The 56051-nt window shown below is 63.1% G+C and carries 53 protein-coding genes, 1 tRNA gene, 1 other RNA gene and 1 riboswitch (2 of these 56 running past the window's edge); of the genes, 19 read left to right on the forward strand and 36 right to left on the reverse strand.

Annotated elements, in window-relative coordinates; all coding sequences use genetic code 11:
• On the reverse strand, positions 1-1910 hold the 5' portion of the coding sequence (locus tag ACFQ2F_RS11210) for a TonB-dependent receptor plug domain-containing protein (protein ID WP_379089867.1). Its footprint begins 193 nt before the window's first position; 1910 of the gene's 2103 nt are visible here — the first part of the coding sequence; the start codon lies at positions 1908-1910; its stop codon lies beyond the left edge, outside the window.
• 210 nt (positions 1911-2120) lie between these two features.
• A riboswitch (cobalamin riboswitch) is annotated at positions 2121-2331 on the reverse strand.
• Positions 2332-2484: 153 nt separating this feature from the next.
• On the opposite strand from ACFQ2F_RS11210, the gene ACFQ2F_RS11215 reads away from it, so the two are divergent.
• Positions 2485-3330 (forward strand): fumarylacetoacetate hydrolase family protein, encoded by an 846-nt coding sequence (locus tag ACFQ2F_RS11215; RefSeq protein WP_379089869.1) that lies wholly within the window; start codon positions 2485-2487, stop codon positions 3328-3330.
• A 190-nt stretch (positions 3331-3520) separates the two neighbouring features.
• Here ACFQ2F_RS11215 and thiD read toward each other — a convergent pair whose 3' ends face one another.
• From thiD to rpe, 4 genes are all read right to left on the reverse strand, one after another.
• A complete protein-coding gene (gene thiD / locus ACFQ2F_RS11220; protein ID WP_379089871.1) occupies positions 3521-4339 on the reverse strand; it encodes a bifunctional hydroxymethylpyrimidine kinase/phosphomethylpyrimidine kinase in 819 nt (272 codons plus the stop codon).
• Positions 4340-4433: 94 nt separating this feature from the next.
• Positions 4434-5171, reverse strand: a complete 738-nt coding sequence (locus ACFQ2F_RS11225; RefSeq protein ID WP_379089873.1) for a cytochrome c biogenesis CcdA family protein — start codon at positions 5169-5171, stop codon at positions 4434-4436.
• A 63-nt stretch (positions 5172-5234) separates the two neighbouring features.
• On the reverse strand, positions 5235-6008 hold the full coding sequence (locus ACFQ2F_RS11230; RefSeq protein WP_379089875.1) for an HAD-IA family hydrolase: 774 nt from the start codon (positions 6006-6008) through the stop codon (positions 5235-5237).
• Between the two features lie 13 nt (positions 6009-6021).
• On the reverse strand, positions 6022-6699 hold the full coding sequence (gene rpe / locus ACFQ2F_RS11235; protein WP_379089877.1) for a ribulose-phosphate 3-epimerase: 678 nt from the start codon (positions 6697-6699) through the stop codon (positions 6022-6024).
• A gap of 314 nt (positions 6700-7013) precedes the next feature.
• Here rpe and ACFQ2F_RS11240 point away from each other — a divergent pair, with 314 nt between their 5' ends.
• The gene (locus tag ACFQ2F_RS11240; RefSeq protein ID WP_379089879.1) at positions 7014-8231 is read left to right on the forward strand and encodes an MFS transporter; all 1218 of its coding nucleotides are present in this window, start codon (positions 7014-7016) and stop codon (positions 8229-8231) included.
• Positions 8232-8252: 21 nt separating this feature from the next.
• On the opposite strand, the gene fba is transcribed toward ACFQ2F_RS11240, so the two are convergent.
• The 9 genes from fba to ACFQ2F_RS11285 form a co-directional block, all read right to left on the reverse strand.
• Entirely contained in the window at positions 8253-9335 is a 1083-nt protein-coding gene (gene fba, locus ACFQ2F_RS11245; RefSeq protein WP_379089881.1) for a class II fructose-bisphosphate aldolase, read from the reverse strand.
• 18 nt (positions 9336-9353) lie between these two features.
• Positions 9354-10586, reverse strand: a complete 1233-nt coding sequence (locus ACFQ2F_RS11250; protein ID WP_379089883.1) for a phosphoglycerate kinase — start codon at positions 10584-10586, stop codon at positions 9354-9356.
• Positions 10583-11596: a type I glyceraldehyde-3-phosphate dehydrogenase gene (gene gap / locus ACFQ2F_RS11255; RefSeq protein WP_379089885.1), complete on the reverse strand. Its 1014-nt coding sequence runs from the start codon at positions 11594-11596 to the stop codon at positions 10583-10585. Before gap ends, ACFQ2F_RS11250 begins: the two co-directional genes overlap by 4 nt.
• A gap of 55 nt (positions 11597-11651) precedes the next feature.
• Positions 11652-13670, reverse strand: coding sequence for a transketolase (gene tkt, locus ACFQ2F_RS11260; protein WP_379089887.1), 2019 nt, complete (start codon positions 13668-13670; stop codon positions 11652-11654).
• A 27-nt stretch (positions 13671-13697) separates the two neighbouring features.
• Positions 13698-14627 carry a phosphoribulokinase gene (locus tag ACFQ2F_RS11265; RefSeq protein ID WP_379089889.1) on the reverse strand — a complete coding sequence of 310 codons (930 nt, stop codon included), beginning with the start codon at positions 14625-14627 and terminating at the stop codon, positions 13698-13700.
• Positions 14628-14714: 87 nt separating this feature from the next.
• Positions 14715-15716, reverse strand: coding sequence for a fructose-bisphosphatase class II family protein (locus ACFQ2F_RS11270; protein WP_379089891.1), 1002 nt, complete (start codon positions 15714-15716; stop codon positions 14715-14717).
• A gap of 165 nt (positions 15717-15881) precedes the next feature.
• The gene (locus ACFQ2F_RS11275) at positions 15882-16823 is read right to left on the reverse strand and encodes an ABC transporter permease (protein ID WP_379089893.1); all 942 of its coding nucleotides are present in this window, start codon (positions 16821-16823) and stop codon (positions 15882-15884) included.
• The gene (locus ACFQ2F_RS11280; protein WP_379089895.1) at positions 16820-17812 is read right to left on the reverse strand and encodes an ABC transporter permease; all 993 of its coding nucleotides are present in this window, start codon (positions 17810-17812) and stop codon (positions 16820-16822) included. The genes ACFQ2F_RS11275 and ACFQ2F_RS11280 overlap by 4 nt, the downstream gene beginning before the upstream one ends.
• Before the next feature lie 9 nt (positions 17813-17821).
• The gene (locus ACFQ2F_RS11285) at positions 17822-19396 is read right to left on the reverse strand and encodes an ABC transporter substrate-binding protein (protein WP_379089897.1); all 1575 of its coding nucleotides are present in this window, start codon (positions 19394-19396) and stop codon (positions 17822-17824) included.
• Between the two features lie 162 nt (positions 19397-19558).
• Between ACFQ2F_RS11285 and bioD the strand changes: the two genes are divergently transcribed.
• Positions 19559-20191 carry a dethiobiotin synthase gene (gene bioD, locus ACFQ2F_RS11290; RefSeq protein ID WP_379089899.1) on the forward strand — a complete coding sequence of 211 codons (633 nt, stop codon included), beginning with the start codon at positions 19559-19561 and terminating at the stop codon, positions 20189-20191.
• Positions 20188-21546, forward strand: coding sequence for an adenosylmethionine--8-amino-7-oxononanoate transaminase (gene bioA, locus ACFQ2F_RS11295; protein ID WP_379089901.1), 1359 nt, complete (start codon positions 20188-20190; stop codon positions 21544-21546). The genes bioD and bioA overlap by 4 nt, the downstream gene beginning before the upstream one ends.
• Here bioA and ACFQ2F_RS11300 read toward each other — a convergent pair.
• Genes ACFQ2F_RS11300 through ACFQ2F_RS11310 form a run of 3 tightly spaced genes read right to left on the reverse strand, consistent with a single transcriptional unit; the run spans position 21474 to position 24098 of the window.
• On the reverse strand, positions 21474-22253 hold the full coding sequence (locus tag ACFQ2F_RS11300; RefSeq protein ID WP_379089903.1) for a methyltransferase: 780 nt from the start codon (positions 22251-22253) through the stop codon (positions 21474-21476). The two genes, bioA and ACFQ2F_RS11300, sit on opposite strands and share 73 nt — an antisense overlap.
• A complete protein-coding gene (locus tag ACFQ2F_RS11305; protein WP_379089905.1) occupies positions 22237-22899 on the reverse strand; it encodes an alpha/beta fold hydrolase in 663 nt (220 codons plus the stop codon). The genes ACFQ2F_RS11300 and ACFQ2F_RS11305 overlap by 17 nt, the downstream gene beginning before the upstream one ends.
• 5 nt (positions 22900-22904) lie before the next feature.
• Positions 22905-24098 carry an aminotransferase class I/II-fold pyridoxal phosphate-dependent enzyme gene (locus ACFQ2F_RS11310; protein WP_379089907.1) on the reverse strand — a complete coding sequence of 398 codons (1194 nt, stop codon included), beginning with the start codon at positions 24096-24098 and terminating at the stop codon, positions 22905-22907.
• Between the two features lie 111 nt (positions 24099-24209).
• Between ACFQ2F_RS11310 and bioB the strand changes: the two genes are divergently transcribed.
• The gene (bioB, locus tag ACFQ2F_RS11315; protein ID WP_379090690.1) at positions 24210-25253 is read left to right on the forward strand and encodes a biotin synthase BioB; all 1044 of its coding nucleotides are present in this window, start codon (positions 24210-24212) and stop codon (positions 25251-25253) included.
• Between the two features lie 7 nt (positions 25254-25260).
• The gene (locus tag ACFQ2F_RS11320) at positions 25261-26115 is read left to right on the forward strand and encodes a D-amino-acid transaminase (RefSeq protein ID WP_379089909.1); all 855 of its coding nucleotides are present in this window, start codon (positions 25261-25263) and stop codon (positions 26113-26115) included.
• A gap of 485 nt (positions 26116-26600) precedes the next feature.
• Here ACFQ2F_RS11320 and ACFQ2F_RS11325 read toward each other — a convergent pair whose 3' ends face one another.
• A complete protein-coding gene (locus ACFQ2F_RS11325) occupies positions 26601-27167 on the reverse strand; it encodes a YciE/YciF ferroxidase family protein (protein WP_379089911.1) in 567 nt (188 codons plus the stop codon).
• A gap of 223 nt (positions 27168-27390) precedes the next feature.
• Between ACFQ2F_RS11325 and ACFQ2F_RS11330 the strand changes: the two genes are divergently transcribed.
• The 3 genes from ACFQ2F_RS11330 to ACFQ2F_RS11340 all read left to right on the forward strand — a co-directional run bounded on the left by ACFQ2F_RS11330 (position 27391) and on the right by ACFQ2F_RS11340 (position 30603).
• The gene (locus tag ACFQ2F_RS11330; protein WP_379089913.1) at positions 27391-27777 is read left to right on the forward strand and encodes a DUF2946 family protein; all 387 of its coding nucleotides are present in this window, start codon (positions 27391-27393) and stop codon (positions 27775-27777) included.
• Between the two features lie 61 nt (positions 27778-27838).
• The gene (locus ACFQ2F_RS11335) at positions 27839-30043 is read left to right on the forward strand and encodes a TonB-dependent receptor family protein (RefSeq protein ID WP_379089915.1); all 2205 of its coding nucleotides are present in this window, start codon (positions 27839-27841) and stop codon (positions 30041-30043) included.
• A gap of 5 nt (positions 30044-30048) precedes the next feature.
• On the forward strand, positions 30049-30603 hold the full coding sequence (locus ACFQ2F_RS11340; RefSeq protein ID WP_379089917.1) for a YcnI family copper-binding membrane protein: 555 nt from the start codon (positions 30049-30051) through the stop codon (positions 30601-30603).
• 118 nt (positions 30604-30721) lie between these two features.
• Here ACFQ2F_RS11340 and ACFQ2F_RS11345 read toward each other — a convergent pair whose 3' ends face one another.
• Positions 30722-31537 (reverse strand): bestrophin-like domain, encoded by an 816-nt coding sequence (locus tag ACFQ2F_RS11345; protein WP_379089919.1) that lies wholly within the window; start codon positions 31535-31537, stop codon positions 30722-30724.
• A gap of 361 nt (positions 31538-31898) precedes the next feature.
• On the opposite strand from ACFQ2F_RS11345, the gene ACFQ2F_RS11350 reads away from it, so the two are divergent.
• Positions 31899-32519: a hypothetical protein gene (locus tag ACFQ2F_RS11350; RefSeq protein WP_379089921.1), complete on the forward strand. Its 621-nt coding sequence runs from the start codon at positions 31899-31901 to the stop codon at positions 32517-32519.
• A 104-nt stretch (positions 32520-32623) separates the two neighbouring features.
• Here the strand turns inward: ACFQ2F_RS11350 and ACFQ2F_RS11355 are convergent, their stop codons facing one another.
• Both ACFQ2F_RS11355 and ACFQ2F_RS11360 read right to left on the reverse strand, forming a co-directional pair.
• Complete coding sequence (locus ACFQ2F_RS11355; protein ID WP_379089923.1) at positions 32624-34045, reverse strand: hypothetical protein; 1422 nt, start codon at positions 34043-34045, stop codon at positions 32624-32626.
• 134 nt (positions 34046-34179) lie between these two features.
• A complete protein-coding gene (locus ACFQ2F_RS11360; RefSeq protein ID WP_379089925.1) occupies positions 34180-34791 on the reverse strand; it encodes a hypothetical protein in 612 nt (203 codons plus the stop codon).
• A 106-nt stretch (positions 34792-34897) separates the two neighbouring features.
• Between ACFQ2F_RS11360 and ACFQ2F_RS11365 the strand changes: the two genes are divergently transcribed.
• Positions 34898-35572 carry a hypothetical protein gene (locus ACFQ2F_RS11365; protein WP_379089927.1) on the forward strand — a complete coding sequence of 225 codons (675 nt, stop codon included), beginning with the start codon at positions 34898-34900 and terminating at the stop codon, positions 35570-35572.
• Positions 35573-35768: 196 nt separating this feature from the next.
• The gene (locus tag ACFQ2F_RS11370) at positions 35769-36311 is read left to right on the forward strand and encodes an HdeD family acid-resistance protein (RefSeq protein WP_379089929.1); all 543 of its coding nucleotides are present in this window, start codon (positions 35769-35771) and stop codon (positions 36309-36311) included.
• 189 nt (positions 36312-36500) lie between these two features.
• Here the strand turns inward: ACFQ2F_RS11370 and ACFQ2F_RS11375 are convergent.
• Positions 36501-36576: transfer RNA gene (locus ACFQ2F_RS11375), tRNA-Lys, on the reverse strand.
• Between the two features lie 419 nt (positions 36577-36995).
• On the opposite strand from ACFQ2F_RS11375, the gene ACFQ2F_RS11380 reads away from it, so the two are divergent.
• Positions 36996-37211: a cold-shock protein gene (locus ACFQ2F_RS11380; protein WP_379089931.1), complete on the forward strand. Its 216-nt coding sequence runs from the start codon at positions 36996-36998 to the stop codon at positions 37209-37211.
• 237 nt (positions 37212-37448) lie between these two features.
• Positions 37449-37976, forward strand: a complete 528-nt coding sequence (locus ACFQ2F_RS11385; RefSeq protein ID WP_379089933.1) for a hypothetical protein — start codon at positions 37449-37451, stop codon at positions 37974-37976.
• Between the two features lie 19 nt (positions 37977-37995).
• Here ACFQ2F_RS11385 and ACFQ2F_RS11390 read toward each other — a convergent pair whose 3' ends face one another.
• Entirely contained in the window at positions 37996-38154 is a 159-nt protein-coding gene (locus tag ACFQ2F_RS11390; RefSeq protein ID WP_379089934.1) for a hypothetical protein, read from the reverse strand.
• A gap of 184 nt (positions 38155-38338) precedes the next feature.
• On the reverse strand, positions 38339-39943 hold the full coding sequence (locus ACFQ2F_RS11395; protein ID WP_379089936.1) for a 2-isopropylmalate synthase: 1605 nt from the start codon (positions 39941-39943) through the stop codon (positions 38339-38341).
• Positions 39944-40433: 490 nt separating this feature from the next.
• On the opposite strand from ACFQ2F_RS11395, the gene ACFQ2F_RS11400 reads away from it, so the two are divergent.
• Positions 40434-40706 (forward strand): hypothetical protein, encoded by a 273-nt coding sequence (locus ACFQ2F_RS11400; protein ID WP_379089938.1) that lies wholly within the window; start codon positions 40434-40436, stop codon positions 40704-40706.
• A gap of 87 nt (positions 40707-40793) precedes the next feature.
• Here the strand turns inward: ACFQ2F_RS11400 and ACFQ2F_RS11405 are convergent, their stop codons facing one another.
• From ACFQ2F_RS11405 to ACFQ2F_RS11425, 5 genes are all read right to left on the reverse strand, one after another.
• On the reverse strand, positions 40794-41366 hold the full coding sequence (locus ACFQ2F_RS11405; protein WP_379089940.1) for a DUF2165 family protein: 573 nt from the start codon (positions 41364-41366) through the stop codon (positions 40794-40796).
• A gap of 188 nt (positions 41367-41554) precedes the next feature.
• Entirely contained in the window at positions 41555-42574 is a 1020-nt protein-coding gene (ilvC, locus tag ACFQ2F_RS11410) for a ketol-acid reductoisomerase (protein WP_379089942.1), read from the reverse strand.
• Positions 42575-42676: 102 nt separating this feature from the next.
• The gene (ilvN, locus tag ACFQ2F_RS11415; protein WP_379089944.1) at positions 42677-43228 is read right to left on the reverse strand and encodes an acetolactate synthase small subunit; all 552 of its coding nucleotides are present in this window, start codon (positions 43226-43228) and stop codon (positions 42677-42679) included.
• On the reverse strand, positions 43228-43806 hold the full coding sequence (locus ACFQ2F_RS11420) for a YqhA family protein (protein ID WP_379089946.1): 579 nt from the start codon (positions 43804-43806) through the stop codon (positions 43228-43230). Before ACFQ2F_RS11420 ends, ilvN begins: the two co-directional genes overlap by 1 nt.
• Positions 43807-43851: 45 nt before the next feature.
• Positions 43852-45651: an acetolactate synthase 3 large subunit gene (locus ACFQ2F_RS11425; RefSeq protein WP_379089948.1), complete on the reverse strand. Its 1800-nt coding sequence runs from the start codon at positions 45649-45651 to the stop codon at positions 43852-43854.
• A 413-nt stretch (positions 45652-46064) separates the two neighbouring features.
• Here ACFQ2F_RS11425 and ACFQ2F_RS11430 point away from each other — a divergent pair, with 413 nt between their 5' ends.
• The gene (locus ACFQ2F_RS11430; protein ID WP_379089950.1) at positions 46065-47990 is read left to right on the forward strand and encodes a potassium transporter Kup; all 1926 of its coding nucleotides are present in this window, start codon (positions 46065-46067) and stop codon (positions 47988-47990) included.
• Here ACFQ2F_RS11430 and miaA read toward each other — a convergent pair.
• The 7 genes from miaA to ACFQ2F_RS11465 all read right to left on the reverse strand — a co-directional run bounded on the left by miaA (position 47980) and on the right by ACFQ2F_RS11465 (position 54680).
• Positions 47980-48942 (reverse strand): tRNA (adenosine(37)-N6)-dimethylallyltransferase MiaA, encoded by a 963-nt coding sequence (gene miaA, locus ACFQ2F_RS11435; protein ID WP_379089952.1) that lies wholly within the window; start codon positions 48940-48942, stop codon positions 47980-47982. The genes ACFQ2F_RS11430 and miaA overlap by 11 nt on opposite strands.
• A gap of 89 nt (positions 48943-49031) precedes the next feature.
• On the reverse strand, positions 49032-50501 hold the full coding sequence (locus ACFQ2F_RS11440; RefSeq protein WP_379089954.1) for a Do family serine endopeptidase: 1470 nt from the start codon (positions 50499-50501) through the stop codon (positions 49032-49034).
• A gap of 127 nt (positions 50502-50628) precedes the next feature.
• Entirely contained in the window at positions 50629-50814 is a 186-nt protein-coding gene (locus ACFQ2F_RS11445) for a DUF2065 domain-containing protein (RefSeq protein WP_379089956.1), read from the reverse strand.
• A gap of 6 nt (positions 50815-50820) precedes the next feature.
• Positions 50821-51969: a protease modulator HflC gene (hflC, locus tag ACFQ2F_RS11450; protein ID WP_379089958.1), complete on the reverse strand. Its 1149-nt coding sequence runs from the start codon at positions 51967-51969 to the stop codon at positions 50821-50823.
• Positions 51969-53096: an FtsH protease activity modulator HflK gene (gene hflK / locus ACFQ2F_RS11455; RefSeq protein WP_379089960.1), complete on the reverse strand. Its 1128-nt coding sequence runs from the start codon at positions 53094-53096 to the stop codon at positions 51969-51971. The genes hflC and hflK overlap by 1 nt, the downstream gene beginning before the upstream one ends.
• A 212-nt stretch (positions 53097-53308) precedes the next feature.
• Positions 53309-53854 (reverse strand): dihydrofolate reductase, encoded by a 546-nt coding sequence (locus ACFQ2F_RS11460; RefSeq protein ID WP_379089962.1) that lies wholly within the window; start codon positions 53852-53854, stop codon positions 53309-53311.
• 31 nt (positions 53855-53885) lie between these two features.
• The gene (locus ACFQ2F_RS11465) at positions 53886-54680 is read right to left on the reverse strand and encodes a thymidylate synthase (protein WP_379089964.1); all 795 of its coding nucleotides are present in this window, start codon (positions 54678-54680) and stop codon (positions 53886-53888) included.
• 168 nt (positions 54681-54848) lie between these two features.
• On the opposite strand from ACFQ2F_RS11465, the gene ACFQ2F_RS11470 reads away from it, so the two are divergent.
• The 3 genes from ACFQ2F_RS11470 to ACFQ2F_RS11480 all read left to right on the forward strand — a co-directional run.
• Positions 54849-55130: a PepSY domain-containing protein gene (locus tag ACFQ2F_RS11470; protein ID WP_379089966.1), complete on the forward strand. Its 282-nt coding sequence runs from the start codon at positions 54849-54851 to the stop codon at positions 55128-55130.
• Between the two features lie 18 nt (positions 55131-55148).
• Positions 55149-55518, forward strand: a transfer-messenger RNA (tmRNA) gene (gene ssrA, locus ACFQ2F_RS11475).
• Positions 55519-55590: 72 nt separating this feature from the next.
• A protein-coding gene (locus ACFQ2F_RS11480) for an SspB family protein (RefSeq protein WP_379089968.1) crosses the window boundary here: on the forward strand, positions 55591-56051 show its 5' portion. 82 nt of this gene lie beyond the right edge of the window; 461 of the gene's 543 nt are visible here — the first part of the coding sequence; the start codon lies at positions 55591-55593; its stop codon lies beyond the right edge, outside the window.

Below are 56051 nucleotides of genomic sequence, written 5' to 3' on the forward strand. Positions count from 1 at the left end.
GGCGTGAAGAACGGGATCGCCAGCGCCGTATCTTCCATGGTGCCGTTATAGGTGACCCCTAAGCGGATATTCGCCTTGTCGTCGGCAAAGCGGTAATCCACGTCGAGGCGCCCAGCATGCTCTGGCCGGCGGATCTCCCACAGTCCTGCGGGATCGAAGGCCCGCAGATGGGTGTATGCGCCGCTGACGGTCAGGCCTTCGGTGACGCGCCAAGCGGCGGAGAACTCCTCGCCGCTTCTGTGGCTCACCCCATCGAGATTCACCACGGTTGAAGAGAGCCCGACGAAGTCGGTCGCGATCTCGTTCTCCAGATCCGCCTCGAAATAGGTGGCGTCGAACAGAACGCGGCCCTTCACGAGGGTTAGCTCGACGCCCGCATCCCAGCCAAAGGATTCTTCCGGAACGAGATCGGGGTTGGGCACGAAACTCCCCGGGATCTGACCGTAGAGCTCGAACAGGGTCGGCTGCTTGGCGCCGGTGCCCACGCTGGAGTGAAAGCGGAACGGCGTGTCCGGCACGGCGTAGGAGCCCGCGATGCGGTAGGTCGTGAAGTCCTCGACATTGCTGTCATTGTCGTCGTGGCGGAGCGATGCCACGAAATCGAGCTGATCGAGGAATTGGCCGCGATATTCGACCGCCCCGGCAAGGGTCTCGCGGCTCCGCTCGATATTGTCGATGGAGACCGGCGTGAAGCTCTCCTTCGTGTTCTCCAGAAGCCCCGTCACGGCGTGGTGACTGTTCAGGAAGTTCGGCGTATCGCCGGAGAAGGTCGAGATGTAGCTGTTCTCCACGCGCTGCCCGTCATTGCGGTAGGGCGAGAAGCTGCCGGCGAAGAACGAGAAATCCTCCGCGCGCGTGTCGCTGTAGTTGCTCTTGAAGTGCTGCACCCAGTGACCGTCCATGAGCGTCGCCGTGGCGTCGATGCCGGCCACGCGATTGCGCTGCTCGAAATAGGACGGGTCGTCGGTCTGGATGAAGAACGGCCCTGGGCCGATGCCGTCCGTATCGCGGCCGCCATCGTTCTGGTCGATGCGGAGAACGCCGTCGACCTTCAGCCACGGGAAGACCTCGACCCCACCCTTGGCGAAGGCGTTGGTGATCTCGGAGAAGTCGTTCTCATCGCCGAACTCGGCGATGTTGAAGCCGTGGCTCTTGCGCTTCTGGAAGCTGATGATGCCGTGGCCTTCGTCATTGCCGCCCGAAAGGGACGCCGCGTAGCCCTGGCTTGAGAAGCTCCCGCCCTCGGCGCGCAGCCGCGCCTGGGCCGGGCCCTTGCCGGACTTGGTGACGATGTTGACGACACCGCCGACGGCATTGGAGCCGTAGAGGCCGCTCTGAGGCCCACGGATCACCTCGATACGTTCGATATCGTTGGCCAGAAGGTTCGCGAAATCGAACTCGCCATTGGTGGCGGAATTGACCTCCACGCCATCGATCACGACAAGGGTGTGGTTCGCCTCCGCGCCGCGGATGCGGACCTGGGTCAAGCCGCTAAAGGAACCGCTCTGGCTGACCTCGACACCTGGCAGGCTGCGCAAGGCATCGGCCGCGTGGCGGATCTGCTCCTGCTCCAGGTCTTGCGAAGTGACGACGCTCACCGAGCTGCCCGTGGTCGGAAGCGCCCGAGCCTCGCCCGGCGTCAGCACATCGCCGCTGATGGCGCTGGCCTGAACGTCCTCGACCGGCTCCGACGGCGTGGTGCTTCGACGCGGCGTAGACCGGGTCGCAGCGGCCGGCTCTCGGGTCGTCTTCTGAAGCGACTCGTCGAGGGTCGCGCCCTCCACCACGATTGGCGGCAGGATCAGCGCGTCCTCACCTTCATCGGTCTCCTGAGCGAAAGCCGGCGCGGCCAATGATGTTGTGAAAATGGTCAGGACGCTGACGAACGCCCATCCCCCGTATTTGGTCATCTATGATGCCCCCCATAAGTTGCCGTTATCCGGCCGAGCCTGGAGGACGTCGCATCGTGCATTCCGCACGAATCCCACGGTGGTCTTGCAAACGATCGTTTTGCAAGAAGACCAAAAGAGCTTTGCTCACCGAGACGACCCTCCCTACTCAGCCTGAGGATCGTCACCACTCCGGGGGTAAACCGTTCTTCCGCGCCCCACGCACGAGAAGATGGGTGACGCTCGGGGGCAGGTCTCCTGGCTCACAGCTTCCTTGACCGCCTGCTCCACCTTCCCAGCGTTCAACGCCAGTGGTTCATCGGAGCAGACATCGCTGCTTACAGTTGCGGGGGCAGCCGCGGAGTGGAGCGAAGCTCTTCACCGCGTTCCCTTTTCACCCTCCGGCACGAGGCCGGCGGGAACCCACGAGAGGAGACATGTAAGGCGACGGACGATCTTTGAGTCAAGATTTCTATTTCGCGCGGGGCCCGGTCCGTCATTTTACTCTGCTCCCATTTTACTCGGCCCCCATTGCCGCGCGGCTTCCGCCTATGCAACATGCGCGAGATTTCTAAGGCTGTAGGAGCGTGAGCAGATGAAACTTTTGCGGTTTGGCGAGAAGGGTTCGGAGAAGCCGGGACTTCTGGATGCAGATGGCGTTATTCGCGATCTATCCGGCAAGGTGGATGACATCTCAGGCGATGTGCTGACCTCGGATGGCCTGAAGAAGCTCGCCGAGATCGACCCCGCAAGCCTGCCGAAGGTCGAGGGCTCGCCCCGAATCGGCGCGCCGATCGGCCATGTGCAGAAGTTTCTCGGCATCGGCCTGAACTACAGCGATCACGCTGCGGAAACCGGCCTGCCCGTTCCGGAAGAACCCATCGTCTTTGTGAAGGCGAGCTCCTGCATCTGCGGTCCCAACGACAATGTCCTGATGCCGGACGGCTACGAGCGCATGGACTGGGAGGTCGAACTCGGCGTGGTGATCGGCGATCCGGCCAAGCGCATCTCCGAATCGGAGGCGCTCAATCACGTCGCGGGCTACACGATCTGCAACGACGTCTCAGAGCGGCGGCTACAAGTGGGCGGTCCCGGGGAATGGTTCAAGGCCAAGAGCTACGACACGTTCGGCCCCATGGGCCCCTGGGTGGTTACCAAGGATGAGGTCGGCGATCCGCAGAAGCTCAAGCTGACACTGGACGTGAACGGCGAGCGGATGCAGACCGGCACGACCTCCACCATGATCTTCAACGTGGCCCAGCTGGTCGCCTATATCAGCCGCTTCATGACGCTGATGCCGGGCGATGTGATCAGCACCGGCACGCCTCCTGGCGTGGGCATGGGCCGCAAGCCGCGCATCTTCCTGAAGGACGGTGACGTGATGCATCTGACCGTCGAAGGCTTGGGCGAGCAAACCCAGAAGGTCACGCGCGGGAATTAGCTTTCATTGCCCTCATGGTTCGAGACGCGCAGCTTCGCTGCGCCCTCACCATGAGGCGCTGTCTCTGCGAAGCGCTATCTATTGTTAGACGCGGTCATCCCGGCGGAAGCCGGGATCCGGCCGCAAGTTCAGGAGTATGTCGCTGGGTACCGGCTTTAGCCGGTATGATGGAGTCCTGAGCGGGTATCCCCTACGCCCATTCCCCGTCCCACCAGCGATAGAAGTGGTGCACCGGCCCTTTGCCGTATCCGATCATGATGTCATCGGCAGCTTTTATGGCACCGGTCAGATAATCCTTGGCGAGGCCGACCGCGTCGTGGAGCGATGCCCCTTTGGCCATCTCGGCGGCGATCGCCGACGAGAGCGTGCAGCCCGTGCCATGGGTGTGCTCGGTCTTTACCTTGGGTGCCGCGAAGCGGGAGACCTCCCCGTCGAAAAGAATGTCCACGGCCGTGTCGCCGGGAAGATGACCGCCTTTCAGCAGCACCGCGCGCATGCCCGATTCGTAGAGCCGCTCCGCCTGGCCGACCATGGCGTCCTCATCTTGTGCCACCGGTTCATCCAGGAACTTGGCCGCTTCCATCAGATTGGGAGTCACGAGATCGGCCAGGGGCAGTAATTTCTCACGCATCGCCTCGACCGTGTTCTCGCTGATCAGCGGATCGCCGCTGGCTGCGATCATCACCGGATCGACGATCACCGGCACCTCGGGCAGCTCGCGCAAACTGGCAAGGGTGCCGGCGATGGCGCCGACGATCTCGGCATTGCCGAGCATGCCGATCTTGATGGCATCGACATCGAGATCGGACGTCACGGATACGATCTGGGCGGCGACGAACTCGTCCGGAGAGGCGATCCAGCTCTGCACGCCCTTGGTGTTCTGGGCGGTGAGCGCGGTGATGGCGCTGGCGCCATAAACACCTAGGGCGGAGAACGTCTTCAGGTCCGCCTGAATGCCGGCGCCGCCGCCGGAATCGGAGCCTGCGATGGTGAGCGCAATAGCGGTCATGGGTGCGAAAGAATCCGACGTGCCGGCGCACCGATCATCGAATCATGTGAATCGGTTGGCCGAGCGTGTTGAGACGATACAACCGGAACGAGATTTAACCGATCGTGGTCAGGCTTGGAAACCACTCAATCAACCAATTGGCGATCAGGGTCATAGAGTTGGTGAGGAAGAGGATGCCGGTCAGCACGAGGAACGCGCCGAGCACCTTCTCCATCTTGGAGAGATGACCGCGATATTTCTCCAGGAAATCCAGGAAAGGCCGGATGGCGACCGCGGCCAGAATGAAGGGAATACCGAGGCCCAGCGAATAGACCAGCAGCAGCAAAACCCCCTGGCTGATCGTGTCTTCCTGGGCTGCGAAGGCCAGGATGGTGCCGAGTACCGGCCCAATGCAGGGTGTCCAGCCGAAGGCGAAGGCCAAGCCCACCACATAGGCGCCGACCAGGCCTGCGGGGCGCGATTCCACATGATAGCGGGCTTCCCGGTGCAGGAAGCTAAGGGTGAATAGACCCAAGAAATGCAAACCGACGATGATGATGACGACGCCGGCGATCTGGCTCAGAAGCTCCAGATGTCCCTGGACGAGAGACCCCAGGGTGGTGGCCGTGGCGCCCAGCATTACAAAGACCGTGGTGAAGCCGAGCACGAAGGCCACCGCCGACATGACCACGGTGCCGTAGACGTGATCTGGCGTTTCCTCGTCGTCGCCGGAGAGCTGGTCGAAGGTGGTGCCGCCCAGGAAGCAGAGATAGGGCGGAACCAGCGGCAGCACGCACGGGCTGAGGAAGCTCAAAAGCCCTGCCAACAGGGCGCCGAAATAGGTGACGGTCATAAGGTCGCTTTCAAACCAAACGCGAATGCAGAGTTCTCGGCCAAGCGGTCGTGCGGGCGGTGGCTATCCCTTCGCTCTCGCCTTTGTCCGTCCGGCGAGCACGGCAAGGCTGCGCGGCAATTCGGGCAGGCTGTCGATGATCACATCGCCGCCCATCTCCGAGGCCGGAAGCTTCGAATAGCCGTGGCTCACCAGCACGATCCCGGCAAGGTCCGCCGCCCGGGCGGCGCCGACATCTGCGGTGCTGTCGCCGACCATAACCGTTTGGGACGGCTTGGCACCTAACATCTCCATCACATGTACGAGAGGTGCCGGGTCGGGCTTCTTGGGAAGATCGGTGTCGCCGCCCTGGACGAAGGCGAAGCTGTCGGCGAGGCCCAGCTGTTTGAGCACGTCCTCGGCGATGGATTGCGGCTTGTTGGTGCAGACGCCGCAGATGATGCCGGCCTCCACGAGGGTCTCCAGCATGGCTTCGGCGCCTTCATAGAGGACGGATTTCACCACCGGCTTCGCCGCGTAAAGCTCGTAAAGGCGCGCGAGCAAATCTTCCCGCTTCGCCTCGTCAAGATCGGCGTTGCGGGCTTCCAGGGCGCGGTCCATGAGAGCCTTCAGGCCGCCGCCGACCATGAGGCGCACCTGTTCGGGCGTGAAGGGCTCGATATCGACCTCCTTCAGCCCGCCGTTGAGGGCGAGGGCAAGATCCTCCGCCGTATCGGCCAGGGTCCCATCGAGATCGAAGATCACGGCTTTCGGCCAGATGCCGCCACCGCGCTGCAGGGATGGGAGCACCGAGGCGAGATAGGCATCGGCGATCTCGTGCTGGCTTCTATCGGGCATTTATTGCGCCTCTTTACGTTGCATCTTTTCTTGCGGCTTCGGCGCCGGCGCGCAAACCCTCGATATTGCCCTTGTAGTCACCGCCCTTGAAGACGCCGGAGCCGGCAACGAGAGCGTTGGCGCCGGCTTTCACCACGTCGGCGACGGTCTCGGCGTTCACGCCGCCATCCACCTCCAGGTCGATGGGCCGGTCGCCGATCATGCGGCGGATATTGCGAATCTTCTCGAGCTGGGAGGGCAGGAAGGCCTGGCCGCCGAAGCCTGGATTGACGGTCATCACTAGGATGAGATCGACCTTATCCAGCACATATTCAAGGGCCGATTCGTGGGTCGAAGGGGTGAGCGTGACGCCCGCCTTCTTGCCGAAGCCTTTGATATACTGGAGCGAACGGTCGAGATGGGGGCCGGATTCGGCATGCACGGTGATGATGTCGGCGCCGGCCCTGGCGAAGGCCTCGATATAGGGATCGCACGGCGCGATCATCAGATGCACATCGAAGGGTTTCGGCGAGTGGGGCCGCAGCGCCTTCACCACGTCGGGGCCGATGGTGATGTTGGGCACGAAATGGCCGTCCATCACGTCGACATGGATCCAATCGCAACCCGCATCGTCGATGGCGCGGACCTCTTCGCCGAGCTTGGCGAAGTCGGCCGACAGGATCGACGGCGCAATGATGATCTCGCCGGTCATGGTCGTCCTCTTAAGGGTCTAAACTTACCGCAGTCTTAGCAGTGGCCCGCCCTATAGCACATGGCGGAGCGCCCCGCCTGCACCCGGTTGAGAGAAGTCCACCAGGCCCGTTTGCCGGCCCCCGCGACAATTCGGAGCACGCGCCTTCCATAGAACGGAATCGTTGTCACCTCTCAGTGGCAGGGATCAATGCACAGAGCTCCGGCAAGGACGAGTCGGCTTCTCCACGCAAGCCGAGAGGGCCGAGCTGTATCCGCTTCAGCATTTCTGCCGCCGTTTGTCGCCAACCCCATAACGAGAAGGACCGTCGCCGCATGGACAATGCGCAAAGAACGTCCCACGCACCGGTCGGATTCGTCCTGTTCGCTCTCGCCATCGGTGGATTCGCCATCGGCACCACGGAATTCGCGGCCATGAGCCTGCTGCCGTTCTTCTCCGAAGAGCTGGGGCTCGACAAGCCGACGGCAGGTCACGTGATCAGCGCCTATGCGCTGGGCGTCGTGGTGGGGGCGCCCGTCATCGCGGTGCTGGGCGCGCGCATCCCCCGGCGGCTTCTGTTGGTCGGGCTCATGGTGACTTTCGCGCTGGGCAACGGGCTGACGGCACTTGCCGGCAGCTACGATTTCATGCTGCTGGCCCGCTTCCTGTCGGGCCTGCCCCATGGCGCCTATTTCGGCGTCGCGGCGCTGCTCGCAGCGGCGCTCGTCGGCCCCCACAAGCGAAGCCAGGCCTTCGCCCGGGTCATGCTCGGCCTCACGGTGGCGACCATCGCGGGCGTGCCGCTCGCCAACGGCATCGGGCAATATTTCGGCTGGCGCTGGGCGTTCGTTCTGGTCAGCGGTCTGGCGCTTCTCACCGCGACGCTACTCTTCCTGTTTGCGCCCCGGGCCAAGGAGCCCGAAGGCGGCGATCCTCTCACTGAGCTCGGCGCACTTGCCCGCCCGCAGGTCTGGCTGACGCTCGCGATTGGCGCGATCGGCTTCGGCGGCATGTTCGCCGTCTACACCTATCTTGCCTCCACGGTGCTGCAAGTGACCGGAGAACCGCCCACGGCGATCCCCTTCACGCTCGCGGTGTTCGGTATCGGGCTGACCCTCGGCAATCTGGTTGCCGGTTGGGCGGCGGATAAGGCGCTGATGCCGACGGCCGGCATCGTGCTGGTTTGGAGCCTGATTGCGCTGACCATCTACCCCTTCACCACGGGGAGTCTGTGGACGCTCTGCCCCGCGGTGCTGGCGATCGGCTGCGGCGGCGGGCTGGCGACGGCGCTGCAGATCCGGCTGATGGATGTGGCCGGCCAGGCGCAAACTCTGGCCGCGGCCTTGAACCATTCAGCGTTCAACTTCGCCAATGCGCTGGGGCCGTGGCTGGCGGGCATGGCGCTCGCCGCGGGCTGGGGCCTATCGGAGACCGGCTGGGTCGGCAGTCTGCTTGCGATCTGCGGCCTGATCTTCTGGGCCTGGTCCTGGGCGCTGGACCGCCGCCGTTCGCCAAAAGAAGAGCCGGAGCCTGAGCTGGCCCCGGCGGAATAGTTGTGGCTGAAAGGCCGCCGATTACTCGGCAGCTTTGGCCATGCCGATCTTCGGGTCGAGCTCGCCGGCGGCATAGCGCTCGGCCATCTCCGCCATGGGAATGACCTTGATCTTGGAGGCCCAGCCGGCCGTGCCGAAGGCTTCCAGACGCGCCACGCAGACTTCCTTCATGGCCGCTACGGCGGGCTTCAGGAATTTGCGCGGATCGAACTGGGATTTGTCTTCCGTGGCGACACGGCGAAGGGTTGCCGCGCAAGCGATGCGCAGATCGGTGTCGATATTCACCTTGCGGACGCCGTGCTTGATGCCGCGGACGATCTCCTCCACCGGGACACCGTAGGTCTGGGGCATCTCGCCGCCCCATTTGTTGAACTCCTCCTGGAGCTCCTGGGGCACGGACGACGAGCCGTGCATCACGAGATGAGTATCGGGGAGCTTCTGGTGGATCGCCTCGATGACGTTCATGGCGAGGACGTCGCCTGTCGGCTTCTGGGTGAACTTATAGGCACCGTGGGAGGTGCCGATGGCGACGGCCAGGGCATCCACCTTGGTCTCGGCGACGAATTCCGCGGCCTGATCCGGATCGGTCAGCAGCTTCTCGCGGTCCAGCTTGCCTTCGAAGCCGTGGCCGTCTTCCGCCTCGCCGGAGCCGGTCTCGAGCGAACCGAGGCAGCCGAGCTCACCTTCCACTGAGGCCCCCACCATGTGGGCCATCTCGGTCACCTTCTTGGTAACGCCGACATTGTAATCGTAGTCGGTCGGGGTCTTGCCGTCCTCGCCCAGCGAGCCGTCCATCATGACGGAGGTGAAGCCGTGCTGGATGGCGGAGAGGCAAGTCGCGGCATTGTTGCCGTGGTCCTGATGCATGCAGATCGGGATTTCGGGGTACAGCGCCTGGAGCCCCTCGATGAGCTTGGCCAGCATCAAGTCACCGGCATACTGGCGGGCGCCGCGGCTCGCCTGGATGATCACCGGCGCGTCGGTCTGCTTGGCGGCCTGACAGATGGCAAGCCCCTGCTCCATGTTGTTGATGTTGAAGGCCGGCACGCCGTAGCCGTGCTCGGCCGCGTGATCGAGAAGCTGTCGTAGGGTTATCAGTGCCATGGTCGAACCTCTTTAGCTTTAGGTCTCCGCCGTCTCGTCTGTCTCGGCTGCCAGCGCAGCGATGCCCGGGAGCTGCTTGCCCTCAAGCCATTCCAGAAAGGCGCCGCCCGCGGTCGAGACATAGGTGAAGTCGTCCGCGGCGCCGGCGGCTTTCAGGGCCGCCACCGTATCGCCGCCACCTCCGACGCTCACGAGCTTGCCCTCCTTGGTGAGTCGCGCCGCTTCGCGGGCTACCTCGAAGGTCCCTTCCTCGAAAGGCGCGATCTCGAACGCGCCGAGGGGACCATTCCAGAGCAAGGTCTTCACGTCCGCCAGTCTCCGCTTCAGATCGGCGACCGTCTCCGGGCCGACATCGAGGATCATGCTATCGGCGGGAATGGACGAAATCGAGTGCTGCTCGGTCTCGACGCCCGCTTCCAGCGCCTTGGCGGTGACGGCATCCGTTGGCAAAACGATTTCGCAGTCGCTCTGGTTCGCATGGCCTTCGATTCTCTTCACGAGGCCTGTGGCGTCCTCCTCGCAGAGCGACTTGCCAACATCGACGCCGTGAGCGAACAGGAAGGTGTTCGCCATGCCGCCGCCGACAACGATGATGTCCGCCTTCTGGGCGAGATTATCGAGCACCGCGATCTTGGTGGAGACCTTGGAACCGCCGACAACGGCCATGACCGGGCGTTGCGGATCTTCGAGCGCCTTCTCAAGCGCGCGGATCTCCTCGAGCATCAGCAGTCCGGCATAGGCCGGCAGCCGCTCGGCAATGGCCGCGGTCGAGGCGTGGGCCCGGTGGGCGGCGGAGAAGGCGTCGTTGACGTAGAGATCGCCGAACTTGGCGAGCTCGTCGGCGAAGGCCTCGTCGTTCGCCTCTTCGCCCGGGTGATAGCGAAGGTTCTCCAGCAGAACGATGTCGCCCGGCTCCATGGCCTCGATGGCGTCATGAGCCACCTTGCCGACGCAGTCCTGCACGAACTCGATCTTCGCCTCGGGCAGAGCTGCGCGAAGCGTATCCGCCACGGGCTTCAGGGAGTACTCGGCGATCCGCTCTCCCTTCGGGCGCCCGAAATGGGAGATCAGGACGATCTTCGCTCCATTGCGCTGAAGCAGCTCCAGGGTCGGCAGAAGCCGGTCGATCCGCGTGGTGTCGGTGACCTCCCCGTCCTTCAGCGGCACGTTGAGATCGGCGCGCAGGATCACGCGCTTGTTCTCGGTGTCGACGTCCTCGATGGATCGGATGCGGGAGAGGTCGACCATCATGCGATCAGCTTCTCCATGGCCGCAGCGGTATCGCTCATCCGATTGGAGAAGCCCCACTCGTTATCGTACCAGGAGACGACCCGGCAGAAGACGCCGTCGATCACCTGGGTGCTCGGCAGATCGAAGATCGAGCTGCGCGGATCGTGGTTGAAGTCCGACGACACGAGGGGCTTGGCGTTGACGCCGAGCACGCCGGTGAGCGAGCCGTTGGCCGCCTTGGTCATGGCTTCGTTGATCTCGTCCACGGATGTCGGCTTGGACGACTGGAAGGTTAGATCGACCATGCTGACATTGGGGGTCGGCACGCGGATGGAGGCACCGTCGAGCTTGCCCGCAAGCTCCGGCAGAACCAGACCGATCGCCTTGGCCGCGCCGGTCGAGGTCGGAATCAGGTTCACCGCGCTGGCGCGGGCCCGATAGGGATCCTTGTGGAAGGTATCCACGGTCCGCTGGTCGCCGGTATAGGCGTGGATCGTGGTCATGTAGCCGCGCTCCAGGCCGACCGTCTCGTTGATGATCTTCACCACGGGCGCGAGGCAGTTGGTTGTGCAGGAGGCGTTGGAGACGACGAGATGGTCCGCCGTCAGATCCTGGTCGTTGACGCCATAGACGACGGTGAGGTCGGCGTTCTTGCACGGCGCAGAGACGAGCACGCGACGGGCGCCTGCCTCGAGATGCTGGGCGGCGGAGTCACGATCGGCGAAGCGGCCGGTGCATTCCATGACGATGTCGATATCGAGGTCCTTCCAGGGAAGGTTCTCCGGATTGGCCTCGGAGATGACCTTGATCTCCTTGCCATTCACCCGGATATTGCCGCCCGAAAGGCCGACCTCCATGGGGAGACGTCCGTGCACGCTATCGAACTCCAGCAGATGGGCGTTCATATCCGCCGGGGCCAGATCGTTGATGGCCACGAAGTCCAGATCGTCCCTGCCGGATTCCAGATAGGCTCTCAGTGTGAGCCGTCCGATCCTGCCAAAGCCGTTAATCGCGACGCGCTTGTTCGACATCTCTCCTCACTAGTCTTTTGTATTCGTCTTTGAACGTATCAGCTCTTGTTCGCCATCAATCCTTGCCGAGGCAGCTTCGCGCGGCGGCGCAGACGGCCTCGGTGGTGATGTCGAAGTGGTTATATAGGTCTTTGGCAGGCGCTGAAGCCCCGAAGCTCGACATTCCAACGAACGCGCCGTCTAAACCGATCCATTTGTGCCAGCCGAATTCCATGGCGGCTTCCACGGCGACCCGCGGCGCGGTGCCCATGACCTCCCGGCGATATTCGGCCGGCTGAGCATCGAACAGCTCCCAGGACGGCATGGAGACGACGGCGGCCTTGATGCCCTCCTTTGCGAGTTCCTCGGCAGCCTGGACCGCGAGCAGCACTTCGGAACCCGTGCCGAGCAGGGTCACATCGCGCTCGCCGTCCGCTTCGCGCAGCACATAGGCGCCCTTGGCGGAGAGATTCTCCTCCGTCGCCTCGTTGCGCAGGAGCGGAAGCCCCTGGCGGCTCAGCGCCATGATGGAGGGTTTGGTGCGGGAGAGCAGCGCAAGCTCCCAGCATTCGGCGCATTCGACCGCATCGGCCGGGCGGAAGACGTTGAGGTTCGGCATGGCCCGCAAGGCAGCGAGATGTTCGACCGGCTGATGGGTCGGACCGTCCTCGCCGAGACCGATGGAGTCGTGGGTCATCACATAGACGACGCGCTTCTTCATCAGGGCCGAGAGTCGAATAGCCGGACGGCAATAGTCGGTGAAGACCAGGAAGGTGCCGCCATAGGGCACGAAGCCGCCGTGGAGCACCATGCCGTTCATGGCCGCGGCCATAGCGTGCTCACGCACGCCCCAATGAATGTAGTTGCCGGAGAAGTCTTCCGGCGTGATGGCCGTGTGTGCCTTGGTCAGTGTGCCGTTGGACCCGGTCAGGTCGGCGGAGCCGCCGATCAGATGGGGGACCAGGGGCGTCAGCCGCTCCAGCACCTTCTGAGAGGATTGCCGGCTCGCCAGCTTCGACTGCTCGTCGACGAACTGAGCCTTGGCCTCGCGCACCGCCTTCTTAATCTCGATGGCGGTGTCCTCGTCGATTGGCTCGACCAAGGCGTTGCGCGCAGCACTGTCGAGCTTGCCGGCCCGGTCCATCCAGGCTTCGTAGGTGTCGCGATGGCGAGAGCCGGCGGCGCGCCAGCTTGCCAGGACCTGCTTCGGCACCTCGAAGGGCGGGTGGGGCCAGTTCAGCTTCTCGCGGGCCGCGGCGATCTCATCAGCGCCCAGCGCCGAACCGTGGGTGGAGGCGGTGCCCTGCTTGTTGGGCGCGCCGAAGCCGATCACCGTGCGGCAGGCGATCATGGACGGCTGGTCAGTGACATTGCGGGCATTCTCGATGGCGACCGCGATGGCGTCCGGATCGTGACCGTCGACCCGGGCGACATGCCAGCCCGACGCCCTGAAGCGCTCCAGCTGATCGTCGGAGACCGCGAGATCCGTATCGCCGTCGATGGAGATGTGGTTGTCGTCGAACAGCACGATGAGCCGCCCGAGCTTCATGTGACCGGCAAGCGAGATCGCCTCGTGGCTGATGCCCTCCATCAGGCAGCCGTCACCGGCGATGGCATAGGTGAAGTGGTCGACGAGCTCATCACCGTAGCGGGCGTTGAGCATGCGCTCGGCCATGGCCATGCCGACGGAGTTGGCGAGCCCCTGCCCCAGCGGACCGGTCGTCGTTTCCACGCCTGCGGTGATGAAATCCTCAGGATGGCCTGGCGTCTTGGCGCCGAACTGGCGGAAGTTCTTGATTTGCTCGATATCGACGACGGGCGAGCCGGTCAGATAGAGCAGCGAATAGAGCAGCATGGAGCCGTGGCCCGCGGACAGGACGAAGCGGTCGCGGTCCGGCCATTCGGGATGCTCGGCGTCGTATTTCAGAAACTTGGTGAAAAGCACCGTGGCCACGTCGGCCATGCCCATGGGCATGCCGGGATGGCCCGAATTCGCCTTCTCGACCGCATCCATGGCGAGGAAGCGGATCGCGTTCGCCATATCCTCGCGGGTGGCGGCGGGTGAAGCCTGCTCCGGGTTCAGGCTCTCGGCCATAACAGTCTCCAATAAGTAGGGTCAGAACTAATAGGCGCGCTCGCCCATGGACGCTTTCACGGCGTGGTATCCCACAAGAAGCTGGGTCAGCGCTAGGGGATGACTGATGGGCGCACCGTTGGCGACGTCGATCCGGCCCACCTGGTCGCGCAAATGGCCGGCCTCGGGGATGAGGTCCCAGAGGAGATTTTCGATCTTCTCGGCGCGAGAATCGGAAATATCTCCTTTGATTTCAAGCACATCCACGGGCTTTCCGTCGCTGTCGCGGGCGAGCTCCAGCCTCAGATCGGCGTAATTCGAGCCGTCGAAAAGTGGGGAAAAGTCCGGATGCGGCAGGGTCGGCCGAAGCAGATGGCGCACGTCCAGATGGGTATCCGATCCGTTTGCACCCTCGGGCCGCGAGAAGCGGATGACGATATCGGCGAAAGTCCGCTGGGGATGGATGAATTGGGGGGCGTCTCTTTTGCGCTTCTCCAGGGACTCCTCTACCTCGCCTGAGGTGTAGCCGCGCTGGGTGGTGTCCCGGCGGCGCTTCCACTTCCGGCGGAGGTCCTCGATGGGGTCGAGATAGATCTTCACGTCGTAACAATCGCGCATGGCACGGGTCGTGTAGCCGAGCAGGCCTTCGGCGATCACGAAATCCTTCGGCTGGAGATAGGTCGGACGCTCCAGGGTGCCGCGAGTATGATTGTAGAGGGGCTTCAGCACCGCATGGCCTTCGCGCATGAGACGGAGATGCTGTTCCAGGATGTCGATATAGTTGGCGCGGGGGTCGAGAGCGGAAAGGCCGAGCTTGGCCCGTTCCGACCTGTCGAAGGCGTGATAATCGTCGGTGCACATGACCGTGCAGCGGTCTTCACCCAGAATCTGGGCGACGCCGGCCGCCAGCGTCGTCTTACCCGACGCCGAATCGCCAACGATGCCCAGGATGATCGGATGATCGACCTGCTTCGGCATTTTCCTCCCCATGGACGCGCCTCGAACAGGCGCTACTCAAATGCACGCGACTTTTCGCGTTGGTTTTGCGGCATCTTACGCCATGGGTCAGGCCACGTCTCGTGCTGTGACATTTTCGACGAGCGTCTCGGTTAAGGGCCTATAGCTGGTCAGAACCTGCCGCTCCCCGGTGAAGCCGGAGATCATCATGGTCTGGGTCCGGTACTGGCCCGGCTCGTGCTGAACGCCTTCCAGCATAAGGCCTGAGGTGATCCCGGTGGCGCAGAAGAAGATCTCTCCGGATCGGATGACCTCGTCCCGGTCCAGCCAGTGGGTCGTGTCGAGATCGGCGGCGCGCACGGCCATGGATTCTGTCTGGAGCTGGGGCGCGATGCGGCAGAGGAATTCACCGCCCAGCGCCCGGATGCCGGCGGCCGAGATGATCCCTTCGGGCACACCGCCGACTCCCATCATGGCGTCGATGCCGGACTCCGGTATGGCGGCAAGGATGGCGCCTGCTACGTCGCCCGCCGGATAAAGCGAGACCTTGGCCCCGGTGGCGACGATCTCGTCCACCAGACGCCGGTGGCGCGGCTTCTCCTGGACGTAGATGTTCAGTTCGCGGACCGGCTTGTCGAGGCAGCGGCCGAGGGTCTCCAACTTCTCCTGCGTGGGCATGGCGGGATCGATGCGGCCCCGGGCTTCGGGGCGCGCGACGAACTTCTCCATGTAGAAGGCTGGGCCCGGGTCCATCATGCTGTCCCGCGGGGCGACAGCGATGACGGCCAGCGCATTGGTCTGGCCGGGCTCGAGATAGGCAGTGCCTTCCATGGGATCGGCGGCGAGATCGGCACGGTATGACGCGCCGCGCTTGCCCACCATTTCACCGCGCTTGAACTGAGGAAGCTCGCCCTGCTGGGCATGGCCGATGACATCGACCGCTTCGAAATCGAGTTCGGCGAGGCTGTCGCGCATGGCCTCCAGGGCCGCCTTGCCGGCGGTCTGCCGGCAGCCGCTACTGAGCGCATCCGCGGCGGCGCAGGCGGTGGCTTCCGTGGCGCGTCTCAGCGCGTAGATAAAGTCTGGCGAAACGGACCGCTCGTCAGTCATCTGTGACCTCCTTCAGGCGATCTCCTGTTCTGCTCGCAAGTCCGGCACGTCGCGTCAGCGGGACGACCTGCCGAATCGAACGCGATCCCTGCAGCAGTGGCGCGTCAGTCTAGCGGATTACGTCTTTTGTAGCAGTCCCTGCATGACGGATTGGTTTCACGAACGTCACGCGGTGACGCTGCCGCCTCTGCCCTTCAGCCTGGGATCGAGAGCGTCGCGCAAGGAATCGCCCAGGAGATTGATGGTCAGGAGCAGCGCCACCAGGACCGCGCCGGGGATCAGGGTGACCCACCATGCCCCGGCGAAGATCAGGTCGTAGCCGGATCGGATCAAAGTGCCGAGGGACGGACGGGTCGGCGGCATGCCGAGCCCTAGAAACGAGAGCGCGGCCTCCGCCATGATCGCATTTGCGATGCCGATGGCCGCGACGATGATCAGAGGCGAGAGGATGTTCGGGAAGATGTGCCGGCGGACGATCTCCGCATCGGTGGCACCCAGCGCCCGGGCGGCGCGAACGTAATCCTTGGCCTTCTCCGACAGCGCGCCGGCCCGCGCGGTGCGCGCGAAGAAAGGCCATTCGGCGAGCCCGATCACGACCACCAAAATGGGCACGGCATTGGCGCCGAGGCTTTCGGCACCCAGCCAGGTGCGGAACAGAGCAAGGGCCACGATGGCCAGCATTAAGGTGGACAGGGAAAGCTGGATGTCGGCGAAGCGGGTGACGACGGTGTCGGTGCGCCCGCCGAAATAGCCGGCGAGCATGCCCAGAGGAATGCCGATCGCTGCCTGAATGACGACAGCGAGCAGCCCCACCAGCATGGAGACCCGCAAGCCATAGAGCACCGCGCTCAGGAGATCCCGGCCTTGGGCATCGGTCCCCAGCGGATAGGTCCAGGACCCGCCGTCCAGCCAGACCGGCGGCAGCTCCGAATCGAGAATATCGAGGCTGGCGAGATCGTATGGGTTCTGGGGTGCGAGGAGCGGCGCGAAAAGCCCGGCAACCGCAAAGAAACCCAGCAGAACGAGCAGCACGATCACGGCCGGATGACGCCGGAGCGCGGCCCCAGGCGGCGCGGGCGTCTGGCTCAGCTCCCCCTCCCCGGTCATTGGGCGGCCTCCAGGCTGACCCGCGGATCGAGCGCGAGGCTCACCAGATCGGCGACGGTGTTGGTGACGACGAAGATGGCGCCGACCACGACGAGATAGGTGGTGATGAGCGGGATGTCGGCGCGGGTGACGGCTTCGAGAAACAGGAAGCCCATGCCAGGCCATTGGAAGACGGTCTCGGTGAGCAGGGTGAAGGCGAGCAGATTGCCGAACTGCAGCCCCGCTTGGGCGATCACCGGCAGCCACGCATTGCGCAAGGCGTGGCCGATCCAAATGTGGATGCGCGAGACGCCCTTGGCGCGGGCAGTGCGGACATAGTCGCGCCCCAACTCGTCCAGCATGGCGCTGCGGATCAGCCGGATGAAAAGCGGCAGCATGATTGAGGAGAGCGTGACGGCGGGAAGTAGAAGATGTTCCAGCCCGTCGAGGCTGAGAAAGCTCGTCTCCCACCCGACCACGGACACTGTCTCCCCGCGGCCGAAGGCTGGTAGCCACCCCCAGAGCACCGAGAACAGGCTGATCAGCAGGATGCCGATGAGGAAGACGGGAACCGAGACGCCGAGCACGCTGAAGCCCAGCACAAGCTTGGCGCCCAGGCTTTTCGGCCTCACAGCGCAATAGATGCCGCCCGGAATGGAGAGCAGCACGACAATGAGGGAAGCCGCCAGCACCAGCTCGAAGCTCGCCGGGAACTTGTCCAGGATCACATCGAGGGTGGAGCGCTTGTAGATATATGAGGTGCCGAGATCACCGGTGGCCGCGCCCTTCAGGTAGCGGCCGAACTGGGTAGGCCAAGCATCGTTCAGCCCCAGCTCCTCGCGCAGCTCGGCCCGTTCGGAGGCGGAGGCGGCCGGCCCGGTCAGCTCGCGGATCGGATCGCCGAGGCTGGAGCGGATGGCGAAGGCGATGGTGAGGATCGCCAGCATGACCAGCAGCATCTGAAAGAGCCGCTGGAGAAGGAAGGAGGCTGCAGGCCGGATGGCGTCCATGCCGCCTTTCTATTCGATAACGAGGTCTCCGAGATAGGGCATGTCGATACTGTTCACAACCGGTTCGATCAGCACATTCTTCCGGGCGCCCCATGAGAGATGCTGCCACTGCATGGGCACCATGGCGGCATCGTCGTAGAGAATCCGCTCGATGCGCTGGAGGAGCTCCTTGCGGGCCGCGGAGTCGGTCATGGTCTGGCTCTGGAGGGTCAGCTTGTCGACCTCGGGTTTGGAATAGTCGCCGCCATTATATTGGCCGTAGCCGGTCTTCGGGTCCGGGGTCATGGCGAGGAACTCGTAGATATTGGCCGAGTCCTGAGTGTCGGACTGCCAGCCGATCATCATGATGTCGCCCTCGCGGGCATCGAAGCGCTGCCAGTATTGCGCCTTCGGCATGGTCTGGAGATCGACGGTGATGTTGATCCTGGCCAGCATGGCGGTGACGGCTTGGGCGATGCGGTAGTCGCCGACATAGCGATTGTTCGGCGCGATCATGGTGACGCTGAAGCCTTCCGGATAGCCCGCCTCCTCCATCAACGCCTTGGCCTTGGCGAGATCGTAGCGGGGCTTCAGGTCTGGATCGTAGCCGTCGAAGCCTTCCGGACTGAGCTGGCCGGCAGGCGAGCCGAAGCCGCGCATGATCTTCTTCACGATGCCGTCGCGGTTGATCGCGTAATTGACCGCAAGGCGGACACGAGGATCCTTGAACGCCTCCACGGTCTTCTGATTGAGCTGGAACGTGAGGATGCGCGTGCTGGGCATGGTCACGAGCGTGCAGCACGGGTTCGCCTCGACGCGGCTCAGGTCGCCGGGCGGCACGGGCGCGATGAAATCGACATCCCCCGCCAACAGCGCCGCGACCCTTGTGGCCGGCTCCTTGATGGGCGTGAAGACGATCTTGCCCACATTGCCGGGGGACTCCGTGTCCCAATAGCCTTTGAACCGCTTCATTAAGAGGCGAACGCCCTGCTCCCGCTCGGTCACGATGAAGGGGCCGGTGCCGGAGACATGGGTGGAGGCGAAGGAGGCGCCGTGCTTCACGATGGCGTCCTTGGCCTCGCCCTCCGCGTCGTCGCCGGAATAGAACTCCCGGTCCATGGGAAAGATGTAGGTCGCGAGGTTCAGGACCAGCGGGTACGGCTTCTTGGTGATCAGATCGACGGTGAGCGCGTCGATCACCCGCGCCCCTTCGAAGGGCTCGAACAGGGCTTTGAAGTCGGGGCTGCGCTTCAGCCGGTTGAGGGTCCAGACGACATCGTGGGCGGTGAGCGTGTTGCCGGAGTGGAATTTAACGCCGGGGCGCAGAAAGAAGCGCGTGGTGCGCTCGTCGATCTTCTCCCAGTGGACCGCCAGCCTGGGCTGCAGCTCCATATTCTGGTCGAATCGCACCAGGGGATCGAACAGCAGATGGGACATTTGCAGGGTCGCGCTGGCGATCTGCTCGTGGGGATCGAGGGAGATCGGGTCGGCGTCATAGGCCATGCGCAGGGTCTTGTTCCGCTCAACGGCAACGGCCGGACCGGACACAAATGCAGGCGCAATCCCTGCCCCGATGATGAGAAGCAACGCTAGGAGGACTCGCATTGCTCGAACCAATAGCGTCCCTTGGCGTAAGCGCCTAGCCCTTCAGTCACGGTTTGGCGATTGGCCGCAACGGTCTGCAACCGGTCGGGGTCCGGGCTTGTAACCGCGCCTTGAGCGGCTAAAGTCCGCGCCCAATCGAGGCAAGCGGAGCAGAAGAGTCTCTTGAGCGGGTTTTTCGTCACGGGAACGGATACGGATGTGGGCAAGACAGTGGTCGCCGCCTGGCTGACCGCCTATCTCGGCGCGGACTATTGGAAGCCGATCCAGTCGGGCGTCGCAGACGGCACCGACACCAAGACGGTGCGCGCCCTCGCCGAGCTGCCAGATGAGCGAATCGTGCCGGAGGCTTACGTGCTGCCGGAGCCGCTTTCGCCTCACGAATCGGCACGGCGGGCCGGTGTCACCATCGACCTGGCTGCGATCCGCCTGCCCGAGACGGAGAATTTCCTCGTGGTGGAAGGCGCGGGCGGCCTCATGGTGCCCCTCAACGAGACCGAGCTCGTCATCGATCTGATGGAGGATCTCGGCCTACCAGCAATTCTCGTGGCGCGCTCCACGCTCGGCACCATCAATCACACGCTGCTCTCTCTGGAGGCGCTCCGCCGCCGCGGCCTGGCGGTCGCCGGCGTGATCATGGTGGGACCGGAGAGCGGCCATAACCGCGCGGCCATCGAACGCTATGGCCGTACCCAGGTGATCGCGGAGATCCCCTGGCTCGATCCTCTCAACCGGCAGACCCTTTGCGGGATCACGCCGGAGCTCGATCTCAAAAAACTGGCGCAGATGGCGAAATGACTGATTTTGACGATTTCTCCCTCGAAGAGCTGATGGCGCTCGACAAGCGCCATGTCTGGCACCCCTTTACCCAACACGGAACCGAGACTCCGCCCTTGCCGGTCGTTGGTGCAAAGGCCGCAACGCTCACGCTCGGCAACGGCCAGGAATTGCTCGACATGATCTCGTCGTGGTGGACTTGCACGCACGGCCATTCCCATCCCGCCCTCAACGATGCGCTCGTCCGCCAAGCGCAGTCTTTCGAACATGTGATGTTTGCCGGCTTCACCCACGCACCGGCGGTGGACGTGGCCTCGAGACTTGCCAGGCTCCTGCCGGGGGACCTTAACCGCGTGTTCTTTTCCGATGACGGTTCGACCGCGGTGGAGGTCGCGCTGAAGATCGCCTATCAGCGCTGGGTCAACGAGGGAACGCCGCGCAAAGTCTTCATCGCATTCGACGGCGGCTATCACGGCGATACCGTCGGGGCAATGTCCATGGGCAGCGGCTCGGGCTTCTTCACCCTGTTCCGGGAGCTGATGTGCGAGGTGCAGGTGCTGCCCTACCCGTCGACCTATATCGGCGACGAAGACGTCGAGGCGAAGGAGAACGGTGCGATCGCCGCGCTGGAAAGCGTGATCGAACAATATCCCGACCAGATCGCCGGCATGATCATAGAGCCCTTGGTACAAGGCGCCGGCGGCATGCGGATTTCGCGGCCTGCCTTTCTAAAACGGCTGGTGGAGAAGGCGCAGAACGCCGGCATCCTGGTCATCTTCGACGAGGTGGCCACGGGCTTCGGCCGCACCGGGACCATGTTCGCCATGGAGCAAGCCGGAATCGTGCCCGACCTGGTCTGCCTCTCCAAATGCCTGACGGCCGGCTATCTGGCGATGTCCGTGACGGTGGCGCGGGACGAACTCTTCGATCGGTTCATTGGCGACACGTTTGCCAAAGCGCTTTCTCATGGGCATTCCTTCACCGCCAACCCGTTGGCCTGCGCGGTGGCGGTGCGTTCGCTTGAGCTTTTCGAAGAGGAAGGGACGCTAAAACGGATCGGCGAGATTGCCGATAAGCACCGCAGCTTCCTGAGCCGGGTCGGCGAGCGAGACGACGTGGCCTGGCCGCGCCAGGTCGGCAGCATCATGGCGTTCGATGTGAAGGGGAATTCCGACTACCAGTCGGTGCGCAGCCGTTCGCTGCGGGACTGGTTCTTGAACAACGGGCTGAATATCCGGCCGATCGGTCCGACAGTCTATCTGATGCCGCCCTACTGCGTGACCGATCAGGAACTCGACCAGGCCTATGAGGGCATCATCGAGGGGCTGGACCGGCTTGCGGCCGCCGAGCTCTCAATGGACGACAAGCGCCCATAGACGATGTGCCAGCTGACCTTGCCGCCATGGTCCTTTCCCAGGCGGCGAAGGACGCGGCGGAGCGCGCCGGCGGAAAGCGGCGCGTAGCCGTCCCGCGGGGTCAGCCCGCCGATGGCGCGGAGCCGTTGGAGAAAGGCGAGACCGCTCTCCTCCATGACGAGGGTCTCTTCGTCTTGGCAACCGGGAAGCGGCGCGATTGCGACGATGCCGTTCCGCACCCCTTCTGATGCGAGCGCTGCCCGCCACTCGGCGAAGCACTCCGACCCCAACGCACTGTAGAGAAGCGCGCCACCGGGATTGAGCCGCTCGCGCAGCCGGGTCAGGGCGGCGGCCGGATCGGCCAGCCAGTGCAGGCTCATGCTGGTGGTGATGAGGTCGAACCGGCAGACGTTTTCGACCCGCGCGGCATCCATCACATCGAAGGTGAGCTTGGCAGTCTTGGGCGGATTGAGATTGCCTTCCGCCGTGGCGATCATCTCCGGCGACAGATCGGTGATCAGGAAATCGCCATCCGGGTAGGTGTCCAGGAGATGCCGGGTCAGAAGCCCCGTGCCGCAGCCGAGCTCCAGCACCCGCGGACGCTTCAGGTCCGGCAGCTGACTTGCGAGCCGTTCCGCCACCATCCGCTGGAGAGCCGCGTGGCGCTCGTAGCTATCGGCGCGGGCACCGAAGCTCTCGGCGATTTTCGCGCTACGGGGTGACGTCATCGGTGAACTCATTCTCGGCGAGTGCGCGACGGGCAAATCCCATGATCCGTTCGGCGCACCATTCGGGGTGACGGGCGGGGAGAAGATGGCCGCTGAGGTCCGCCCATTCAACGGGATCGCGCCAGATGGCCGCGCTCATCGCTTCCGGCACGATCGGATCGTCGCGGGAGGCGAGCGGCAGGATTGGGGCTTTCATCGCTTCGCGCGCCGCGCTGGCGTCCCACTCCATGAGCCAGTCGAGCCCCTCGCCCAGCCGGTCGACATTCAGGGCGTCTTCGGCAACGAAGGGCTCCGCACCGCAGCTTTTCCAGAACATGCGCATCAGCCCATACGGATCGCGTTTCAGCGCTTTGCGCATTCCGGCCACCTTGGCGCGGCCGATATGGGACGCGAAGGCATCGAAGCCTTGGAGGCTGACCAGAGCCCGGAAGCTGTCGGGCCTCTCATGGAGGAGCCAGAGCACGCCCAGCGAATGGCCGATGGCTATTGCTTCCTCCGGCCAGGTATCGCTCGGGCCGAGGGCTTCGTCCGGTCCGCCGGAGACAAAGCCGAGATCGACGCGCGTCACGTCACCCTCAAGCCGTTCAGCGAGAGCATCGAAGATGCCGGGGTGGAAGCCCCAGCCATGGACGAGAACGAAATGCATGGGCGTTATTCCGCGGCCAGCCGACCGCTGATGGATCCGGGTCCGGACTCTTCCAGCACCTCGAGGAGGTCGTCGACATCCTCATCCGTATGGGCGGCGGTGAAGGCGAAGCGGAGCCGCGCGGTGCCTTTCGGGACCGTCGGCGGTCGGATGGCCGTGGCCCAGGAGCCGGTCGCTTTCAGCTTCTTGCTGAGGCCGTTCGCGGCTTGGGCGGAGCCGACGATCACCGGCACGATCTGGGTCTCCGACGCGCCGGTCTCGAATTCCAGCCCGTGGACGCCTTCCCGAAAGCGCCTTGAGAGGCGCGCGACGGTGGTCCGCGCTTCCCGCTGGCTCGGCAGGAGATCGAGGGCGGCATCCATGGCGCCGAGCACGGCGGGCGGAAGCGCCGTGGAATAGATCAGACCGCTGCAGCGATTGACGAGATAGTCCCGGACGCGCTTGGAGCAGGCGACATAGGCGCCGAAGCCGCCGAGCGCCTTGGAGGCGGTGCCGATGACGATATCGGCGGAACCGCTCAAGCCCTCTCCTTCTTCGCCCAGGACGCCCGTACCGTGGGCGTCGTCGACGATCAGGGTGGCGTCGTATTCCCTGGCAAGCGCGCCGATCTCTTCCAGGGGCGCGACGTCTCCGTCCATAGAGAAGACGCTCTCGGTCAGAATGAAGCGGGGCGCCTCCTCGCCTTCGGTCTTCTTCAGGAGCTCGGCGAGGTGGTCCGCATCCCGGTGGCGGTAGCGCTGCTGGCGGACTCCTGCCGCGGCGCAGCCGAAATGCATGCTGGCGTGGTTGAGCTTGTCGGCGAAGACCAGGGGCTTGGCCCCAAGCACCTTAGAATCCAGCAAAGCCTGGAGGACGGCGCCGTTGGCCTGGAAGCCGGAGGCCATGACCAGGGCCGCCTCCTTCTTCTTAAGCTTCGCGATCTTGGCCTCGACGACCGAAAACGCCTCGAGATTGCCGGTGACGAGACGCGAGGCGCCGCTGCCGGCCCCGAACGCATCCAGCCAGAGCTTCGCCCTGGCGATCACGGCAGGATGGAATCGGAGCGCCAGATAGTCGTTGCTGGAGAAATTCACGTAGGTCCGGCCGGCGACCTCGATCAGGCGCGCGTCAAGCGGCCGCATGTCGATGAGCGACCTTTGCAGCCCTGCGTCGGCCTGGTCGGCCAGATATGCGCCGTAGCGGCTTTCACTCCGTGCCATCATCCTGTATTAGCGAACGGAAGGTCCCGCAGCAATCGAGAGCCTGTTCAAGTGCTTGATCGTCCCGATACCCTTAACGAGCAAACCACTGATGAGAGGGAGCGCCCCGTCATAACGCCGGAGAGCGCAGCCCGCGGAGGCTTGCGTCACGACTGGACGCGCGACGAGATCCAGGCGCTGCTCGAAGCGCCGCTCATGTCGCTGCTCGATCAGGCGCGGGAGGTGCATCGCCAGCACCACGAGGACGGCACGGTGCAGTTGGCGAGCCTGCTTTCCATCAAGACCGGCGCCTGCCCGGAAGACTGCAAGTACTGCCCCCAGAGCGCCCATTACGCCAAGAAGACGGGACTAGAGCGGGAATCGCTTCTCGATGTCGACGACGTGCTTTCCAAGGCGGCGCGCGCTCGCGAAGCTGGGGCCACGCGCTTCTGCATGGGCGCGGCCTGGCGTCAGGTGCGCGACGGCAGGGAATTCGACAGCGTGCTGGAGATGGTCCGCGGCGTGCGCGACATGGGTATGGAAGCCTGCGTGACCCTCGGCATGCTGAACAAGGAGCAGGCCAAGCGCCTCGCCGACGCCGGGCTCACAGCCTACAACCACAATCTCGATACGTCGGAAGAGTATTACGAGAAGATCATCACCACCCGGACCTTCCAGGACCGGTTGGACACGATCGAGAATGTTCGCGAGGCGGGTGTCGAGGTCTGCTGCGGCGGCATCATCGGTATGGGCGAGACCATTTCGGACCGCGCCAGCCTGCTGAAGAGCCTGGCCGACATGGATCCGCACCCCGAAAGCGTTCCGATCAATGCGCTAGTGCCTGTGGAAGGCACGCCCCTCGCCCACCGGGCGAAGGTCGACTCCATGGAGCTGGTGCGCATGATCGCCACGGCCCGCATCGTGATGCCGAAATCGCGGGTGCGGCTTTCGGCCGGGCGGCACAATCTCTCCAAGGAAGCCCAGCTTCTGTGCCTGATGGCGGGCGCCAACTCGATCTTCTATGGCGAGAAGCTGCTCACCACGGATAACAACGATACGGGCGAGGATCTCGCCCTGATCGAAGAGGCCGGCCTTACGGTCTCCGAGCCGCGGGCGGAGGATGCGCCTTGCAGCGCGCGCCAAGGCGCGGCCGCGTGCGCCAAACACGGCGGCTAGCCCGCACATGTCACGCCTTGTCTATGTGGATGGCGGCTACGTCCAGGAGGACGAGGCCCGCATCTCCGTGTTCGATCGCGGGTTCCTGTTCGCGGACGGGGTCTATGAGGTAACCGCGGTGGTGGGCGGCCGGATGGTCGATTTCGACTCCCATCTCTCGCGCCTCGCCCGTTCGCTCTCCGCACTGGATATCGTCTCTCCCCTCACCGACCGGGAGCTGCGCGTGGTGCATGAGAAGCTGATCGCACGCAACAACCTGGACGAAGGGATCGTCTATCTGCAGCTCACCCGCGGCGTGGCGGATCGCGAATTCGCCTATCCGTACGGGCTTACCCCCACCATCGTCGCGTTCACCCAGGCCAAGCCCCTGCTGGACAACCCATTGGCCGAATCCGGGGTGAAGGTCGTGATGGTGCCGGATATCCGCTGGCGGCGGCGGGACATTAAATCCATCTCGCTGCTGCCCCAGGCCATGGGCAAGGAATTCGCCAAGCGGCATGGGGCCTACGAGGCCTGGATGGTGGAGAACGATGTGGTCACCGAAGGGACGTCCTCATCGGCCTTCATCGTCGATGCCGATGGCGTGCTCAGGACCCAGCCTTTGGGTCACCAGATCCTGCCCGGTGTCACCCGCCGCGCCGTCTTGCGGCTGGCGGAAGAGCATGGCGTTTCCTTCGAGGAGCGTCCTTTCAGCCTTGATGAGCTGCTCTCTGCCCGCGAAGCGTTCCTTACCGCCGCATCGGCCTTCGTGCTGCCGGTGATCTCCATAGACGGCCAAAACATTGGAAACGGCACGCCGGGCCCGATTACCAGGCGATTCCGCGAGCTGTATCTCAAAGAGTGCTGTCAAGAAAATTTTTAACCACGATTGAAACCCTTTCGTGGAAGCGGCGTTTATTCGCCATGACCAAGCTACTGTATTGGCTCGTATACAATTTTGACCTGGGACCCATCGGCCCCCGTGTGATGGATCTCGCGGTCAAAAGCTGGCTCCGGCGTGACGCAAGGGCCAATGAGCCGTCGCTCTTGCAGCATACGATGCAGTCGGTCCGCGGCCACGAGCTGAATTACAGTAAGTAGCATCGGATCGCGCTAAGTTCTTTAAAGTCATAGGCCTTTCGGATTGAGAGGCAAGACCGCGGCGGGGCACCCTGCCCCCGCTGCGGCGCACCTGACCGCTGAGAGGCGACACCGCTGGGAAGGTGCCGAGCGCCGGCCCCGGATTTTCCGGGCCGGCGTTTTTTATTGCCTGAATGGATGCAAAAGAAAAACGCCGGTCGCGGGGGCGGACCGGCGTCTTCCTGCGGTCAAGCTGCGCGTCAGCCGCGCAAGCTTTTGGCTCTTGCCTTAAGCGGCTTTCTTCTTCGCCTTGGCGGTGGTGGTGCCGCTCTTCGTGACCTTCTTGCCGGCGGCGCGGGCATTCACCTTGGCGCGCTCGGTTGCCAGGGTAGAGAGCTTCTTATCGGCCGCCTTCTCCTCTTTGAGGTTGGCATTCAGAAGCGGCACGACATTGTTGTGGCCGAGCTCCTTGGCCCAGGCGATCAGGGTTCCGTAGCGGGTCATCTCGTAATGCTCCACGGCCTGGGCGGAGCCGATCAGCGCCGCATCCTTCACCCGCTTGTCGGCGACCTCGCCGGAAACCTCGTTGGCTTCCTTGATGATGCCGTCGATGGCCGGACAGTCCACGGCCTTGGCCTTGTGACCGAGCTTCTCGAAGACCTCTTCCAAGCGCTTAATCTGCCCCTCGGTCTCCTTCAGATGGCTCTTCAGCCCGCTTGTCAGCTCCCGCTTGGTGGCCTTCTCGATCATCTTGGGCAGGGCTTTGAGCACCTGCTTCTCGGCGTAGTAGATGTCCTGCAGCGTATGGAGGAAGAGATCCTCCATCGTCTCGATATCTTTGGAAAACAGCCCCATCGGACAGGTCCCCTTTCTGTGTCTTGTCTTGTGTGTCGTCGTTCAGGGGGCGCGGTTGTGTCTCGTCGCGCCGCACCTTGGTGCTTCTTAAGCGCAGTCGAGAGGCCTAAGTTCCCGGGAACTGCGGGAAAACTTGGCTGTTGAGCAACTGGGGCGCTTGCGAATAGTCTCTCGCGGATTTTTTGCAGATCTCATCTTCTGCAAATGCCTTGGGGGGCATTTCTTGCGCGGGCGTCACAACGAATACTGGAGGCAGCTCGCCGGAGCTCTCGGGCTTCTCGGCGTGATCGTCTATTCCGGGCTCATTCCCGGCCATCTGATCTCCCAGCTCCGCAACGACCTGGTGCAGGCGAAGCTGGGCGATGCCCTGGCCCTTATGTGCCATTCGGGCTCACTGGACGGTGCGGCGCCCTCCAAGCAAGACGGCAAGACGAATTGCCCATTCTGCAAGAACCTCGCCTCGTTCCACTTCGCAGCGACGCCTCCCGTCGCCATTATCCTGAAGTGTCCCGGCTCCCGCCGCGTGGCGCTGCCGCGGGAAACGGCCATCGCGACCTTCCGCGACGGCCAGATTCCCCATAGCCGCGGCCCCCCTCTCCTCTCCGTCTGAACCAAGACCGCGCAAGCACGGCTTGCGCACATGAAAAATCGTTCAAACGGGGAGCCCTCCCATGGGACTTTGGTGCCCGGTCCGCTTTGCGTGGCCGCTGTCGCTGATCGCGACTTTGTTTCTTGCGTTTCCCGCGCTCGCTCAGGACGAGCCGGGGTACGAACTTCCGACCATCGTGGTCACTCAGCCGGCGGAACCGGAGCCGGCACCGCCGCGGCCTTCAGCATCCGCATCAAGTGCCGGCCGCTACGAGCTCCCGGCCGACGCACCAGCCGCGCTGCCGGAATATTCGGAGCGTTTGGAGACCACGGTGATACAGCCCGGCACGCGATCCGGCAGTCTGACCGTGCCGACGATCGGCGAGGCCATCGCAGAGATCAATCAGACGCCGGGGGGCGTGGAGATCGTGCCGGGCAGCGCCTACCAAGAGAGCACGCCGGCATCGACCCTGAAGGACGTGCTGGATTACGTGCCAGGCGTCTATATCGAACCGAAATGGGGCGAGGATTCCCGCATCTCGATCCGCGGTTCGAGTCTGTCGCGCAACTTCCACCTTCGCGGCATCCAGCTCTACATGGACGGCATCCCCATCAACACGGCGGATGGCTACGGCGATTTTCAGGAAATCGACCCGACGGCCTACAAATATGTGGAGGTCTACAAGGGCGCCAACGCTTTGCGCTTCGGTGCAAACAGCCTCGGCGGCGCCATCAACTTCGTCATGCCGACGGGCTACAACTCCGAGCTATTCGGGGTGCGGACGGATGTCGGATCGTTCGGCACCGCTAAGGTGGCGGTCACGTCCGGCGCCGTCTCCGGCAATGTCGATTACTACGTGCACGGGACGTGGCAGGAGGCGGACGGCTATCGCGACCACAGCGCGGGAGATTCCACCCGCGCCGTGGCAAATCTCGGCTACCGGATCACGCCCAATGTCGAGACGCGGTTCTATTTCAACGCCAACGATATCGAGCAGGAGATTCCTGGCGCGGTGACCAAGCGGGTCGCCCTCACTGCACCCAAGACGCCTGCCCAGATCAACGTGATCAACAACTGGCAGCGGAATGTGGAATCCTATCGTATCGCCAACAAGACGGCGATACGGCTGGCGCCCGACACCCTGCTGGAGCTCGGCGCCTTCGGCATGGATCGGCATCTGATCCATCCGATCTTCCTGTATCTCGACTACGACTATTCCGATTACGGCGGCTTCGCCCGGCTGTTCGATGAGCGGCAAATCGCGGGCAAGCGGAACCTGCTGATCGCCGGCGTCAATCTGCATAACGGCGAGACGGATGCCGATCTCTACGGCATCGGGCCGGGTGCCGCGAAGGGTCCGTTGATGCAGAGTTCCGACCAGATCTCGAAGAACTTCTCCGCCTATCTGGAGAACTCGTTCTACTTCCTGGACGACGTGGCCCTGGTGGCCGGAACCCAGTATCTGGATGCCAGCCGTGAGCAGGTCGCAATCCTGAACACGACATCGGGTGAGAGCAATTTCGATCTCTTGAGCCCGAAGGTCGGGCTGTTGTGGGACGTCGAGCCGGACTGGCAGATCTTCGGCAATATCTCCCGCAGTGCGGAGATCCCGAGCTTCGGCGAGGGCGGCGCCGTGATCGACTTCGACGATATCCTCGCCCAGCGGGCGACGACCTACGAGATCGGCACCCGCGGCAGCCGGCCGGATTATAGTTGGGATCTCTCCATCTACCGGGCCGATATCCGCAACGAACTGCAGTGTCTGGGCGCCTCCACGGCGGCCTGCACGGTCGTGAACGCGGACAAGACGGTCCACCAGGGCGTCGAACTCGGGCTCGGCTACAGCATCGTCAAAGGCATCTTCGAAAAGGGTGAGGAGGCCGACCGGATCTGGCTGAACGGCGTCTACACCTATAACGACTTCTTCTTCGACGACGATCCCATCTATGGGAACAACGAGATCCCCGGCGCGCCGCCCCACATCATCCGGGCGGAGCTTCTCTACAAGCACCCTTGGGGCTTCTACGCCGGCCCGACGATCGATTGGACGCCGGAAGGCTATTACGTCGACAACTCCAACACGACGCAGACCGACGCCTATGCCCTGCTCGGCGCCAAGCTGGGTTTCGAGAGGGGAAACTGGTCCGGCTATGTCGAGGCCAGGAATCTCACGGATAAGAACTACATCGCCGCGGTGGACATCGTCGCCGAGGCCAATCCAGACGCCGCGCTCTATTGGCCCGGCAATGGCCGCGCGCTGTTCGCCGGCCTGCAGATGAAATGGTGAGCGGAATGACAAATAAGAGAGTCGCATCAATGCTGTCGGCAGCGTTGTTCGGGTGCCTTCTAAGCAGCCAGGCTCTGGCCCACGTGACCCTGGAGACGCAAAGTGCCGAGCCCGGAAGCTTCTACAAGGCGGTGCTGAAGCTGCCCCATGGCTGCGACGGCTCGCCGACGGTGAAGCTGGAGGTCGACTTGCCCGACGGCTTTATCTCCGCGAAGCCCATGGTGAAGCCCGGCTGGACAATCGAGACGGAGAAAGGCGCCTACGACCGGGAATACGCGTTTCTTCACGGCATGACCCTGAAGGACGGCGTGCGAAAGATCGTCTGGTCGGGCGGCGAGGTGCCTGAGGCGTTCTACGATGAGTTCGTCGTCACCGGCTTCCTCGCAACGGAGCTGGAGCCAGGCCCGATCTACTTCCCTGTGAAGCAGGTCTGCGCGGAGGGCGATGTCTCGTGGTCCGAGCTGCCGAAGGACGGAGAAGATCCGCATTCGCTGAAGGCGCCTGCCCCGCAGCTGATGCTGAACGCGCCTGCCGAGGCGGGCGGCCACCATCATCCCTGAAAATTGGGGGCGGTCCGGCACCACGCATACCGGACCGCCCTCGCCTTAAGGCGACTTCGGCGTCATCACGCTTCTTTCCTGAAAATACCAGTGCCCCGGACGGGAGCCCGTTGCCTCGCTAGGGGGCTGCGGGCTTGTCTCCAATTCCATTGGGCGGCAATTCCCGGGTCACGATGTCGAAGGGCTCGGAAGAGATGTGCACCGGCCCAGTGAACGGGAAATCGAGCAGGATCGCCGGCAACAGCACCAGCGCCACGAGCGCGGCCATGACCGCCGCCATGGACACCTGGGCGATGACGTTCTGGGTGCCGAAGAAGGCCGGGTAGCCCAGCAGGATGAAGGCGCCGCCGATCAAGGCGAGCCAGAGAATCTGAGGGATCGAGCCGTCGGCGCTTTCCACCCGTTCGCTCCGGCTGTCCTGGATGACGGCAGCCAGGCGCAGCGCTTCCTGATATTGGGCGAGATCCTTCAGGGTCTCGACCTTGAGGCTCAGGATGGCTTCAGCGACATGGGCCAGGTATTCGGCAGGCTTCTGGCCCAGCGTACCGTCGGCCATCTCCGGCCACTCGTCCTTCTTGACGTGCTTGGCGTAGGCGAGCAGCGGCTTGCGGACCGCTTCGCCCGCGTTGCCGGGCAAGGCGTAGGTCAGATGATGGAGATCGCGCACGGCCTTGGCCTCGGTGCGCACGGCCGTCTCGACATCCTGATAATCCTGCCAGACGGCGATCACCATGAAAGCCAGCATGACGGCATAGAGCACGCCGATATTCGCGAATTTGAAGCCGCCGACCTCGTTGTTGCGCTGAAGGCGCTCATGCCCCCAGATGCGGCGGAAGATCAGGATCAGGCCGATCGTGTAGATCTCGAAGAGCAGGATGGTCCCCAGCACGAGGGGAAGCAGCGGCGCTTCGTTGATCAGCCTGAGGATGGACACGGGCGCGACCTCCGCTCGCGAGACGACGGTTTCCAGTAGCCGAATTCAGCTTACCGCAAAAGCGCCTTTGCTGGCCGAGGCCCGCCCGCGCGCCGCTAGAACAGCAGATACAGGATCACGATCACGAGCAGCGGTACGCCCATCAGCCAAAGTAGAATGCCAGGTAGCATGGTTCTCTCCTCCCGTTTGCGTAGTCGTCAGGAACGGAACAACCCGAAGTCGAGTTGGTTCCGGGACGACGCGGACGGCACATCGAAGGCACGTCTTTTGGAGGCGAGTCTTCTAGGGGCAGGCCGCGTTTCGAAGACGAGGCAACACAGGCAAAGGGGCTATGCCGCCTTCGCCGAGGGAGGAAACTGACATGGTACGCAATCCTGATATTGCGATCGCGGAGATGGACGAGGTGGCCATCTCTCAATTCACCCTGGACCGGCACGCAATGGCGACTGACTGGGGGGCGATCTTCGGCGGGGCGCTGGCCGCCGTCGCCGTCTCCATCATTCTGTTCACCGCAGGATCCGGCTTCGGACTTTCGACCGTGGAGCCCTGGTCCTTCACCAACGACGCGCCGGAGACCTTCGCCATCGGCGCCGGTATCTGGCTGATCGTGATGCAGTGGCTGTCGTCCGGCTTCGGCGGCTATCTGGCCGGGCGCCTGCGCAGCAATACGCCGGGCTTGCGGACCGATGAGGTGTTCTTCCGGGATTCGGCCCACGGGCTTCTCGCCTGGGCGCTGGCCACGCTTCTGGTGGCGGCGCTGTTCGCTGTCGGCACGGTGCTCGCCAGTCTCGGCGCGGCGGATGCGGTGACCGCAGGTGCCGGTGCCGCAGCGGAAGGCGGCGAGGTTTCCAAAGAGACCGCGAAGCAGGTTGCCGAGGCGGCCGCGAACTTCTCGATCTTCACCGCCATCTCGCTGTTGATCGGCGGGTTCATCGGCGGTGTGGCCGGCGCGCTCGGCGGCTATCACCGGGACGAGATCTAGCGCCTCGAAAAGAAGAGTCGTCTCAGGGATCTACCCCTGAGACTTCAGAGATCGATTCGCTGCCCTCCCCGCACCTGCGCGGAGGGCAGCTTTCGATTCACGGGCTAGCGGGAGGCCCGCTTCTCCATTGTCTCGTCCTTGACCTCGACGCCCTCGGCATCGATGCCGTCCTCGATATTGCTATCGCGCACGATGAGCGTGCCCTTGCCGTCGCCGTCCTGGACGACCTCGAGGCCGGTCTTGTCGCCATGGTCGTTGCCGGAGGTTTCGAGCTTCACGACGACCACGTCGATATCGCCCTCGTCCTCCTGCTCGAAGACAACGCCCTTGCCGCCATTCTTCTTCGACGACACGTCGTGGACCAGAGCGGTGACGCCGTCGGCGCCCTCCTCGGAGATCTTCACGCCGTCGTCGGTCTGACCTTCGACCTCGCCGTCGCGGAAGGCGAAGGAGACCTTGCCAGCGTCGGCCTCGTCGAAGTCGATGCCCTCATCCTTGTTGTCCTTCACCTCGAGGTCGGAGAGCACGGCGATCAGATCGCCCTCGCCCGCCTCGTCGATATCGAAGCCGTCATCGAGATCAATTGCGATCTCGTATTTCTTCACCGAGCCGGACTCGTAGAGCTTCACTTCGCGCTCGATGCAGGCATCGTCGGGCGAGCCGGTGATCGCCGGCGGCACGTCGGCTTCCGCCATCTCGCCGTCCTCAAACTTGCCTTTGGCGTCCTTGGGCAGGAACGACTTCAGCAGCTTCGGATCGCAATAGGTGCCGTTCTCGTTGAAGGCGCTGTCGATTGCGGTGGCGATGACGCTGCCCGCCTCGCCTTCGTCCAGCTCCACGCCGTCGGCGCCCATACCGGTGAATTTCGAATGCTGCGCATGAAAGACGATGTCGCCTTCGCTGCGCTCATCCACCCGGAGCCCATCGCCGTCGAACCGGCCCTGGCCGGCGTTGGAAATCTCCACATCGGTCAGGCGGACCGAGACGGAGGCAGGCGAACCGGAGCCCGCGCCGCCACCGCCATTGCCGCACGCATCGGCGAGGCTGCAATCGGAGACGTGGACGCCGTGACCGGCGACGTCGGATACGGAGACCTTCTGAAGGTCGAGATGCACGATGCCGGTGCGATCCTGCGGAACGCCGATAAAGATGCCCTTGCCGGCGGGCCCGTCCGTGTCGCCACGGTGTTCGAGGCTGAAGCCGCCGGGGCCCTGGAAGCTCAGATTGTTGACGGTGAGGTCGGCGCCATTGCTGACCGACAGCAGGTTCACGTTCTTGTCCGACTTGATGACCTGCCCGCTGCCGTAGAGACCCAACGGCGCGGTGCCCTCATAAACCAGCGGGGTCTCGATCTCGATATCGTCGCCGGTGGTGACGAAGATCTGCGCATCGCCCTCGCCCTTGGCGGCCTCAGCCAGCGCATCGCGAAGTGAGCCGGGTCCGGAATCGGCGCTCGTGGTGACGAGGAGCTCGGCGGCGTACGCCGGCGCGGCAAAGCCGGCCGCGACAAGCGCGCCAGCGAACATGAATGATTTCAATGGGTTGGTCGGAAACATCGGGTGGCATCCTGAAAGGGAGTGATGGATGCTCTTCCCTACGCTCGCTTTGCGATGCTTTTGTTACGGTTGGTGATGCAGGCTGCCAAGATCGCTCTGCGTCTCTAATACTGGAGCAATTCGCGATCCAGCTCTCTCGGCGTCATCGGATGCTCGTTCCGCGCTTTTGCTTGTTCGTCGCGATACTGGAGACATCGGCGGACGAATGCTGCGTAACCATTGTGGCATGCCTCGCAACCGGCGGGAGGCTTGCCGTTTCCTCTTCCGGGAACCTTCTTCCTGATTTCCTTGCTAGCCCGCGAATCGTAAATGAAGAAGGCCCTGGGCTGGTGGAAATGGAGGTATTTGGATGCGAACGATGGCCGTTGGCGGCCGGTCAACCTCTTTAGAAGCTCGACGAACTCCCAATGTATGGCTAGGACTTGTGGAAGGTGGCCTTCATCCACGGCCTCAACCTCGCTGATAGAAGCTAGCCAGTGATCCAGAGGTGAGTTGCGGATTTCTGGAGCGATTAATCTATGCAGATCTTTCGTCTCATCCCGTCTAGCTTCCTCTGCATATCGTCCTGTTGCACGACGCTCTATTGCCGCGGCGTACGCTCTTCCGATCAACCAGACCTTGCCGCTAATTACATCATCGTCAGTATGTTTAGGGGCCACAACGCACATGTCGTAGAGAATTTGATTCCCAAAATTTCCAGACAAATTCTCTTTCATATGGTGCGCTCCCAACTCCCAACTCTCGGGCCATCGAGCTCAGCAAATTGCAGTGCGAATGCTATGGTGGCCAACCACTGACTATCGGTTAGTCAATGAAATGAGCATGATCGCTAAGGGAATTGTCGTCCTAATCCTTCTAGGGACTGTTGTCCTGGCCATTCTAGCAGCACTCAACCAGTGGCCGGAAACGCACATTTCCAAACTCGTCGGCAAGCCCTCCGTTATCTCGGGAGCCCTCATTGGTGGCGCTCTAACAATTTTCGCTGGCTGGCTAGCTTGGGAAGCCGTGCAACAACAGTTGCCTGCGCAACAACGGGCGACCCAAGTCGCCGAGCTAACCTATTGGCAGCAACGCCTTGGGGAGGCCGAAATGGGAATAGTCGGGCTCAAGCTAATTCGTCGTACGGTTGTCACTCCATTGATCGAAGTGCTCGACGATTTTGACCGCGCTCAAGACGATCATCCATATACGTCCGTGTTGGATGAAATAAGAGCGACAGGCGCTTTCGACCATTCCATGTGGCCAAGCACAGGCCCTGGGAACCTTCTTGGATGGGAATTAAACTATCATCTCAGCATTCTGCGCGTTCAGTGGGACAGGTCGAGAGGACAAGTAGACGAACCAGTGGTCGAAGAAATTGAACGGAGCGCACAGAATTCCATTGTTCAGCTCCAAAGAATTATCCAGAGCTTCGACGCTGAGATTGCTAAGCAACGCGAGAATCGAGATCGAGCACGCAAAACTTTGGCGCTTATCGAAGAAAAGAGTCTCGATTAGCATCATTCTTTCCGCTGCTGCATTAATCGAGAAAATGACGCACGCATAAGAACTCGCCCCTCTGCCCGCCCCTCATCCTGCCAGATTTTCGCCTCCCCCCCCCGGTGACACCCCACGGGGAAAACTCCTGACTTTTCGCGTCCCGACTCAGACCCCGTGATACTCTTCGCGCGGGAGCTAACTGGAGGAGGCGACGATGCCAACATCAGCGACCATTTCCGAAAATCGCACCTGGTTCTTCATCCTCGGGATTATTCTGATCGTTCTCGGGGGCGTTGCGATCGCATTTCCGTTCTTGACCACCATTGCCACCAAGATCTTCCTGGGCTGGCTTTTCCTCATCGGCGGGATCGTTCAGATCATCCATGCCTTCTCGACGAAGGGCTGGAGCGAGTTCTTCCTGAACCTGCTGATGGGCGTTCTGTTTCTCATTGCCGGCGCGTGGCTGGCGTTCTTCCCTTTGACCGGGATCGTCACCCTGACGATCTTCCTGGCCGCCATGTTCGCGGCGCAAGGCGTCATCGAAATCGTCATGGCGGTGCGCATGCGGCCGCATGACGGGTGGGGCTGGATGCTGTTCGCCGGGATCGTGGCGCTCGCCGTGGGCCTGATGATCATGCTGAACCTGCCGACATCGGCGGCCTGGGCTATCGGGCTTCTGGTCGGGATCAATCTGCTCATGACCGGCTGGGCCTATGTGCTGCTGCCCATGATGGCCGGCCGCGCACAGGCCGCCTAAGCGGTCTGACTGTCTGAGGGGCCAGTTGAGCTGATACCGGATCGGCGGCCTTCGCGAGCAACGCAGGGCCGCCGGACCACCTCACGCCTGTCTCCCCGGCAGACGATAGCGGCAGCGTTCGGCCGCAGCCCGCCTATCGCGGGGCGGCTCCGCCCATTTCGGGGCTGGAGAAGATGTGATGAGAAGGTCTGGTGGGCGCACACGGACTCGAACCGTGGACCCGCTGATTAAGAGTCAGCTGCTCTACCAACTGAGCTATGCGCCCGACCGGCATCCCTGCCAGAGCTCACTCATATAGGTGATGGGGGATGCGAAATCGAACGGACCTGTTAGCACCGGCGCGAACGTCCTGTCTAGAGCGCTTTGGCGAATAAACGCGCGTCCTTCAAAACTATTGCTCCGCTGCCGCAAAACTATTTTCAGGTGAGGAACGGCGCAAACAGGCCAAAAACCGCAAGCGACGCGGGAGGCCCGACGGAATTGCCCTTGCCAAGGGTGCCGGTGCCGTCCATATAGCTGGCAGACGGTACGCCCGTGCTGGGCGTGGACTAACGACGACGGCAAGTTATCGCGCCGAATACGAGCTCGACCTTTCCCGAAATCTGAAGACGTCGCCTCAGGTGAAGCCATTCCGGCCTCGCCCAGCGGCCCGCTATCAACGACAATCGGGAAAGGACTCCCATTATGTCTCGCATTAACGGCACTGTGAAATTCTTCAATCACTCCCGCGGCTTTGGCTTCATCGCACCGGAAGGTGGCGAGAAGGACGTTTTCGTCCATGCCTCCGCGCTTGAGCGTTCCGGCGTGCCCTCCATCGACGAAGGCGACAATGTCACCTTCGAGATCGAGGACGACACCCGCGGCCGCGGCAAGCAGGCTGCGAACATTCAGCTCGCGTAACTTTACGCGCTGAAGAGCGATTGACGGCGGAGGGCAGCCCCCTCCGCACCCCAAGTGGCGGTTCGGTTCTCCGGGCCGCCACTGTTAGTTTCTGAGCCGGTTTGAGGCCCCTTCCCTCGCCTCCCTCTCCCCTCTCCGCGCCTCTCTTCCGACCAAAGCTGGTTGCCCATTGCCGCTTGCTGCCAGTGCTGTATCTTGCAGCCTCTCATTTCGGGCAGACGGGGCAGAGCGCGTAAGATGACATCCTTCTCTTCGGTTTCACGGCTTTTGGCCGCACCCACGGCGATGCTCGGGCTGGCGCTGTTCAGCGCGGGGCTTACCGGCTGCAGCGGGGGCGACCCCTTCTGCGAGGATCTGAACGAGATCGCCGACGAGGCAAAGCTCGACTTCGTGCATCTCGGCGCGGAGAAGCTACCGCCCTACAGCGCGGGACAAAGCGTTTCCCAGGCCGAGGGCACCATCACCCTGCCCGGCATGCGGCGCTGCGACGTCACCAATAATGACGGGCTGATGTCCTATGACTGCGAGGTCTCCTTCGAGACGCGCGAAGAGGCGAGCGCCAAGATGGCGGAGCTGAGCGACAAGATCGTCGACTGCTTCGACGAGGTGGAGGTCGATCTGCAGGACGGCGCGGTGGACGGTGTGAAGGACAGCCGCATCACAATCCCCCACACCAAGGCAGGCGTGCCGGTGGCCATGGACCTGCAGATGTTCGAGCATGCGACCTATATCGTCTCGCTCTCCATCTACCGGAACGGCAAATAGCGCCGGTCTCCTGCGAGGTCTAGTTGCCGCCGGGACGCTCGGAGGCCGCACGGTCGCCGCAGCGGGATCCGTCTGACGCCCGGTCGCTGGGCACGTTGCACGGGCCGGCAATGGCGCTGGTGGAAATTGCTGTGGCGGAAAGCGCCGCGAGCAGCGCGGCAAAGATCAAAGTACGCATGACGTTTCTCCCTCCGCCCGCTTGAAGATTGGTTGCGGGCGTCGGGACACGTTACACGCTTTGATTGTATTTTGGAAGAATGGGCGACGCGGGTTGTGCGCCGCCCATATTTCTAATTGCGCGTCACACCGGCGAAAGCCGGTATCCAACTCCGCTGTCCGGAGTGTGCCGCTGGATTCCTGACTTAGGACGCCATCATGGTCTCGGGCTTCTTGCGCACATCGCGGGCGAAGATCTTGTTCAGCGCGATGATGTAGGCGCGAGCGGACGCCACCAGGGTGTCGGTGTCGGAGCCGCGGCCCGTGGCAATGCGGCCATCCTCTTCCAGACGCACGGTCACCTCGGCCTGGGCGTCGGTGCCTTCGGTCACGGCGTGGACCTGGTAGAGCTCCAGGGTCGCCGTATGGGGCACCATGGCCTTGATGGCGGCGAAGGTTGCGTCCACCGGTCCGTCCCCTTGGGCTTCGTGGGTCTGCTGCTTGCCGTCGATATCCAGCGTCAGGGTCGCCTTCTGGGGCCCGGACGTGCCGGCGATGACGGTCAGGGAGACCAGCTTGATGCGGTCATGGGCCGTGGCGATCTCCTGATCGACCAGAGCCTCGATGTCCTCGTCGTAGACATGCTTCTTCCGGTCGGCCAGGGCCTTGAAGCGGACGAAGGCGTCCTCGAAGGCGTTGTCGCCCAGCTCGTAGCCCAGCTCCTTCAGCTTCTCGCGGAAGGCGTGGCGGCCCGAATGCTTGCCCATGACCAGGTTGGACTGGGTCAGGCCGACACTCTCCGGCGTCATGATCTCGAAGGTCTGGGCGTTCTTCAGTACGCCGTCCTGATGGATTCCGCTCTCATGGGCGAAGGCGTTCCGGCCGACGATGGCCTTGTTGTACTGCACCGGGAAAGCCGTCACTGCGGAGACCAGCTTGGAGGCGCGGGTCAGCATTGTGGTGTCGATGCCGGTCCAGTAGGGCATGGCGTCAGAGCGGGTCTCGATCGCCATGACGATCTCTTCCAGCGCGGCATTGCCGGCACGCTCGCCCAGCCCGTTGATGGTGCATTCCACCTGGCGTGCGCCCTTGGTGACGCCGGCCAGGGAGTTGGCGACCGCCAGACCCAGATCGTCGTGGCAATGGGTAGAGAAGACGATCTCGTCGGCGCCCGGCACCTTCTCGATCAGCATCTTGATCAGATCGGCGAACTCATGGGGCAGCGCATAGCCCACCGTGTCCGGAATGTTCACGGTGGTGGCGCCGCATTTGATCGCCATCTCGATGCACCGGCACAGGAAATCCTCTTCCGTGCGGGTCGCGTCCATGCAGGACCACTCCACATCGTCCGTATGGGAGCGGGCGCGGGAGACGGATTTCTCGATCCGGTTCAGAACCTCGTCCTGGTCGATACCCATCTGATATTTGCGGTGCAGCGGCGAGGTGCCGATGAAGGTGTGAATGCGGCCGCGCTTGGCCGGCTTGATCGCTTCGGCGCAGCGGTCGATATCGGGGATCTGGGCGCGGGACAGGCCGCAGATCACGGAATTCTTGGCGCGTTTGGCGATCTCCGAGACGCTTTCGAAATCGCCCTGGCTCGCGATGGGGAAGCCCGCCTCGATCACGTCAACGCCCATCTCGTCGAGCAGCTCGGCCACCTGCAGCTTCTCTTCGAAGGTCATGGTGGCGCCGGGGCATTGCTCGCCGTCGCGCAAGGTGGTGTCGAAGATGATGACGCGATCGTCCTCGCGCCGCTCTTCCTTAGGGCTCTTGGTGTTCGACTCGGAAGTCGAAGTCTTTTCGGAACTCATGGGGTCTCGTCCTCTGCTCCTCGCCCCGGTCTCGTAACGCGCGGGGCGATCTTATCCGTTTTCGCTTGGGCTACGTTGCGATCCCCTGAACGCCCGCCTCGAAAATCCGAGACCGCCGGTGCTCAGGGGCGAATAAGGAGGAGCTGGGAGAGGGCGGACATCGCACAAGCATAGACGGCCGACACAGCTTTGCCGGCTTCCCCCGTCTTCTGCTCTTTCACTTCGTACGACATAACGTGGCCCATAAACGGTCATTTGTCGGCGGCGGACCCGCCTCTATGAAGCGTAGATAGGCCAGCCGCCGCAGATGCGCAAGTGGGGTGTGGTTGCACACATGGCGCGCTTCGTCACACGCGCGATGAACGGAGCACCAAATCTCGGCGAGATTTGCAGGAACGACCCTGTTGGGCCGATAATTTGAGTCGTACGCCCTCACGGGCCAATCAAGGGGCGCGAAGCGTCCCATCCCGGAAACTCCAAGGAGAAAATAATGACCTTCAAACCCGCTCTCTTCACAGGCGCCGCGCTTGCCATGGCTCTCGGCGTGAGTCTTGGCCTCACCGCAGCCCAGGCGCAGAGCCCCGCCCCGACGGGCAAGATCGTCGTCGCCGAGGCCGATGCCGAAGTCGACGCCATGGGCTCCGAAGAAGAGGTGGATACCGAGACCGGTCCCGAAGTGGATGCCATGGGCTTGGAGGAAGATGAGCCTGTCGCTGCCGACGAGGATGTCGACGCCATGGGCCTGGAAGAGGAAACCGAGTAAGCGGTCACCAGCTCCAAATCTTTTCACGGCAGGAAGGGCGGGCTTCGGCCCGCCCTTTTTTGTTGGCTCTCGATCTGAGGCCCAGCCCTAAGCTCCAGGGCTCCCCTCCTCCGGCACGTCATCGCGCATCATCACAAATATGAGCACCAGGAGCATGGTCGCGTAGAAGCGGAAGGCGGCCTCCTGGCCGTTCCACTCCTTGGACTGCCACATGGCGAAGAACTCTCCGCCCACCACCATGAAGCCGAAGAACCAGAGCAGGAAGCCGAGGGTCGCGCCGGCGACGACGAAGGTCTTGGCGCGCTGGAATTCGGGTGCCGGCTTGCGGAGCGCTAACATCAGCTGGATCGCGCCGAACAGGAACAGCAGCCCGGTGATGGCTTCCGTTGCGATGATGCCGGCATAGGCGGCGCGCCAGACGCCTTCGTCCTTTATCGCCCTGTCCCGGAGGGGATTGTCCTTGAAGGTGTCCTCCATGGAGAGGACATGGCCGACGAAGCCGTAATTGGCCTCGTAGTCGGCGATATTGTCATAGGCCACAAGGCCGCAGAAGGCGGCGAGGCAGAGCACCATGACGATCTTGGCGAGGCGCGCGATGAGCATGAGGCTCAGTGTGCCAGCCAAACCCACAAGCGTCATGCCCGGACTTGATACGGGCATCCACGCCGTTGCGTCTCAGCGTGTCGAGAAGCCAGTGGAATGGATTGCCGGGTCAAGCCCGGCAATGGCGACGGAGAGGTTGGTGGAACCGCAGGGCAAGAGACGCGCGCCGCGTCCCGTTCTCCAAACGCGAAAAGCCCGGCGCGATGGCCGGGCTTCCCAATTCGACATGATAAGCGCGAAGCGCCCTAGTTCTTGGACTTGTCCACCATGGCGCGCTCGGCGATCCACGGCATCATGCCGCGCAGCTTGGCACCGACCTCTTCCATCTGGTGGTCTTCGCATTTGGCGCGAGTGGCCTTGAAGCTGGTCTGGTTGACCTTGTTCTCCAGCATCCAGTCGCGGACGAACTTGCCGGTCTGAATGTCGTCGAGCACTTCTTTCATGGCCGCCTTGCTGGAGGCCGGGACCACGCGGGGGCCGGAGACATACTCGCCATACTCAGCGGTGTTGGAGATGGAGTAATTCATGTTGGCGATGCCGCCCTCATAGATGAGGTCGACGATCAGCTTCATCTCGTGGACGCATTCGAAATAGGCCATCTCGGGCGCGTAACCCGCCTCGACCAAAGTCTCGAAGCCATTGCGCATCAGCTCGACCACGCCGCCACAGAGCACGGACTGCTCGCCGAACAGATCGGTCTCGACCTCTTCGCGGAAGGTGGTCTCGATGATGCCGGCGCGGCCGCCGCCGATGGCGCTCGCATAAGACAGGGACAGGTCGTGGGCGTTGCCGGACGCGTCCTGAGCGATGGCGACGAGGGTGGGCACACCGGCGCCGCGCTTATACTCGGCGCGTACGGTGTGGCCCGGCCCCTTGGGAGCTGCCATGCAGACATCCATGTCCGGGCGCGCCTCGATGAGGTTGAAGTGAATGTTCAGCCCGTGGGCGAAAAAGAGCGCCGAGCCCTCCTTCATGTTGTCCTTTAGGCTGTCGTTCCAGATGTCGCCCTGCAGCTCGTCCGGGGTGAGCATCATCACAACGTCGGCCCATTTTGCGGCCTCGGCCACGTCCATGACCTTCAGCCCCTCGCCTTCGGCTTTCGCAGCGGAAGAGGAGCCGGGACGCAAACCGACGGCCACGTTCTCCACGCCGGAATCCCGCAAGTTCAGCGCATGGGCATGGCCTTGAGAGCCGTAGCCGATGATGGCGACATTCTTGGACTTGATCAGATTGAGATCGGCATCCCGATCGTAATAAACGCGCATGCTGAACTTCCTTGGAACTTGCGATTTATGAATGGAATTTGGAGCGGGGCTTAGCAGGTTTGAGGCCTGGCGAGAAGCCTTCTCGCCTGCCTCATGCGGCCGTTACTCTGCCATGGGGTCGGGGCCACGGGCTATGGCCGCCACGCCGGTGCGGGCGACCTCGACGAGGCCGAGCGGCTGCATCAGCTGGATGAACTGCTCGACCTTCGATTGCTTGCCAGTGACTTCGAAGACGAAGTGATCGAGAGAGGTGTCGATGACCTTGGCGCGGAAGGCATCGGCAAGACGGAGCGCCTCGACGCGCTTGTCGCCCTTCCCCGCCACCTTGAGCATGGCGAGCTCGCGCTCGACGGCGTTGCCCTCCACGGTGAGATCGGTCACCGAATGGATGGGCACCAGCCGCTCGAGCTGAGACTTGATCTGCTCGATTACCATGGGCGTGCCGGTGGTGACGATGGTGATGCGGGACAAATGCGCCTCGTGCTCGGTCTCCGACACGGTGAGCGAGTCGATGTTGTAGCCGCGCCCGGAGAAGAGGCCGATGACGCGCGCCAGCACGCCCGGCTCGTTGTCCACGAGCACGCTCATGGTGTGGGTTTCGGGCTTCTCGTCGGAAGACTGAAACGAATAGACGCTGCCTGGCTGGTTGCTCATCAGTGTGGACCGTTCTCTGAGGTTTCTTTCTTCGCCGGGACGACACTTGCCTTGCCGTGGCCGTCACCGTTTCCGTTCGGGGCGTGGCCTGACCCGAGATCGATCATGCGGAGCGCGATGGCGATCATCAGGATGGAGGCCGGCAGGACCAGCATCTCATAGGTGAACGCACCGCCGGATTCGACCACGACCCGGGCGAACATGACGATGAGGACGACGATGACGACCTCCGACAGGCTCGCCTTGAGCTGGCCGATCCCGTCGACCTTCATCCAGGCCGGCAGGCGCTGGCCATAGCCCTCCGGCAAGGCGAAGACGAAGCCGATGGCAATGCCATACGCGAAGATCACCAGCACCAGGCCGAACAGGAAGGCGTCGACCGCCTCCAGCACCGGCACGGTGACCTGGCGCTCCGAGGCGTGCTCGAAGCCTTCACCTGTGGCCAGGGCGATATGCCAAGCTTCCAGCAGATAGTAGCCGCCCTGCAGAAACATCAGCAGCGCGCCGACGATGGCGCCGGCGGAGCCGATCAGCATGATCGCGCGCAGGCCGAGAAAGAAGGTCAGTATTGTCCGCATGGCGATGCCATCCCCTGCCCCAGAAATCGAAACGATGTGAATCCGTTAGACGAGGATCTTGCCCTGCTCGGTGATGGCGTCGCCGACGCCCTTCTCCTCCGCTTCGTCGCCCAGCAGCATATTGTTGTGGGCTTCGCCGCTCGGAATCATCGGGAAGCAATTGGCGTGCGGATCGACCCGGCAGTCGAACAGGACCGGCCGGTCGATTTCGATCATCTCCAGAATCGCATCGTCCAGCTCGCCCGGCTTCTCCGCCTTCAGCCCGACCGCCTGATAAGCCTCGGCCAGCTTCACGAAATCGGGCAGCGCTTCCGAATAAGAATGGGAATAACGGCCGCCATGGAGCAGCTCCTGCCACTGGCGGACCATGCCCATATATTCGTTGTTCAGGATGAAGATCTTGATCGGCAGATTGTACTGAACCGCCGTCGACATCTCCTGCATGGTCATGAGCACCGACGCCTCGCCCGCGATATCGATGACGAGGGAGCCCGGGTGGGCGACCTGAACGCCGACCGCGGCCGGGATGCCATAGCCCATGGTGCCGAGCCCGCCGGAGGTCATCCAGCGGTTCGGCTCCTCGAACCGGTAATACTGGGCGGCCCACATCTGATGCTGCCCGACCTCGGTTGTGATGTAGGTGTCCTTGTCCTTGGTCAGCTCATAGAGCCGCTGGACCGCGTATTGGGGCGCGATCAGATCGGATTTCGGCTTGTAGGCCAGGCAATCGCGGTCGCGCCATTTGTCGATCTGGGTCCACCAGCTCTTCAACGCGGCCTTGTCGATCTTCGGCTGCTTCTTCTTCCAGACGGCAAGCATCTGATCGAGGACCTTGCCGCAATCGCCGATGATGGGCAGGTCGACCCGGACGTTCTTGTTGATGGAGGACGGGTCGATATCGACATGGATCTTAGTGGAGCCCGGCGAGAAGGCATCCAGACGCCCGGTGATGCGGTCGTCGAAGCGCGCGCCGATACAGACCATGACGTCGCAATCGTGCATCGCGTTGTTGGCTTCGTAAGTGCCGTGCATGCCGAGCATGCCGAGCCACTGAGGATCGGCGGCCGGATAGGCGCCCAGCCCCATGAGGGTCGAGGTGATCGGATAGCCGGTCATCCGGACCAGCTCGCGCAGGCTCGCAGCCGCTTCCGGCCCCGCATTGATGACGCCGCCACCGGTATAGAAGATCGGCCGCTTGGCATTGGCGATCAGCTCGACGGCCTTCTCGATGCGGTCGTCATCGCCGACGGTCTTCGGATGGTAGCCCTTGTGCTGGGAGTTCGTGAGCCCGTGATAGGTGCCCTTGGCGAACTGGACGTCCTTCGGGATGTCGACGACGACCGGGCCTGGACGGCCGGTGCGCGCGACATAGAAGGCCTCGTGCAGGACGCGGGAGAGATCCTCGATGTCCTTCACCAGATAATTGTGCTTGGTGCAGGGCCGCGTGATGCCGACGGTGTCGCATTCCTGGAACGCGTCGTTGCCGATCAGATGGGTCGCGACCTGGCCGGTGATGCAGACGAGCGGGATGGAATCCATCAGCGCATCGGTCAGGCCGGTGACCGCATTGGTCGCGCCGGGACCGGAGGTGACGAGAACGCAGCCGACCTTGCCGGTGGACCGGGCATAGCCTTCCGCAGCATGGACCGCGCCCTGCTCGTGGCGCACGAGGATGTGCTCGACATCCTTGCGGCTGAACAGCTCGTCATAGATGGGAAGGACGGCGCCGCCGGGATAGCCGAACACATGCTCCACGCCCTGGTCGGCCATGGCCTGTAGAACCATCTGGGCGCCGGTCATTTCGGTGCCGGTCTTGTCCTTCTTTTCGGTTTTCTCGCGCGACATCTCGTCCTCAACACAATCCGTGACTGCCTTCATATGGGAAGAAGCAGCTGTTTACCGCCCAGGCGGAGCGGCAGTCTCCCTGAAAACTCTTTCAAAAAGCTGCAAATGAGGCGCGCACCCTAGGGAGTCAAGAGTGGCGGGTCAACGAGAAATGCGAATTTTCGAAGCCATTGAGGGTCAGAGACTTTCCATAAGTTACGCATTGCACCCCGCAATCGCATGTTTATTACCGCTTTGGCGGTGGATAAACCGCTGGCGGCGGGCTTTGCCGCGGCATGGCGTCCCGGCGACGCTAGACAAGCCCCTCGCATGGGCATAAACGGGGAATCCGTCGATTATTCGGGGCGCAACGGGCAACGCTGCGCGACCCCACCAGGCAACAGACGACACCTTCTCCATTCATTCGATTACGCATGACGCAGGCTTCCACCGATTCTCCTGCAAACAACGGCGGCCACGCAGAGGCTGAGGGGCATAGCCCGAAGACCTTCTGGACGCTGGCCCTTGGCTCCATGGGTGTCGTCTATGGCGACATCGGCACGAGCCCGCTCTATGCGTTCAAGGTCGCGCTTGTGGCGGCCGGCGACGAGACGATCCTGGCGCGGGACAACGTGCTGGGCGTGCTGTCGCTGATCCTCTGGGCGCTGATCCTCGTCGTCACCATCAAATACGTGCTGATCCTGCTGCGCGCCGACAACAAGGGCGAAGGCGGCACCCTGTCTCTCATGGCGCTGGCCCAGCGCACCCTGAAGAACCCGGCCGCGCGCACCACGGTGACGATTCTCGGCATGATCGCGGCCGCCCTGTTCTATGGCGATGCGCTCATCACGCCGGCAATCTCGGTGATCTCGGCGGTGGAAGGCCTGGAGGTCGTCTCGCCGCAGCTTGAGACCTATGTGGTTCCGCTCACCATCCTGATCCTATTCGGCCTGTTTGCCGTGCAATCGCGGGGCACCGCGCTGGTGGCGGCCTATTTCGGCCCGATCATGATGGTGTGGTTCACGGTGCTGGCGGGGCTCGGCATCTGGCATATCGCCGACGATCCGTCCGTCATCGCCGCGCTCAACCCCTACTGGGCGGTCGTGTTCTTCATCGACCATGGGCTGGTGGCGCTGCTGACCCTGGGCGCGGTCTTCCTGGCAGTGACGGGCGCCGAGGCGCTCTACGCCGATCTCGGCCATTTCGGGCGCAAGCCGATCCAGACCGCGTGGCTGTTCTTCGTGCTGCCGGCGCTGGTGCTGAACTATTTCGGCCAGGGCGCCCTGGTGCTCTCCGACCCGAGCGCACTCGACGCCCCGTTCTACAAGCTGGTGCCCTCCTGGGGCCTCTACCCGGTCATCATCCTCGCGACGCTCGCCACAGTGATTGCCTCCCAGGCCGTCATCACCGGCGCGTTCTCTCTGACTCGGCAGGCTGTGCAACTCGGCCTCCTGCCCCGCTTCCAGATCCTGCGGACCTCGGAGACGCAAGCCGGGCAGATCTACATTCCCCGGATGCGGGCCCTGCTGCTCACGGGCGTGCTGTTCCTGGTGCTGCTGTTCCGCTCCTCCGAAGGCCTCGCCCACGCCTACGGTCTCGCCGTCTCCGGCACCATGTTCGTGGACGGGCTGATGGCCTTCATCGTGATCTGGCGGGTCTGGAAATGGTCGGTCTGGACGTCGGCGCTGATGATGGTGCCGTTCATGCTGATCGATTTCGCCTTCATCAGCGCGAACTTCCTGAAGGTGCCCGACGGCGGCTGGGTGCCGCTCCTGATCGGCGGCGCGCTGGTGGCGATCATGCTCACATGGCGGAAGGGGGCGCGGATCCTCACCGAGAAGACCCAGCGCATGGAGATGCCGGTGGAGGATCTGATCGAGCAGCTTCAGAAGAGCTGTCCGCACCGGGTGCCGGGGACTGCCGTGTTCCTCACCGCGACGCCGGGCAGCGCACCGACTGCCCTGCTCCACAGCCTCAAGCACTACAAGGTGCTGCACGAGAACAACGTCATCCTCAGCATCGTCACCGAGGACGTGCCGCGGGTGTCGCTTCAGGACCGGGTGGAGATCAGCGAGATCGGCGAGAACTTCATGCGGGTGATCCTGCATTTCGGCTTCATGGAGACGCCGAATATCCCCCGGGCGCTCGCCATTGCGCGAAAGCTGGGCTGGACCTTCGACATCATGTCGACGTCGTTCTTCCTGTCGCGGCGAACGCTCAAGCCCGACCAGCGCTCCGGCATGCCGATCTGGCAGGATAAGCTGTTCATCTTCCTCGCCCGCACCGCTGACGACGCCAGCAACTACTTCCAGCTGCCCACGGACCGGGTGGTGGAGATCGGGACACAGGTCACGGTGTAGCGGCCTCGCTGCGGCCGAGACGCGCGCTGGCGAATTCCACCGCTTCCGCAGCACTTTCCACCCAATGCCAATCGGCCATGAAGCGGCGCGCCCAGGTGAGCTGGCGCTTGGCATAACGGCGGCTCATGGTCTTGGACGTCTCTATGGCCTCTTCGCGGGAAATCTTCCCTTCCAAGGCATCCAGCAGCTCCGGTACTCCGTGGGCGCGCATGGCCGGGAGCTCGGGTGAAAGGTTGAGCTCGGCAAGCACACGGATCTCGTCCAGGGCGCCACGCTGCAGCATTGCGTCGAAGCGTCGGTCGATCTTGGCGTAAAGCTCGGCACGGTCGGGCGCCACGACCATGCGCAAGGTCTGCTCCGGCGGCAGGAGTGGCGTCGCCTCTTCCGCCTGCCAATCGGCTAAGGAGACACCGGTCGCCTCGAAGACCTCCAGGGCGCGGACGATCCTTTGAGGGTCGGTTTCCGGGAGGCGCTCCGCCATTGCGGGATCGCGTTCGCAAAGCTCTTCATGGAGCTCGGCCGGGGTGAGGGTTTCGGCGCGGGACCGCCACCGCTCACGGATTTCGGCCGGGATCTCGGGCGTGGCCGCAAGACCTTCGGCGAGCGCTTTGAAATAGAGTCCCGTGCCGCCCGTTAAGATCGGCAGGCGCCTCAGCGCTTTCTCTTCTTCCAGGACCGCCTCGACATCCGCCAACCAACGGCCGACGGAATAGCGCTCGGCGGCCGAGACGGTACCGTAGAGCCTGTGGAGGACCAGCCGCTCCTCATCGAGATTGGGCCGGGCGGTGAGGATGCGCAGCTCGTCGTAAACCTGCATGGAGTCGGCGTTGACGATGACGCCGCCGAAACGCGAGGCAAGCTCCAGGGCGGCGGCGGATTTACCGCTCGCCGTCGGCCCTGCGATGAGGACCGCCGCAATGTCGGGTACCCCCTGCCCTGTCTCCTCCGCCAACGCGGCCTCCACCCATCCTATTCACGAGCGCTGCGGAGTTTGCCGCCTTCGGCGGTCGAGGAAAAGGACGGTGATCGGTTGCGCTTTATCTAGCTCAGGGGCAGCGCAACGAAGGAAAGCTCGCCATGGCCGTCGGAGATCAGCAGTAGGACGGATTTCCGGCCGGACTTCTTCACGGCGTCGACGCGGGAGAGAACCTCTTGAGGGCTGTTCACCGTCTCCTGGGTCACCTCGACGATCACATCGCCGACCTTCACGTCCTTCTCTTCCGCCTGGCTGCCGGGCTCGACTTCGAGGATGATGACGCCGTCGATAGCGTTGTCGATGCCGTATTCATCGCGCAGTTGTGAGGTGAGAGGCGCGATGGCGAGCCCCAGCACGCGTTCCCGCTCCGGCTCGACGGTCTCTTCGGTCGGCTCGCTGAGATCTTCGACCTCTTCGCTTTCTGGCAGCCGTCCGACGGTGACCTCAATCTCCATCGGCTCGCGCTTGCGCAGCAGGGAGAGCGTGACCGTCTTGCCGATGGTCGTGGCGGCGACCAGGCGCGGTAGGCTGCGCATGGTGTCGACGTCTTCGCCGTCGAATTTCAGGATTACGTCGCCGCTCTTGATGCCGGCGACCTCTGCCGGGCTGCCCGGCATGACCTTGGCGACCAGCGCGCCGGTCGAATCCTCCATGCCGAGGCTTTCGGCGATCTCTTCAGTGACGCGCTGGACATGGACGCCGAGCCATCCCCGGCGCGTCTCGCCGTATTCCTTGAGCTGCTCGATGATGGTCAGGGCGCTGTTGGACGGCACGGCGAAGCCGATGCCGATGGAGCCGCCGGTGGGCGAGATGATGGCGGTGTTCACGCCGATGACCTCGCCTTCCATGTTGAAGAGCGGACCGCCGGAATTGCCCCGGTTGATGGCAGCGTCAGTCTGGATGAAGTCGTCGTAGGGCCCGGCGTTGATGTCCCGCTTGGTGGCGGAAATGATGCCCAGGGTTAGCGTGCCGCCGAGGCCAAACGGGTTGCCGATGGCCATCACCCAGTCGCCGACCCGCATCTTGGCGGAATCGCCGAACGTCACCGCCTTCAAGGGCTTTTCGGGCTCGACCTTCAGAAGCGCCAGATCGGTCTTGGGATCGTGGCCGAGGATCTCGGTGACCTTCAGCTTCCGGCCGTCGGTGAAGTTCACGACGATCTCGTCAGCGCCTTCGATCACGTGGTTGTTGGTGACGATCAGGCCGGAGGAATCGTAGACGAAACCGGAGCCGAGCGAGCTGACCCGCCGCGGCATGCCTTCGCCATCCGGCGTATCGAAAAAGTCGTCGAAGAACTCCTCGAACGGAGAGCCTTCCGGGCTCGGCGTCGCTTGAGGTGCCTGCTCCTGGATGCCCTTCACGGTCTGGGTGGTCGAGATATTGACCACGGTCTCCTGGAGACCTTCGGAGATGTCGGCCACGGATTCCGGTCCGCGGGCCGATCCCGCCTGGGGCAGGACAAGAAGGGCGAACGCAAGCGTGGCGATCGCGCCGGCTTTCAGGCTGAACAGACGAATTCGCGAAGGGAGCTGCATGGGGAAGGCCGCCGTTTCAATCTCTTAGCCAGATGGGAATGCGCTTTCCCGGCTGGCAGATTAAGCTGCCATGTGGCGGCAACCTCCTCAATCACGAAAATTGGGGAGGCGCAAAACGGCCGCCGAATCAGCCCCTGGCGAACCAAACGACGACAAAACCGATGGTGGCGGCCAGGACGCCTACAAGGCGCAGATTCGATTCGGGGGCATCGGCCGTCTTTTCCAGCATAGCGCGGCCAAGCCGTGGCGAGAGTGCCCAGAGCACGCCTTCAATCACAAGAACGAGGCCGATGGCGCTGGCGAGATCCTGCATGTCCCGCTATTGCGCCGCTTCCAGTTCCGGCTCCGCATCGGACGACGTGTCATCCTTGGCGGCGTCGGAACTTTGCTGCTCTTCCACCGTGTCGGCGCTGGGCACCTGAACATCGGCGGAGTCGTCCTCGATCTCGGAGGCTTCGGTGTCGCCAGCGTCCGCTCCGTCCTCGGATTCGCCGGTCGGAGCCACCTCGCCGCTCGGTGAGGCCTGGCTGGTATCCTTGGGCGCGAAGCTCGCATTGGGAGCGAGCCCCTGCTTGTCCATGGCAGTGCTGCCCGGGGTGTCGGGACCGCCGGTTGCATCGCTGAAGTACTGGAAGAACTGAGAACTCGGGCTCAGGACGAAACGGGTGTCGCTATTGGCCAGCGCGCCGCGATAGGCCTGCATGGACCGATAGAAAGCGAAGAAATCCGGGTCCTGTCCGAAGGCTTCGGCAAAGATGCGGTTGCGCTTGGCATCGCCGTCACCGCGGATCCGTTCGGCCTCGCCCTGGGCATCGGCCTTAAGAACCGTGACCTTGCGGTCCGCTGTGGCCCGGATGCGCCGCGAGGCGCCCTCACCTTCGGCGCGGAACTCCGCTGCTTCACGCTGGCGCTCGGTGTTCATGCGGCGGAAGATGGCGTCGCTGTTCGCTTCCGGCAGATCGACCCGCTTAATGCGGACATTGAGGAAGTCGACGCCGTAGGTTTTTGCCTTCTCGTTCATCTGCTCGGCGATGATCTTCATGAGCTCATCGCGACGGTCTCGGACGATGGCTTCGAAGGACGAGCCGCCAAGCACACCGCGCAGCGTCGATTCGAGGATTGTGGCGAACTGACCACGCGCGTTCTGCTCATCCCTGACACCTTGGTAGAACAACAGCGGGTTCGTGATGCGATAGCGGGCGAACGCGTCCACAACGAGCCGCTTCTGGCCGCTGGCGATCACTTCCTGAGGGGCTGTGTCGACCTCAAGTACGCGCGTGTCGAAATACAGCACGTTGTCCACGAACGGGACCTTGGCGTGTAAGCCCGGCTCCTTGATGACCTGCTGGGGTTCGCCAAACCTTAGCACCAGGGCCTGCTCCGTCGGGCTGACTGTGAACAGGCTGAGATAGGCGGTGATCGCACCGAGGCCGATCAGCACCAGGAGAATGATGGAAGCGATACGCATTATTGGCCTCCCCCGGACGTGCTGTTGGTGCCTGTCGAGGGCTTCTTGATCTCCGAGAGCGGCAGATACGGCACGACGCCCGGTCCGCTCTTGTCGTCCAGAATCACTTTGTCCTGATTGGTCAGCACTTCCTGCATGGTCTCGATGAAGATGCGCTTACGGGTCACGTCGGGCGCCGTCTTGTAGGCGTCGTAAATCTTGGAGAAACGATCCGCTTCACCTTGTGCTTCGGCAATCGCACGATCGCGGTAGCCTTGCGCCTGCTGAAGGATCTGCTCCGCCTCGCCTCGCGCTTCAGGAATGACTTTGTTGGCGTACGCTTCGGCTTCGTTCTGCAAACGCTCCTGGTCGGCCTTGGCCGCTTGAACGTCGCGGAAAGCATCGATGACCTGGGAGGGCGGATCCACCTTCTGAAGCTGGACCTCCTCAATATTCACACCGGTCTTGTAGCGATCGAGCGTCCCTTGCATCAGCTCTTGGACGGCCCGCTCGGTCTTGGTCCGGTCTTCCGTCAGGATGCGGCCGATATTGCTGCGGCCGACCACCTCGCGCATGGCGCTTTCGGCCACGTCGCGGACGGTGCCCTCAGGGTTCTGGACGTTGAAGAGATAATCGGGTGCGTTGCTGATTTTCCAAATAACGACGAAATCGATATCCACGATGTTCTCGTCGCCGGTGAGCATCAAGCTTTCCTGCGGGCGGGAGCCGGTGCTTCCTCCGCCGATCTCAAGGCGGTTCTTGCGGGTCACCTTGGGCAAGAGCACGCGCTCGATCGGATAAGGCAGGTGGACATGGAGTCCGGGTTCCAACTGGCGCTCGTATTTTCCGAAGCGCAGCACGACGCCAACCTCGTCGGTATCGACGACGACGACGGACGACCAGGCGACAACCAAGAGCGTCAGACCCAAGATCAAAAAGCCGATCAGCCAGCCGCTGCCTCCGCCACCCGGCAAGGACTGGCGCAGACGGTCCTGGCCGCGGCGCAAGATCTCTTCCAGGTCCGGCTGAGGGCCACCGCCCCCGCCACGGCCGCCGCGGTCTCCACCGCCACCGCCGCCGCTCGGCGGCTGACCCCAAGGGCCGCCCCCGCTTTTCCAACCGCCGCCGCTCTGATTGCTCCAAGGCATGATCGCGTCCGATCCCGATGTGGTTGAAATGACGTCCGGCCGGCGGATCAAGCCGCCTGCTCGAGGCCGCCCGGAAAGGGTAGCCTTTTAAGACGTTCGTTGTCCGGCGTTATAGGATAGTCCCTGCTCCGGCGCAACGATGGGCAAGGTTACGATCCGGTCATATGACCGGTTGGATTAATCGCGCCGCGTCTCGCCGGAGCCTTGACGGCTCAAACTTCCCGTTTGCGCTCCAACACCACGATGCTGAACGGGTGATCGTCCTTCGGCCCCGCCTCGTAGCGCTCCCGGGAAACCTCCTCCCAAAGGGTCTTGTCCCACTCCGGAAACCATGTGTCGGCCTCGGGCGACGCGTGGACTTCCGTGAAATAGAGACGGTCGGCGAAAGGTAGGCTCTCCTTGAACAGCGCCTCGCCGCCGATGAGGGCGATCTCGTCGACCCCGGTGCGGGCGGCTTCTTCGCGGCCGAGGTCGAGGGCTTCTTTCAGGCTGTGAGCCACGGCACCGCCGGGAAGCACCTCGAAGCTGCGGTCCCTCGTGACGACGATGTTGAGTCGCCCGTCAAGACAGCGTCCGAGGGAATCGTACGTGCGCCGGCCCATGATGATGGGCTTGCCCATGGTGACTTTGCGGAAATGCTTGAGCTCGCTGGACAGGCGCCAGGGCAGCTCACCGTCCAGGCCGATGGCGCCGTTTTCCCCCACGGCGACGACGAGAGAAAGCGCAGGCTCAGCGCTTGTGAAACTGTGATCGATCATGAAAGTCCGTTTGGGTTGATCTCGGGCCGCCTCACACCGCCACCGGGGCCTTGATCGCCGGGTGGGGATCGTAGCCGACCAGCTCGAAATCGTCGTAGGCAAAGTCGAACAGCGAGGTGACGTCCGGGTTCAGGCGCATCTCGGGCAGCGGCCGCGGCTCCCGCTTAAGCTGCTCGTCCGCCTGCTCCAGATGGTTCAGATAAAGATGGGCGTCGCCGAAGCTGTGCACGAAGTCGCCGGGCTCAAGGCCCGTCACCTGGGCCAGCATCAAGGTGAGCAGTGCGTATGACGCGATGTTGAAGGGGACGCCCAGGAAGATGTCCGCGGAGCGCTGATAGAGCTGGCAGGAGAGCTTGCCGTCGGCGACGTAGAACTGGAACAGGCAGTGGCAGGGCGCGAGCGCCATCTTGTCCAGCTCGCCGACATTCCAGGCGCTGACGATGTGGCGGCGGGAATCGGGATCGCGCTTCAGGCCTTCGACGATCCCGGCGATCTGATCGACGGACCCGCCGTCGGGAGTCGGCCAGGAGCGCCATTGCCGGCCATAGACGGGGCCGAGCTCGCCGTTCTCGTCGGCCCATTCGTCCCATATCCTGACGCCGTTTTCCTTCAGATAGGCAATGTTCGTGTCGCCGGCGAGGAACCACAGCAGCTCGTGGATCACCGACTTCATATGCACGCGCTTGGTGGTGACGAGGGGAAAGCCCTCGCTGAGATCGAAGCGCATCTGATGGCCGAACACGCTCAAGGTGCCCGTGCCGGTGCGGTCACTCTTTTCGGCGCCCGTGTTCCGGATCAGAGCCAGCAGATCGAGATATTGCCGCAAACCGCCCTTCCCTTTCCGGTGCTTCGTTCAGCGCGCATTCATGACACTGCCGCTTCAATCGGCCAGACCATCAATCGACCCCAGGCCAAGCCTCTAGGCGGGCATCGTCCCCCGATATAGGCTTGGGGGAAGCTCAACTCCAGCGAAGTTCCAGGAGACCTGTCTCTCATGTGTAAAACTTCCAGACTCAAGCAATTCGGCATTGCCGCCATCGCCCTCGTGATGGGCGCTACCGCGCTTGCCAGCAGCCCGGCGGACGCCAAGCGTCAACGCTATATCGACGCCTACACGGCGCGGGAGATCGCCTTCGACACCGGAATCGTGGAAATCCGTGAGATGGAGCTCGATGACGGCATCTGGGAGATCGAAGGCTGGGACGCGCGTCACCGGGAGATCGAGCTGGAGCTGGACGCAAGGTCCGGCGGAATTGTGAAGATCGAGCGGGATTAGGGCCTTCTACCCGTTTGCGGGGTTTTTTTCGTAAGCCGACGGGCCTATATATGACGTGTCGGTTTCGACCGACTATGGCGATAAATGGCCTTCGTAATAAGCCTATCGGACCCGGGGGCAGTACCCGGCGCCTCCACCATAATCCCAGACGGGCGGGTATCCGCATCTGGCATTCTGTGGGGGCGAACTAGGATCGACGAGGGTGTAAAGGTTGTGCTTTCGCCCGGCATGGTTCCGCCGTTATCGGGCCGTTCAATAGTTGCAAACGACAACTATGCGGAGGCGGCTCTCGCTGCGTAAGCAGCGCGATAGCCTCATTTTAAAGTCCTAACCTGTCGCAGGGTTAGGCGCGGTTTCGGAGGGCACCGGGCAACAGAAGCCCTCCACTTCTGCCGACGGGGGTTTTGATCCCAAACCCGGGATCGTTGCCCCCCATTTTGAAGCGGGGCGGCAAAGCGCGATGGCTCAGGACGAGATCCGCTACGACCTTCTCATCCAGGACGCTCTTCGGGGCGTGATCCGCAAAGTCCTCATGATGGTGCGGGACGACGGGCTGCCCGGCGAGCACCACCTCTATATCGCCTTCGACACCACGGCAGAGGGTGTCCAGATCTCCGATCGCCTGAAAGAACAGTACCCGGAAGAGATGACGGTGGTGCTGCAGTATCAGTTCTGGGATTTGGTGGTCGGCGAGGACCGCTTCGAGGTAAAGCTTTCCTTCTCCAATGTGCCGGAGCGGCTTGTCGTGCCGTTCGACTCGGTGAAGGCGTTCTACGATCCTTCCGTTCAGTTCGGCCTGCAATTCACCCAGCCGGGCGCGGCCAACGACGCCGCACGGCAGCATCTCGCCGCGGCCATGCCCGATCTCGTCTCCGATGCCGATGAGGGGGAGCCGGGCCACGGCGCGTCAGATCAGACCGC

Origin of the sequence: Methyloligella solikamskensis (assembly GCF_042676065.1) — a bacterium.
Classification (GTDB): Bacteria; Pseudomonadota; Alphaproteobacteria; order Rhizobiales; family Methyloligellaceae; genus Methyloligella; species Methyloligella solikamskensis.

Bases quoted from the DNA above. Each gene is read 5' to 3' on its own strand.
- ACFQ2F_RS11225 (WP_379089873.1), bottom strand. From the start codon at position 5,171: ATGACCGTCACCTATTTCGGCGCCCTGTTGGCAGGGCTTTTGAGCTTC.
- ACFQ2F_RS11270 (WP_379089891.1), bottom strand. From the start codon at position 15,716: ATGACTGACGAGCGGTCCGTTTCGCCAGACTTTATCTACGCGCTGAGA.
- ACFQ2F_RS11320 (WP_379089909.1), top strand. From the start codon at position 25,261: ATGTCACGCCTTGTCTATGTGGATGGCGGCTACGTCCAGGAGGACGAG.
- ACFQ2F_RS11365 (WP_379089927.1), top strand. From the start codon at position 34,898: ATGATCGCTAAGGGAATTGTCGTCCTAATCCTTCTAGGGACTGTTGTC.
- ACFQ2F_RS11440 (WP_379089954.1), bottom strand. From the start codon at position 50,501: ATGCAGCTCCCTTCGCGAATTCGTCTGTTCAGCCTGAAAGCCGGCGCG.
- ACFQ2F_RS11300 (WP_379089903.1), bottom strand. From the start codon at position 22,253: ATGACGTCACCCCGTAGCGCGAAAATCGCCGAGAGCTTCGGTGCCCGC.
- ACFQ2F_RS11380 (WP_379089931.1), top strand. From the start codon at position 36,996: ATGTCTCGCATTAACGGCACTGTGAAATTCTTCAATCACTCCCGCGGC.
- ACFQ2F_RS11445 (WP_379089956.1), bottom strand. From the start codon at position 50,814: ATGCAGGATCTCGCCAGCGCCATCGGCCTCGTTCTTGTGATTGAAGGC.
- ACFQ2F_RS11430 (WP_379089950.1), top strand. From the start codon at position 46,065: ATGACGCAGGCTTCCACCGATTCTCCTGCAAACAACGGCGGCCACGCA.
- ACFQ2F_RS11215 (WP_379089869.1), top strand. From the start codon at position 2,485: ATGAAACTTTTGCGGTTTGGCGAGAAGGGTTCGGAGAAGCCGGGACTT.
- ACFQ2F_RS11275 (WP_379089893.1), bottom strand. From the start codon at position 16,823: ATGACCGGGGAGGGGGAGCTGAGCCAGACGCCCGCGCCGCCTGGGGCC.
- ACFQ2F_RS11460 (WP_379089962.1), bottom strand. From the start codon at position 53,854: ATGATCGATCACAGTTTCACAAGCGCTGAGCCTGCGCTTTCTCTCGTC.
- ACFQ2F_RS11395 (WP_379089936.1), bottom strand. From the start codon at position 39,943: ATGAGTTCCGAAAAGACTTCGACTTCCGAGTCGAACACCAAGAGCCCT.
- ACFQ2F_RS11355 (WP_379089923.1), bottom strand. From the start codon at position 34,045: ATGTTCGCTGGCGCGCTTGTCGCGGCCGGCTTTGCCGCGCCGGCGTAC.
- ACFQ2F_RS11265 (WP_379089889.1), bottom strand. From the start codon at position 14,627: ATGCCGAAGCAGGTCGATCATCCGATCATCCTGGGCATCGTTGGCGAT.
- ACFQ2F_RS11400 (WP_379089938.1), top strand. From the start codon at position 40,434: ATGACCTTCAAACCCGCTCTCTTCACAGGCGCCGCGCTTGCCATGGCT.
- ACFQ2F_RS11370 (WP_379089929.1), top strand. From the start codon at position 35,769: ATGCCAACATCAGCGACCATTTCCGAAAATCGCACCTGGTTCTTCATC.
- ACFQ2F_RS11250 (WP_379089883.1), bottom strand. From the start codon at position 10,586: ATGATGGTCGACCTCTCCCGCATCCGATCCATCGAGGACGTCGACACC.
- ACFQ2F_RS11340 (WP_379089917.1), top strand. From the start codon at position 30,049: ATGACAAATAAGAGAGTCGCATCAATGCTGTCGGCAGCGTTGTTCGGG.
- rpe (WP_379089877.1), bottom strand. From the start codon at position 6,699: ATGACCGGCGAGATCATCATTGCGCCGTCGATCCTGTCGGCCGACTTC.
- bioA (WP_379089901.1), top strand. From the start codon at position 20,188: ATGACTGATTTTGACGATTTCTCCCTCGAAGAGCTGATGGCGCTCGAC.
- ACFQ2F_RS11385 (WP_379089933.1), top strand. From the start codon at position 37,449: ATGACATCCTTCTCTTCGGTTTCACGGCTTTTGGCCGCACCCACGGCG.
- thiD (WP_379089871.1), bottom strand. From the start codon at position 4,339: ATGACCGCTATTGCGCTCACCATCGCAGGCTCCGATTCCGGCGGCGGC.
- ACFQ2F_RS11280 (WP_379089895.1), bottom strand. From the start codon at position 17,812: ATGGACGCCATCCGGCCTGCAGCCTCCTTCCTTCTCCAGCGGCTCTTT.
- ACFQ2F_RS11405 (WP_379089940.1), bottom strand. From the start codon at position 41,366: ATGCCCGTATCAAGTCCGGGCATGACGCTTGTGGGTTTGGCTGGCACA.
- ACFQ2F_RS11350 (WP_379089921.1), top strand. From the start codon at position 31,899: ATGGTACGCAATCCTGATATTGCGATCGCGGAGATGGACGAGGTGGCC.
- gap (WP_379089885.1), bottom strand. From the start codon at position 11,596: ATGTCGAACAAGCGCGTCGCGATTAACGGCTTTGGCAGGATCGGACGG.
- ACFQ2F_RS11325 (WP_379089911.1), bottom strand. From the start codon at position 27,167: ATGGGGCTGTTTTCCAAAGATATCGAGACGATGGAGGATCTCTTCCTC.
- ACFQ2F_RS11420 (WP_379089946.1), bottom strand. From the start codon at position 43,806: ATGCGGACAATACTGACCTTCTTTCTCGGCCTGCGCGCGATCATGCTG.
- ACFQ2F_RS11305 (WP_379089905.1), bottom strand. From the start codon at position 22,899: ATGCATTTCGTTCTCGTCCATGGCTGGGGCTTCCACCCCGGCATCTTC.
- ACFQ2F_RS11230 (WP_379089875.1), bottom strand. From the start codon at position 6,008: ATGCCCGATAGAAGCCAGCACGAGATCGCCGATGCCTATCTCGCCTCG.
- ACFQ2F_RS11470 (WP_379089966.1), top strand. From the start codon at position 54,849: ATGTGTAAAACTTCCAGACTCAAGCAATTCGGCATTGCCGCCATCGCC.
- ilvC (WP_379089942.1), bottom strand. From the start codon at position 42,574: ATGCGCGTTTATTACGATCGGGATGCCGATCTCAATCTGATCAAGTCC.
- fba (WP_379089881.1), bottom strand. From the start codon at position 9,335: ATGGCACTGATAACCCTACGACAGCTTCTCGATCACGCGGCCGAGCAC.
- ilvN (WP_379089944.1), bottom strand. From the start codon at position 43,228: ATGAGCAACCAGCCAGGCAGCGTCTATTCGTTTCAGTCTTCCGACGAG.
- ACFQ2F_RS11310 (WP_379089907.1), bottom strand. From the start codon at position 24,098: ATGGCACGGAGTGAAAGCCGCTACGGCGCATATCTGGCCGACCAGGCC.
- ACFQ2F_RS11335 (WP_379089915.1), top strand. From the start codon at position 27,839: ATGGGACTTTGGTGCCCGGTCCGCTTTGCGTGGCCGCTGTCGCTGATC.
- ACFQ2F_RS11390 (WP_379089934.1), bottom strand. From the start codon at position 38,154: ATGCGTACTTTGATCTTTGCCGCGCTGCTCGCGGCGCTTTCCGCCACA.
- ACFQ2F_RS11425 (WP_379089948.1), bottom strand. From the start codon at position 45,651: ATGTCGCGCGAGAAAACCGAAAAGAAGGACAAGACCGGCACCGAAATG.
- ACFQ2F_RS11360 (WP_379089925.1), bottom strand. From the start codon at position 34,791: ATGAAAGAGAATTTGTCTGGAAATTTTGGGAATCAAATTCTCTACGAC.
- tkt (WP_379089887.1), bottom strand. From the start codon at position 13,670: ATGGCCGAGAGCCTGAACCCGGAGCAGGCTTCACCCGCCGCCACCCGC.
- hflK (WP_379089960.1), bottom strand. From the start codon at position 53,096: ATGCCTTGGAGCAATCAGAGCGGCGGCGGTTGGAAAAGCGGGGGCGGC.
- hflC (WP_379089958.1), bottom strand. From the start codon at position 51,969: ATGCGTATCGCTTCCATCATTCTCCTGGTGCTGATCGGCCTCGGTGCG.
- ACFQ2F_RS11240 (WP_379089879.1), top strand. From the start codon at position 7,014: ATGGACAATGCGCAAAGAACGTCCCACGCACCGGTCGGATTCGTCCTG.
- ACFQ2F_RS11285 (WP_379089897.1), bottom strand. From the start codon at position 19,396: ATGCGAGTCCTCCTAGCGTTGCTTCTCATCATCGGGGCAGGGATTGCG.